Consider the following 57,671-nt stretch of genomic DNA (forward strand, 5'->3'; position numbering starts at 1 on the left):
CGCCCAGCGAGCCGAGCCCCCAGAAGGTAAGGTCGCGCAGCTGCCGATCGTCCGCCATATAGACGAGAATGCCCGATAGCGCGCCCGACAGGGCCGCAAGCGCGATGCCGGCAAGCAGCATGGTGGCGATCGAGGTCCGGCCGTGCCGGGTGGCTACCTGGTAGAGCAGCAAGGTGGTCACCAATCCGCCGGCGAAGGCCGCCAGGGGCAAGGCATAGATGCCGAGGAGGGCCACGAAAGGGCCGAGCATTGTATTGCCGAGCACGATGACGGCGATGGCGCCCAGCCCTGCCCCCGCGGAGACGCCGACAATACCCGGATCGGCCAGCGGGTTTCGAAACAGGCCCTGCATCACGGCACCCGAAACGGCGAGCGCGGCGCCCACGAGAATGCCGAGGGCGATGCGCGGCAGGCGGATATCGTAGATGATCAAGCGGTCGCGCGCCGAAAGCAGCGTCTCCGCGTCCTTGCTGAACCAGCTTTGGAGAACGGAAAGCGCGGAAGCGTCGGACGCACCGGTGGCGATGCTCGCAGCGGCAACCGCAGCGAGCAGAAGCACGAGCAGTATCAGCGCGAGGCGCGCCCGTGCCGAGCGGTCACCTTCCGGAGCGCCGGCCATCCGCCGCGACAGGGCCAATTGCACCGGCATCGCGTCAGTTCGACGCTTGCGCGCCGTAGAGCGCGGCGGCCAGATCGCGAACCGCGCCGGCGGTGCGCGGACCGAAACCGAGCAGATAGCTGCCGTCCATGCGCACCACCGCGCCTTCCTGCCCGGCCGGTGTGGCGGCGATCGCCGGATTGGCGAACAGCTCGGCGTTCTCGACATCGAGGTCGCCGCCCCGTCTCATCATCAAGACGACGTCCGGCCGCGCCTCGGCCACCGCCTCGTCGGAAAGCTGCTTGTAGCCGGAGAAGGCATCGATCGCGTTGACGCCGCCGGCCATGCGGATGATGCCATGGGCGGCGGTTCCGGTGCCCGAGGCCATGATGCGCCCGCCCTGCATGCCGAGAATGAAGAGCACGCGCTTTCGATCGCGAACATCCTGGGTCAGTTGCTCGGCCGCGGCGATCTCCTTTGAAACGCGCGCGGCCAGTTCCGCCGCCTTTTCCTCCATGTCGAGTGCCGCGCCCACGAAGCGGATCTTGCGCAGGATGCCCCGGCGATCGTGGCCTTCGGGGACGACCACCATCGGAACGCTCGCCTTCGCCAGCACATCCATCGTTTCCGGCGGCCCGCTGCCCTCCAGGGCCAGGATGGCGCTCGGCGCGACGGACAGCACGCCTTCGGGCGCGAGTTGGCGCATATAGCCGATGTCGGGCAGTTCCTCGGCCTCGGGCGGAAAGGTGCTGGTGGAATCGCGCGCCACCAGACGCTCCCCTTCGCCGAGCGCATAGACGACCTCGGTCAGCGAGCCGCCGATGGCGACAAGCCGGGAGGAATCGGCGAAGGCGTCAGGCAGATCCTCCGCCGCCGCGGCGCCATGGGCAAACAGGATCATGGCCGCAGCGAGCCGAAGCAGGCGGCCTGCCTGGCGAGACCGGTCACGAAGCGACAATCGATGCCGGCAGCTGCCCGGGCGTTTCGTAAGGTTCCGAATGGTCATGCACACCGCCTTTCAACGGCGCCCGGCTTGGCGCGCTGTGAATTCCATATGATTTCTTGACACTAATATTCATATTAAATACGTAGCGCAATACTGGATGAAAATAGTCAATATTAACACGTCTCGGCAAGACGCCAGCACGCCGGCATTCAGGGCCAGCCAGCAAGAGCCGTAGGATCGGGGGTTTTTGCATGAAGGGGTCAGTGGCTCGACATCGGACGGCACTGGTTGCACAGGTGGCGCTCGTCGCGCTCGTCGCCGCCGGGGAAGCGGCAGCTCAGGAAGCCGCTGAGGACGCGGCGGCGCAGAATGCCGAACAGGAGGGCGCGACCGGCGCCGCCGTGCGGCAAGGCACGCTTCTCGATCGGATCACCGTCATAAGCCGCACCGGTGAGACGCCGATCGAATCGCTGGCTTCGGTGAGCCGCATCGATGAAGAACAGCTTGAAAGGCGCATGGCGACGACACCGGGCGACCTCCTGTTCGGCACACCGGGTATCAGCATCTATTCCGACGGGCGCCCGTCCGTCAGCAATGTGAACATTCGCGGGCTGCAGGATGCCGGCCGCGTCGCGGTGATCATCGACGGCGCACGCCAGAATTTTCACAGATCCGGCCACGAAGTGTCGCGGATGTTCTGGCTCGACCCCGCCCTCATCCAGGAGGTCAACGTCCAGCGCGGCCCAAGCGCCAACACCTTCGGCTCCGGCGCCATCGGCGGCGTCGTCTATTTCGACACGAAGGATCCGGACGATTTCCTGCGCGAAGAGGAAACCTACGCGCTCTCCACGACGGCACGCTATGAATCGAACGGCTCCGGCTGGACGACGAGCGCGACGGGCGCCTACCGCTTCACCGACAGCGCCGCCGTTCTCGGCAATATCGTCTGGCGTGACTATGGCGACTACGAGGACGGCGGCGGCAATACGGTCGAGAACTCCAGCTTCGACGTGCTGAGCGGCCATCTCAAGGGCACCTTCAAGCCCACGGAACTGAGTGAGTTGACGCTGGGCTGGACCGGCGCGCGGAACGAATGGTCCACCTCCTCCTCAACCGACAACGAACTGAAGGACAACACCTTCACGGGAGAGTTCATCGTCACCGACGAGGAGGAGAAATGGCTCAACCTCAACGTGAAGGCGGCGCTCAACAGGAGCGACCTGCGCGAAATCGAGGCCGGGGACGTCACCGAATACGATCTTCGCACATCCAGTTTCGACGTGTGGAACACCTCCTATTTCGATACCGGGCTCGTCCGGCACGAACTGACCGTGGGCGGAGACTGGGTCCATGACGACTTCACCTCCCATGCGCCTTCCGGCGGCGGCGATCTCTTCAATCCGTCGGGCAAGCGGACGGTCTGGGGCGCCTATGTACAGGACAGGCTCACCTATGACTGGCTGGAGGTGGTCGCCGGGCTCCGCTACGATTCCTTCGAAATGAAGGCGTCGGAGGAAAACACAGGCAGCCGGCTTTCGCCGCGCATCAGCGTCGGGGTCTCGCCCTTCGATCAGGGACCGCTCACCGGCTTGCAGGTCTACGGCTCCTATGCGGAAGGCTACCGCGCGCCGACGACCGCCGAAGCCTTCATCAGCGGCATGCATCCGGTCCCGCCGTTTCCATTCCTGCCCAATCCGGATCTGAAGCCTGAAACCGGAAAGACCTGGGAAGCCGGCATCAATTACGCCATCGACGATGTCGTGCAGCCCGGCGACTCGTTGAGGCTGAAGGCCGCCTACTTCCACAACGACGTGGACAATTACATCACAGAGGAATACGTCCCGGTCATTCCCGGCACGTCCTGTTCCTTCTCCGCCATCGGCGTGTGCGTGCAGTACCAGAACGCGCTGGCCGCCGAGATCCGGGGATTCGAGCTCGAGGCCTACTATGATGCAGGCCGCTACTTCGGCGGGCTCAGCATCTCGGCCATCGACGGGCACGAGATCGCCCAGGACGGAACACGTTCGGAACTTTCGACCATTCCGGCTACCAGCGTCACGGCCGATCTCGGCATGCGTTTCCTGGAGGAGCGGCTGACCATTGGCGGCGAGGTGCAGTATAACGATGCACCGAGGGGGGCGACGTTCGCGGACGATTACACGCTCGTCAATCTCTACGCCAATTACCAGGCGACGGAGAACCTGCGGGTCGATTTCCGCGTCGACAACCTCTTCGACGAGAAATACATCCTGCCGACCGCCGACGTGGCGGGCGGGTCCATCTATCAGCCCGGCGTGACCGTCAAGCTCGGCGCCACGCTTCGCTTCGGCGGCTGAGATGCTTCGTCCGGCTGTCATCACCGGCAGCCGGACCAAACTTGACCGCAGATGAACTTATCCATTCACCCGAACGCCACATCGAGGAACATCATGACGACGAGGCCGACGATCATGCCGGCCGTCGACTCCCGGGCGAAGCCGTTCCGGTGTGTCTCGGGAATGATCTCGTGGCTGATGACATAGATCATCGCCCCCGCGGCAAAGCTCAATCCCCACGGCAGGACGACATGGGAGAGACTGACGGCGTAGGCGCCGGCCAGTCCGGCAATCGGCTCCACCAGGCCCGTCAACCCAGCGATGGCGAACGCATGCGCCTTGGCATAGCCGCTGCCGCGCAGGGCGACAGCGACGGCAAGGCCTTCCGGCATGTTCTGCAGTCCGATGCCGAAGGCGAGTGTGGTGCCGGCGGCAATGTCGCCAACACCGAAACCGACGCCGACGGCGAGCCCCTCCGGCGCGTTATGGATCGTGATGGCGATGACGAACAGCCAGATGCGCGCCAGCGCCTCCGATCGCGGTCCGTGCAACCCTTGGGAAAAATGCTCGTGGGGAACCCATTCGTTGATGGCGGCGATGACGGCCGCGCCGAGCACGGTGCCGCCGACCGCGATCGCCGCCGCCAGCACGTCGCCCCCATGATTCGCGTGCCGTCTCGATGGCCGGCAGAAGCAGCGAAAAGAACGATGCCGACAGCATCACCCCCGCGGCAAAACCGAGCAGAACATCGTTGGCACGCCGGGTGACGGCCGTGCCGACCAGTACAGGCAGCGCGCCCACCCCGGTCATCAGGCCGGCAGCCAGGCTTGCGAGAAAACCTGCGGCAACCGGGTTCACGACTCTCTTCTTGCCTGCGCCACGAAACAACCTGCGACGAACCATCTTTGCACGGCGCGCATAGCGGTCCGCGCCGATTGAGATGGATCAATGCGGCGCTGCCGCACCCGTTCCTGCGATCGTGAAAACCGAAACGGGGCGCTTGCCCATTGGCAGCAAAGGACGGGAATGAAGACACCTGGCGCAGCGAATGCCGACCGGATCGGCCACAAGCGCGAGTGGGATGCGCATATGCGCTTTTGAGCATGCACGCGCACGGACGGGAACTAAGAACGTTCAGGCCCGAATCGCGCCGCATCCGGCGATCGGCAATCCCGTCTTCCCGCGCATCGTTATCGAGTGGATATCGGGCCGGCTGGCGCAGGTCCAAGAGGGCGTGAAGCGGAACAATCCATGGCGACAGGAGCCGCAAGCGTCGCGCATGTGTCCGGAACGGACCCAGGGTAGATGGTACGGTTGGGTGGATTCGAACCACCGACCTCAGGAGCCACAATCCTGCGCTCTAACCAACTGAGCTACAACCGCACGCGTGGTTCATCTGCCGCGTCATTACGGACAATTGCCGGCTTTTTCAAGAGGCTCGTTCAGAAAGGCTTCGCTCAATCGTGCAGCATTTTTCGGGCGGGCAAAAGAAAAGACCGGGGGGAGGAACCCGGTCTTCTCGTCACGGTGGCCGGCGGGAGGGAGGAGGATGCCGGTCCCGTGTGTTCTTGCGAACCGGCTCCATATAGGGCCGGTGGCGCGCTTATGCAGCGCGACCGTTCGCCTCAGGCGGAAACCTGGTTGAACGCCTTGTCGAAGGCGTCTTTCACGGGCTTCGACACCTGGGTGGCCGTCTTCTGCGAAAAGGTCTGGAAGTCCTTGGCCTGCTCGGTGGCGAGTTCCATCTGCTTGCGCAGATAGCCGGTCTGCAGCTCCATGACCTCGGTCAGGGACTTGGCCCCCATCAGCGCGTCGAACTGCGCCAGGTTCACCTCAGTGCCGGTACGCACAGCGGCGATCGACTTGCGCACCAGCTCATCGCCGGCATTGCGCGCGCTCTCGAAGGACGCCTCGAACGCCTTGCGCGTATCCTCGGCGCCGGAGCGCATCCGCTCGAAGGTCTCGCGGGTCTGCTCGGCGTTGCGCTCGGCGATCGTGCGGAACTGCTCCGCTGCCTTGGCAGCGTCGAAGGTGGGGAATTCGGTCGTTTCCTGCTTTTCAGTGGCCTTGGACATTGCTCAGCTCCTTGCTTTCTGCACCCTTAAAGGGATGGCAGCGTCACATTCATCTGGAAGCCAATATAGCATTTATTTTGTGCATTGCAACATTAATTTTGCAGTGCAGCAAAACAGGGATCCGGGTTAACCAAGCAGGCAGATTCAACCGCCGCGCACGGGGAGGGTTTGTGGACGTCGGCGAGGCGTGCTCTTATTAACAAGCGGTTAATCCTGCGAGTCCCCATGCGAAGGATGGGTCGGTCCCGATGGCGTCAGCGTATTCGTTCCTCGACATAGCGGTCCTCGACGAGGTGCGCGAGCGGTTTGCGGCGGGCGATGCCCTGGCGGTCCTAGCCGCCGATCTTCAGGAAATCCTGTGGGCGAACGGCACCGGCGCGACATGGCTCGGCTACCCGGACATTGCCGCGGCGATCGGCGACAGTCCGCGACTTCCCCCCGTAGCGCTCAGGCAGATCGCGGCAACGCCGGGTTTTCCGGATATCGGCCGCGACAGGCCGATGACACTCAGGATGACCGGGGGATTGAAGAGCCGCATCGTGACACTGCAGGCCAGCGCGATAACGCTGCCGCGCGGCGAGAAGGCGCTGCTGCTTGCCCTCCCCTCCCCCACCTCGGAGGAGGCGGATGTCGGCACGCGCATCGTCGCCGGTTTCGGCGAGCCCGGCCATTTCGCGGCATTGCTCGATGCCGGGGGGCGCGTAGCGGCCGCTTCCCAGGGGTTCGATTCGTTGGAAGTCGACCCCGAAACGCTGAAGGCGCTGGTGGACGAAGTACGCACGGAGGACGACCGGCTGGTCAAGAAGCGCATCGCCACGCGCCGCCTGCCTGCCGGGATCGCACGGCTGACCGATGATCCCGCCTTGCACCTTCTGGTCGTCGTCGACGACGGGTCCGCCGCCGCGCCGGCGCAGACCGATCCGACGCCCGTCGCCGTGGCTCAGCATACGGGACAGACGGGCGAAACGGAGACCGGGCAGAAAGAGCAAGAGGACGCGAACGACGGGGCACCACGGGATGAGAATTCCCCTGCGCCGGCCGCGCGCGAAAGGCCGACGGCGCGCACCGTGCGCTTCGCCTGGCGCACGGATCAGGACGGACGCTTTTCGGCACTGTCGGAGGAGTTCGCCGAGGCGATCGGCAAGCCGGCAGCGGACGTGATCGGCCGCAGCTTCCGAGAGGTGTCCACTGCTTTCGGGCTGGATTCCGACGGCGCGATCGGGCGGCTCCTGGAGCGGCGCGACACCTGGTCGGGGCGGACGGTGATGTGGCCGCTGTCCGGCACCGATCTGAAGGTGCCGGTCGACCTGGCGGCGCTGCCGGTCTACGGGCGCGGGCGCGTTTTCGAGGGCTTTCGCGGATTCGGGATCGCCCGGCTCGACGAAGCGCAGCACGACCCGGAGGCTATCGGTACCGTTCTGGTGGAAACGAAGGCGAGCCCGCAGGAGACGCAAGCCGGCCGGTCCGGCGGGGACGGCGTCCGGGAAGGCACAGCCGTGAACGATACGGCTCCAAATGACGGTGCCCGGTCGGCACCCGAGACTGATCCTTTCCTCGGCGAGACCCCGGCGATCAGTGTTTCGACCAGCCCGGAACGTCGCGCAACGGACAAGGTGATCCGCCTGGCCGAACACCGCGAGGTCGTGCGCGAAAACGGCCTGTCAGCGTCGGAACGCACCGCGTTTCGCGAAATCGGCGAACGGCTGCGGCGGGCCAGCGAGGCCATGGCAGCCCGGGCGGCGGAGGACGGGGCGCGGGAAGACGACGTGCAGGAGGCGCAAACCGTGACGCCGCCGGCAGCCGAGGTCACGCCGGAAACCACGCAGGAGGAACCGGCGCCAGACACCGGCGCCGAAGTGCCGCCTGCGGCGGCAACGGCGCTCGATGCACAGGCAGCGACCAGTCTACCACTCGCGGCTAACATGGTTCCCTCGGCCTTCTTCGAGCAGCGCCGGGACAGGCAAAAGGGCGTGGATCCGAGCCCGATCTTCAATCTGCCCCTGCCCGTTCTCATCCATTCGGGCGACCGGCTCCACTATGCCAACGGTGCGTTCTTGAAGCTGACCGGCTATGCCGATCTCGCCGCACTTGAAGCGGCCGGCGGACTGGGCACGCTGTTCGAGGAACCGCACACTGAAGAGGATGAGACGCCCCCTGCCCGTTCCCTGCGCCTGCGAACCGCACAGGGCAAGGAGGTGGCAGTCGAAGCGCATCTGCAATCGATCGACTGGGAGGGCGGTAAGGCGCTGATGCTGGCCATGCACACCGTGCCCGAGGCCGCGCCCCCATCGAGCGACGCCGCCCAGTCGGAGACACGCCTGTCGGAGATGCGCGCCATCATAGACACGGCGACCGACGGCGTTGCCGTCATCGACAATGACGGCACGATCCGCTCCATCAGCCGCCCGGCAGAAGCGCTTTTCGGCTTCGAGGCGGAGCATGTGATCGGCAAGCCCTTCGCCTCGCTCTTCGCTATCGAAAGCCAGCGCACCGTGCAGGACTACCTCACGGCGCTTTCGGACAACGGCGTGGCGAGCGTGCTCAATGACGGCCGCCAGGTGATCGGACGCGAGGCGCAGGGCCGCTTCATTCCGCTCTTCATCACCATCGGCCGCCTGCCCAACGCAAGCGGCTATTGCGCCGTGCTGCGCGACATCACGCACTGGAAACGCGTCGAGGAGGAGCTCACCCAGGCGCGTGCCGAGGCCGAGCGCGCCTCCGCGCAGAAAAGCGAGTTCCTCGCCCGCGTCAGCCACGAGATCCGTACGCCGCTGAACGCCATCATCGGCTTTTCCGAACTGATGATCGACGAGCGGTTCGGCCCGATCGGCAATGGCCGGTACAGGGACTATCTGCGCGACATCAAGCGTTCGGGCAATCACGTGCTCGATCTCGTCAACGACCTTCTGGATATTTCCAAGATCGAGGCCGGCCAGCAGGAGATGCAGTACGAGGCGGTCTCTCTCAACGAGTCGCTGGGGCAGGTCGTGGCGATGATGCAGCCGCAGGCCAACAGCGAGCGCGTCATTATCCGCTCCAGCTTCGCATCGCGGCTGCCGGACGTGGTGGCGGACGTGCGCAGCGTGCGGCAGATCGCCCTCAACCTGCTTTCCAATGCCGTGCGCTATACGGCCGCCGGGGGGCAGGTGATCGTCTCCACCGCCTATGATCCCGACGGATCGGTCGTGCTGCGCATCCGCGATACGGGCGTCGGCATGAGTTCGGCGGAGCTCGATGAGGCGCTCAAGCCCTTCAAGCAGATCAACACGCTGCGCCGCAAGCGCGGGGACGGCACCGGCCTCGGCCTGCCCCTCACGCGCGCCATGGTGGAGGCCAACCGGGCACAATTCTCCATCACCTCCACCCCCGGCGAGGGAACGTTGGTGGAAGTCACCTTCCCGTCCACGCGCGTGCTGGCCGAATAGGGCCGACACGGAAAGGCCCATCACGGATGGCAACGCCGCCTGCGGCTCCCCTTCGTGTCAAAGCCCCCTCGGAGGGCGGCGATGGCCGGCGAGGATACGGGCAGCGGCCGCACACGGCCAGCCGATCCTGCGGGTTCAAAACCTAAATGGCTGACATAACTTGACATCTTCAGTTTAGAATAATTCTAAACTACTGATTTCATTGCGCTTCCCTTGACCCCCTCTCGAATTTCCCTCATTAGAAGGTTTGCGGAACCGCTGTTCTCCGCGTGTTTTCAACCTCCCTGGGACCTTGCCTCCCATCGGTCAGGAGAAGTGATGATGTCCAACATTCAAGCAAAGCTGAAAGCGGGTTTGGCGGCCCTCGCGCTCACCGGTCCGTTCCTGTTGCCGCAGGCCGCGCAGGCCGAAGGAACGGTGAACATCTATTCGCAGCGCCAGCCCTTTCTCATCGAGCCGCTCCTCGACGCGTTCACCGAGGAAACCGGCATCGAGACGGAGGTCCTTTTTCTCAAGGACGGTTTGCCCGAGCGCATCGCCGCCGAAGGCGAGAATTCGCCCGCCGACTTGATCCTCACGGTCGACATCGGCCGTCTCGTGGGCGTCGTGGAGGAAGGCGTGACGCAGCCGATCGAAAGCGAAGCCATCAATGCCGGCATTCCCGAGCAGTATCGCGACCCGGAAGGTCACTGGTTCGGCGTCACGACACGTGGCCGGGTGATCTACGCCTCGAAGGACCGCGTCGAGCAGGACACAATCACCTATGAGGAACTGGCCGATCCCAAGTGGGAGGGCAAGATCTGCATGCGCAGCGGCCAGCACATGTACAATATCGCCCTCTTCGCCTCCATGATTGCCCATCACGGCGAAGCGGAAGCGGAAGAGTGGATGAACGGGCTGAAGGCCAACCTCGCGCGCAAGCCGAGCGGCAACGACCGTGGCCAGGCCCAGGCCATCTATGCCGGCGAGTGCGACCTTGGTCTCGGAAACACCTATTACGTCGGCAAGATGATGACCAACGACAAGGAGCCGGAGCAGAAGGAATGGGCCGACGCCATCAAGGTCCTCTTCCCGAACAACGACGCTCGCGGCACCCATGTGAACGTCTCCGGCATGGCGCTGGCCAAGCATGCTCCCAACAAGGAGAACGCGGTCAAGCTGATGGAATTCCTGGCCAGCCCCGAGGCACAGGCCATCTACGCCGAGGTGAACTTCGAATATCCCGTGCGCGAGGATGCCGAAGTCTCCGATCTCGTCGCGAACTGGGGGGAGATCCACCCGGATGACCTGCCGCTGGCCGAAATCGCCAAACATCGCAAGGCAGCCTCGGAGATGGTGGACCGGGTCGGCCTCGACGAAGGCCCGGAGAGCTAAGTCGCGCTCACCCCACGTTCAACAAGATGCAAAGCCGGGCCGGATCTGCCGGTCCGGCTTTTGCCTTTCTCCGGGCTCCCGATGAGCAGCTTCACCCTGAAGGCTCCCCTGCCCCCCAAGAGCACGCGCGCCGGGAAGACGCGCAGGCAACGCCACCCCCTGACCCTGGCGGCAACGGCTCTGGTCGCGACAGTCGTTCTTCTGCCTCTCTGCGCCACCATCCTCATCGCGCTCTCCGGCACGGGCGCCGACTGGCCGCACCTGGCGCGCTACGTTCTGCCGCAATCCGTGGCGACGACCCTTCATTTGCTCGTCATGGTGACAATGGCCACGGCCGTCGTCGGCGTGACATGCGCCTGGCTGGTGGTCGCCTACGATTTTCCCTTCCGCCGCACGCTTTCCTGGGCGCTGGTGCTGCCGCTTGCCGTTCCGCCCTATCTGGCGGCCTATGCCTATGCGGAGTTCTTCCACTATGTGGGGCCTGTTCAGTCGGCGCTGCGGGCCCTTTTCGGCTACACGCGGCCAAATGAGTACTGGTTCCCCGAAATCCGCACCGTCACGGGTGCGGCCATCGTCATCAGCGCGGTCACATTCCCCTACGTCTATCTCACCGCGCGCGTCGTCTTCATCATGCAGGGACGCAACGTCGCCGACGTGGCCCGCACGCTCGGCGCCGGGCCGGCCCGGGTGTTCTGGCGCGTGCTCCTGCCGGTGGCGCGCCCCGCCATCATCGCCGGGGTGGCGCTCGTGCTGATGGAGACGGTGAACGATTTCGGCGCGGTGCAGCATCTTGGTGTGGAAACGCTTACACTGGCGATCTATTCCACGTGGCTCAACCGCGGCAGCCTGGAAGGGGCGGCGCAGATCGCCGTCATCATGCTCTTCCTCGTATTCATGCTTTTGACGGGCGAGCAGATGGCGCGGCGCAAGCAGCGCTTCCATTCCGGGCGTGCGAGCCAGATGAAGGCGCGGCCGCCACGCCTGCGGCTTGCGGGATGGCGCGCCGGTGCGGCGTTCCTTGCCGGCCTTCTGCCTGTCCTTGCCGGCTTCGGCATTCCGCTCGCCGTCTTCGGACGTTTCGCGCTGAACCGCCTGGAACAGTTCGGCGAACCGGCCATGACGGAGGCGCTGGCGACAAGCGTCCTAACCGCCCTGGCGACCGCCATTCTCGCCATCGCCGCCGCCCTCCTGCTGCTTTATACGGCGCGGCTCGTGCGCACGCGCAAGATGGCGCTGCTGGTGCGCATTGCCACCATCGGCTACGCCATGCCCGGCACGATCCTGGCGCTCGGCCTGCTCGTCACGCTGGCCCGGTTCGACAATTTCATCGATGCGCTTGCGCGCGAATATGCGGGCTTTTCCACCGGGCTCTTGTTCACCGGATCGGCGACAGCGGTGGTGCTGGCCTGCGCCATCCGGTTCCTGGCCCTGGCGGAAGGCGCGATCCAGGCGGGAATCGAGAAGCTTCCGCCCAACCTGGACGAAGCGGCGCGCAGCCTCGGCCGCACGGCACCGGCAAGTGCGGCCACGGTGCTCCTGCCGCTGCTCAATCCGGCGATCCTCACCGCCGGCATTCTCGTCTTCGTGGATACGGTGAAAGAGCTTTCGGCGACGATCGTGCTGCGCCCCTTCGGCTTCAACACGCTCGCCACCTACGTCTACGAGAACGCCTCGCGCGGCGCCGTGGAAGACGGCGCCATGGCCGCGCTCTTGATCATCGTCGTGGCGATCGTGCCGGTGATCCTGCTTTCCGGCCCCTTGATGCGCGACCGGGACGCATAAAAAAAGCGCCCCGGTCGGGGCGCATGGAAGCAGAAAGGGGTGCTGTCAGAACGGGCTTGGCGGAATGTTCGGGGACCGCGCGGGAGCGACCGATCCGTCAAGTTGCCCCCGACTATCAGGGCCAATCCCTAACAGGACCTTACCGCACAGCACCGAATTTTAACCGAACGCCTAGCGCCCCGGATTCTCGGTAAATTCGGCGGCAGGCTTTTGTTAACCTTTCAGTTCGGGCAGATCCCGGAAGAAGTCCAGCGCCTCGGGATTGGCCAGCGCCTCCTTGTTCTTTACCTCCCGGCCGTGGACGACATCGCGCACGGCAAGCTCGGTGATCTTGCCGGACTTGGTGCGCGGGATGTCCGGCACCGCGACGATCTTCGCTGGCACATGGCGCGGGCTGGCGCCGGTCTTGATCTTGTCACGGATCTTCTTGCTCAGGGCGTCGTCGAGCGAGACGCCCTCGGCCAGTCGGACGAACAGCACCACGCGCACGTCGTCGTCCCATTCCTGGCCGATGCAGATCGATTCCAGGACTTCAGGCAACTGTTCCACCTGGTTGTAGATCTCCGCCGTGCCGATGCGCACGCCGCCGGGATTGAGGGTGGCGTCCGAGCGCCCGTGAATGACGATGCCGCCATGGGACGTCCACTCGGCGAAATCGCCATGGCACCAGACATTGTCGAAGCGGGCGAAATAGGCGGCGCGGTATTTCTCGCCCGTCGGATCGTTCCAGAAACCCACGGGCATCACCGGGAAAGGGCGGGTGCAGACGAGTTCGCCCTTGCCGCTCGGCAACGGTCGTCCTGCCTCGTCCCAGACATCGACCGCCATACCGAGACCGGGCGCCTGGATCTCGCCTTTCCAAACCGGAAGGGTCGGAACGCCCAGCACGAAGCACGAGACGATGTCCGTGCCGCCGGAGATGGAGGCCAGATGCACATCCTTCTTGATGGCGCGATACACGAACTCGAAATTCTCCGGCGCCAGCGGCGATCCGGTCGAAGCCATGGTCTTGAGCGATGCCAGATCGTGGGTTCGGGCGGGCTCCAGATCCGCCTTGCGCACGGCGTCGATGAACTTCGCGGAAGTGCCGAAATGAGTCATACGCTCGGCTTCGGCGAAATCGAAAAGCGCGTTGCCGTCAGGATGGAAGGGCGAGCCGTCGTAGAGCAGCAGCGTGGCGCCGGAGGCGAGACCGGAGGCCAGCCAATTCCACATCATCCAGCCGCAGGTGGTGAAATAGAAGAGGCGGTCGCCGTCCTCGACGCCGGCGTGTAGCCGATGCTCCTTCACGTGCTGGAGCAGCGCACCGCCGGCCGAGTGGACGATGCACTTCGGGATCCCGGTCGTGCCGGAGGAAAAGAGGATGTAAAGGGGATGCGCGAAGGGCAGGCGTTCGTATTCCGGTTCCCTCGGAGCAAAGGGCTCCAGCGCGTCCTCCAGCGCCTCGGCCCGGTCGATGCCACCCGCCGCCTGCCGGGCGGTGCCGAGGTAGTCGACTACCAAGACCTTGCGCACGCTGGGCAGCGCAGCGGTGATCTCCGCCGTCTTTTCCCCCACCGGGAAGGACTTGCCGTTGTACCAGTAACCGTCGGGCACGATGAAGATGACCGGCTCGATCTGGCCGAACCGGTCGAGCACGCCGCGCACGCCGAAATCGGGCGAGCAGGACGACCAGATGGCACCGATCGAGGCTGCCGCCAGCATCGCCGCCACGGTCTCGGGCATGTTCGGCATCATGGCGGCAACGCGGTCGCCGGGCTTCACGCCCTCGGCCCGGAAGAGCTGCTGCAGGCGCGAGACGAGATCGCGCAGCGCATCCCAGGACAGATGACGCTCGACCTTGTCCTCGCCGCGAAAGACGATCGCGTCACCCGTGCCGCCCTTGCGCAGCATGTTCTCGGTGTAGTTCAGCTTCGCATCGGGGAAGAACGCGGCGCCCGGCATCCTGTCGCCATCGCGCAGGACCTCCTCTCCCCGCTCGCCGATGATGCCGCAGAATTCCCAGACCAGCGACCAGAATGCTGCGCGTTCCTCCACTGACCAGCGATGCAGGGCTGCATAATCGCCAAGCACCCGGCCGGAAACCTGCGCTGCCGCCCGCGCGAACGCGGTAACCGGCGCGGCTTCAACCTTCTCGGCGGACGGTGTCCAAAGCGGCTCCTGTTGCTGCATCGTAATGCTCCTCCTGTATTGAGCGGTTTATGCCTGTGGAGAAATGGATGGGCAAGCGTGCTCGGCTTAACTCGGCCACAAAGGGTTGAAATAAAAGGCGTATGGTTTAAACCGCTTTCGCGGGCGGGCAGCGGGCCGAACCGGCCATCGGGCGAGGGACAATGCCGGTTTCTTTGGCAAGACGAAGCTTATGGGCCGTCGGCATCGTGGTGGTGCTGACGATCCTGACAGTGATCGCCCTTCCCCTGATCGCTTCCACGCAGATCGTACGCGACGGCATCGCCTATCAGCTTAGTGCATGGAGCGGCTACCGCGTGCGCCTGGAGGAGACACCGAACCTGCGCGTTTGGCCGACCTTTCAGGCCGTGCTCAACGATGTGAGTCTGTCGGAATGGGGCAACGGCGATCCGGTGCCGGTTCTCGAGGCGGAACGGGTGGAGGTGGACCTTTCGGCCCTGGCGGCCCTGCAGGGCGAAATCGTCTTTACGAAGATCCGGCTGATCCGTCCGGTCCTGCGCTTGCGCGGAAGGGCGGAGCATCCCAACTTGCCTCCCCCGCAGAACTGGGGACGGATGGCGCGCTCCATCGCCTCGGCACGCGATATCGTTTCCGCTGCGCCCACCGACCCGAACACAGACGCCTTGCCGACCGACAGCTTTGGCGAGATCGAGTTCGACGATGCACGCATCATCAGGAGGACAGGCGACCGACACGTGGATATCGTCACCAGCCTGACCGGCGAATTCGAATGGCCGGCACTAAACCGGCAAGCCAGGTTATCGGCTAACGGCATCTGGAGGGGCGAGACCGTCAATCTGGAAGTCACCAGTGAGCAGCCGCTCCTCCTTCTGGGAGGCGGCAGCACCCCTGTGCGCCTGTCCCTGCAGGCACCGCCGGCAAACGCTTCCTTCCAAGGTGCGGTGAACCTGTCGGGGGACAACTACTTCGACGGGCGACTGACGTTCTCAGCTCCCTCCCTCAACCGTCTGGCGGAATGGACACATGGCACGTTTTTGCCAGGCGACAGCATCGGCCCTGTGTCGGTCGATGCGCGTGTCACCGGCGGAATGCGCCGGCTGCAGTTGAGCGAGACAACGCTGGGCTTGGGCAGCAGCACGGGCAAAGGTCTGCTGGAAGTGGGCCTGGGAACAAGCAGCCGGCCGAGCATCGCCGGAACGCTCGCCTTCGACACGCTCGACATGCGTGCCCTGGCGAATGCCTTCAGCCCTTTGGCGCCCGAGCCTTCGCCAATACCACCCGCCACCCCGCCAATGGCCGCCAGCGGCTACGACTTCGACCTGCGGCTTTCGGCCGTGAACGCCCCTTTCGGTTCCGCGGCGCTGACCAACCTCGCGGCAACCGTCAAGGTGAAGGACGGCTTGTCGAGCTTCGACATCTCCGATGCGACCGCCTTCGGCGGCACGATCCAGCTCGGGCTCAGGGCCGACCGCAGCGGCCCGAAGCAGCTGGTGGAGTTGCGCATGGCGGGCGAGAACATCGATACGGGCAAGCTATTCGCCACGCTAGGCATGCAAAAGCTGGTGCCGCAGGCACGCAGCACCTTCTCCACCGTCCTGAAGGCGGCCGGCAGCAGTGGTGCCGAGTTGGCGAACTCGCTTGGCGGCAGCTTCTCGGCCACGATCGGCGCCGGCAACGTGCCGGGCCTCAGCGTCGAAGGATTGCTTGAGCGCAGCATAGAAGGCGATTTCTTCCCGCTCGAAGCACTGCAGGATGGAACGCTGGCGATCAACAGCGCCGAAATGAAGGCGAGCATCGCGAACGGCGTTGCAGAGATCGAGAAGGCGGAAGCGCTTTCCGGACAGCACCGCATCTCGGTCAACGGTCTCGTGCCGCTGGCCGGTCGCAGTCTCGCCCTTTACGGCACGGTACGTGCCGCCGACGGCGCCCCTTCATCGACCGAGCCGGCCAATCCCCTGACGTTCTTCGTCGGCGGCTCGTGGGATGCGCCTTTCATCGCCTCCTTTCTGCCGCCCGCCACGGGGTCGGACGCGCGATAGCTTGCGGACACGCGACAAGGGAAACGAGGTCAGGCCAACTTTTCCGCGCGTCGCTTCAACACGTCCCGCCGCTTGTTGGCGAGCGAGGCGATCACCACCCCGATCGTGACGATCCCGACGAGGACCGTGCTGACGGCGTTGATCTCCGGCGTGACGCCGAGGCGGACCTGGCTGTAGATCTTCATCGGCAACGTGGTCGCGCCCGGACCCGAAGTGAAGCTGGCGATCACCAGATCGTCGAGCGAGAGGGTGAAGGCCAGCATCCAGCCGGCGATCACGGCCGGAAAGATGACCGGCAAGGTCACCTGGAAGAACGCCTTGACCGGTGTCGCGCCGAGATCGAGGGCCGCCTCTTCCAGCGACTGGTCGAACGACAGGAGGCGCGATTGCACCACGACGGCCACGAAGCACATTGAAAAGGTGATGTGGGCGATCGTCACGGTTGCAAAGCCACGATCGAAATTGACGGCCACGAAGAGCAGCAGCAGCGAAAGCCCGGTGATCACTTCGGGCATGACCAGCGGCGCGAACACCATGCCGGAAAAGAGCAGCCGGCCGCGAAAGCGCGTGTATCGGGTCAATGCCACGGCCGCCATGGTGCCGAGCACGGTCGCCACGCTTGCCGAGAGGAGCGCCACGCGCGCCGTCACCCAGGCGGCATCCATGAGCCCGCGGTTGCTGAGCATCGCCGCATACCATTTGGTGGAAAAGCCGGCCCAGACGGTCACCAGCTGCGATTCGTTGAACGAATAGATGATCAGCAGGACGATGGGCAAATAGAGGAAGGCGAAGCCCAGAACGATGGCGGTGATGTTGAAACGTCCCCAGGTGCCGGCCATCGTCGCTAGCCCTCCTCCCGCGCGCGTGCCTGGGCGCGCTGGAAATAGACGATCGGCAGGACGAGGATGAGCAGCAGGACGATGGCAACGGCCGAGGAGACCGGCCAGTCACGGTTGGAGAAGAACTCGTTCCACAGCGTCTTGCCGATCATCAGTGTCCGCGGACCGCCCAGAAGATCGGGAATCACGAACTCGCCGACCGCCGGAATGAAGACGAGCATGCATCCGGCGACGATGCCGGCGCGCGAAAGCGGAAAGGTGATCTTCCAGAAGGCAGAGAGCGGTGTGCAGCCGAGGTCCTCGGCCGCCTCGATCAGCGAATAATCCATCTTTTCCAGAGAGGCGTAGAGCGGCAGCACCATGAAGGGCAGATAGGAATAGACGATGCCGATATAGATCGCGGTCGTCGTGTTGAGGATGATGAGCGGCTCGTCGATGACCCCGAGAAAGAGAAGGAACTGGTTGAGCAGGCCTTCCGGCTTGAGAATGCCGATCCAGGCATAGACGCGGATCAAAAAGCTGGTCCAGAAGGGCAGGATCACCAGCATCAGGAGAACGGGGCGCAGATTCTCCGGCGCGCGCGCCATCCCGTAGGCGAGCGGGTAACCCACCAGCAGCGTCAGAAAGGTGGAAACGCCGGCGATGAAGAGGCTGGAAAGATAGGCGTTCACATAAAGCGGATCACCGGCCAGCCAGAGATAGTTTTCAAGCGAAAGCGCGCGCAGGTTCTCCAGGAAACCGGAGACGCCGCCCTCAAGGTCGAAGACCGGCAGATAGGGCGGCATCGCAATGGCGGTCTGCGACAGCGATATCTTGAAGACGATGAAGAAGGGGACGAGGAAGAAAACGAAGAGCCATAGATAGGGCACCGCGATGACGAGACGGCTGCCGATGGAGGAGAGGAGCCGTCTCATCGCGCCTACCGTTTCAAGACCACGCCGGCATCGGCAGCAAAGGCAATCCAGGCTCGGTCGTGCCAGGTGAGCGCGTCGTCGAGGCGGCGCGTGCTGTTGACGGTGCTCGCCTTGACGATCCGGCCATCGTCCAGCTTGACGTTGTAGACGGTCATGTCGCCCAGATAGGCGATGTCCCATATCTCGCCTTCGAGCGCATTGTCCGCCTCCGGTCGGGCCCGCGAAACGCGGACCTTCTCAGGGCGCACGGCAAGCCAGACCGTCTCGCCGACCGCCGCGCCGCCGGCATCTTCAATCCGGAAGGCAGAACCATTTCCGTCGTTGATCGCCAGCCGCCCGCCATCGTCGTGCAGCGTGCCCTCGAACATGTTGATGCTGCCTACAAAATCGGCCACGAAACGGGAGGTCGGCGCCTCGTAGATCTCCGCCGGCGTTGCGACCTGCAGGACCTGGCCCCTGTCCATCACGGCGATGCGGTCGGCCATGGTCATCGCCTCTTCCTGGTCGTGGGTGACGACGACGAAGGTGAGGCCGAGATCATGCTGCAGGTCCATCAATTCGAACTGGGTCTCCTCGCGCAGCTTCTTGTCGAGCGCGCCCAGCGGCTCGTCGAGCAAGAGCACCTTCGGCCGCTTGGCGAGCGAACGGGCGAGTGCCACGCGCTGGCGCTGGCCGCCGGAAAGCTGCTGCGGTTTGCGCTTGGCGAAGCGCTCCAGCTTCACCAGCTTCAGCATCTGGGCGACGCGCTCGGCGATCTGAGCCTTCGCCATACCGTCCTGCTTCAGCCCGAAGGCGATGTTTGCCTCCACGCTCATATGCGGAAAGAGCGCATAGGACTGGAACATCATGTTGACGGGGCGGCGATAGGGCGGGATGCCCTGCATATCCTGGCCGTCGAGGAGAATGCGGCCGGAACTCGGCTGCTCGAAACCGCCCAGCATGCGCAGAAGCGTGGTCTTGCCGCAGCCCGACGCGCCGAGGAGCGCGAAGAACTCGCGCTCGTAGATGGTGAGCGAAAGAGTGTCGACGGCGGTGAAATCGCCGAAGCGCTTGGTGACGCCTTCAAGGTGGATATAGGGCTGCGCGGATGGATCGGCCCACGGGGCGAAGCTCCTGCGCGTGCTGCCAAGGGATGTCATTCCCGCTCCGCGTCCCCGTATCGTGGCGGCTTGGGCCCGCAGTGGAGCGGGCCCCGCCTTTTGCCGCTACTGCCCCGTGACGACCCTGGTCCAAAGCCGCGTCACCAGACGCTGGGTGCGCGGATCGTAGGGCGTGGTGGTATAGAGTTTTTCGAGGGTCTCGGCATCGGGGTAGACGGCCGGGTCTTCGACAACCTCCGTATCCAGCAGCTCCTGCGAGGCCTCGTTGCCGTTGGCGTAATAGACGTAGTTCGACGCCTTGGCGATCACCTCCGGCCGCATGATGTAGTTGATGAACTCATGCGCTTCTTCCGGATGCGGCGCATCGGCGGGGATGGCCATCTGGTCGAACCACATCTGCGCGCCCTCCTTGGGAATGGAATAGGCGATCTCCACGCCCTGGCCGGCCTCCGCGGCGCGGTCGCGGGCCTGGAAAACGTCGCCCGACCAGCCGACAGCCAGGCAGATGTCGCCATTGGCAAGGGCGTTGATATATTCGGAGGAGTGGAACTTGCGGATATAGGGGCGGACGGACAACCAAAGCTCCTCCGCCTTCTCCAGATCCTCCGGATCGCGGGAATCGGGATCGAGGCCGAGATGGTGCAGCGCCGCGCGCACCGTCTCGGCCGGCGCATCGAGCACATGGACGCCGCAATCGGCCAGCTTCGAGAGCTTCTCGGGATCGAAGACCACGTCCCACGAATCGATTTTGTCGATGCCGAGCGCTTCCTGCACGTCGGCGACATTGTAGCCGATGCCGGTGGTACCCCACATGTAGTTGACCGAGTAGGCGTTGCCGGGGTCGTAGACCTCCGTGCGCTCCGCGATCATCTCCCACATGTTGTCGATGTTCGGCAGCTTGGACTTGTCCAGTTTCTGGAAGACGCCGGCCTGGATCTGCCGCCCCAGAAACTCGCCCGAGGGGACGACCACGTCGTAACCGGTGCCGCCGGCCAGCAGCTTGGTCTCGAGGATCTCGTTGGAATCGAACACGTCATAGACGACATCGATGCCGGTCTCGGCCGTGAAATCCGCCAGGATCGATTCGTCGATATAGTCGGACCAGTTATAGACGTGCACGACCCGATCCTGGGCCAGCGCCCCTGTCACGAGCATCGCCGTCGCCACGGAGGCGGCGGAGAGCAAAGCGGCTCTTTTCATCATGAACGGACTCCCATTTTTTCGGCTTCTATCGGCCTGCCTTCCCGCCCGGGTCGACCGGCTTTTGGCTTAAAGCCTATTTTCGTTTTCGCAGTGCGACAAGAAGGAATTTTCCTCCGGCATCACAGATATGTCGTGCGCTCCAGAGGCGTGATCTCGCTCCAGAAGGCAACGATCTCGGCGCGCTTCAGATCGCGGTAGACCTTGGCCAGCAACGGGCCCAGCGCGCGGTCGACGAAGCGGGAGCGCATGGTGAGCTGCAGCGCGTCGTCCATGTCGTCCGGCAGTTCGGGACCGTCTGCGTCGTAGGCATTCCCCTCGACCGGCGGCGGCGCCTTGGCACCGCTTTCCATCCCTTCCACCATAGCTTGGAGAATGGCGCTCATGACGAGGTAGGGGTTGGCGTCGGCGCCGGCGATGCGATGCTCGACACGGCGGTTCTCTTCCGAGGAAACGGGAATGCGCACCGCCACGGAGCGGTTGTTCTCCGCCCAGACTGCGCGCGTCGGCGCGTAGGAACCCGGTGTGATGCGGCGGAACCCGTTCCAGGTGTTGATGAAGAGGAGCAGCGATTCCGGCATGGTGGTGAGCAGGCCGGCAACCGCCGACTCCAGACGCTTGCGGCCGCCCTCGCCGGCAAAGATGTTCCTGCCGTCGGCGTCGCACATGGAAGCGTGCACATGCATGCCGTTACCCGCATATTCGATGAAGGGCTTGGCCATGAAGGTGGCGGTGAGCCCGTGTGCACGGGCACAGCCCATCACGATGCGGCGCAGCAGGATGACATTGTCGGCCGCGCGCAGCGGGTCGTCCCGGTGGCGCAGATTGACTTCGAACTGGCCGGGTGCCGCCTCCTTGATAATGGTGTCGATCGGCAGGTTCTGCGCATCCGCCGCATCGCGGATCATGTCGAAGAGCGCGGCGTGCTCGGCAAGATCATCGAGGCCGTACATGCGCAGCCGGTCCGGGCCGGCGACCGCGCCCACCGGGGCTGGCATGCCGTCGTCCCAGTCGGTCTCCGGATCGAGGAGGTAGAATTCCAGTTCGAAGGCGACCGTGGGATAGTAGCCCTTAGCGTTGACCTCGGCCACCTTGTGCTTCAGCACCTGCCGGGCATCGGCCATGAAGGGCTCGCCTTCCGGCGTGAAGGTCTGCAGGAGCACCTGCGCCGTCTTGCGCTTGGCCCAGGGCACGATGGCGAGGGAACCGCGCGTCGCGCGGCAATAGCCGTCGCGGTCACCCGACTCGATGTGCAGGCCCGTCTCGGCGACCTCGCGGCCCCAAACGTCGAGCCCGTGCAGCGACAGCGGGAAATTCACCCCCTCCTGGTAGGCCTTGATCAGCCCGTCGCCCGGGCCCCACTTGCCGCGGATGACCCCGTTCGGGTCGACCAACAGAAACTCCACCGCCTCCAGATCGGGGTGTTCGGCGACGAAGGCTTCGTATTCGGCCTGATGATCGGGGGAAAGGAATCCGCCATCGTGAAGCGGACCAGCGGTGGCAGCGGATTCGTCCGCCGCGGCTTTGGCTTTACGCGATGTCCGCCCTCCCGCGGACCCGCCCTTTACACTATGCAAGACACGCCTTTGCGCTGTTGTTGTTGTCAGAAGCCTGCGCCGGGGCCCCTTAGCTTGTCAATGGGGGACGCTCGGCTTCAACCCGTGATACGGAAATCCGGTGGTGCCTCGGCGGGATCGGCGGACTGGCTCGTCACCTGCGAGACCCGCGCCGCGCTCGGCCCCTCGCGCAGCCGCTCCAGCATCGCGTCCACGGCCGGCTCCGCGCCCTTGATAAGTGCGCTCACCGTGCCGTCCGGCTCGTTGCGCACCCAGCCCGAAAGCCCCAGCGCCTCGGCTTCGCGCAACGTCCAATAGCGAAAGCTGACGCCCTGGACACGGCCGGACACACGCACCCGCAAAGCCTTCACGTCACTCATCATCATCTCACCTCTTCACGGTCATTTTAGCACCATGGCCGGGGCTGAAAGCAATCGGCGCACCGAGATCGGTCGGTATAGGCCCTTTCTGAATTCGTTGTTCGCCTTCCAGGTTGAGATGCAGTCTATTGCCCCGCGTACCGCTCAATGCGAAGCAGGACGACATTCACTGAAAATCGAAGGCGCTCAGTCCCGTTACCATTTCATCGAGACCCAGGGGGCGCGTGACCGGCGGTTCGGCGCGGGCCAGACAGCCCGGGCGCTCGCACAGCCGGCAGGCCGGGCCGATGGGCAACGGGTCGTCCACCGCGTGGGCGGAAAGGGCATCGGCGTAGACGAGCCGGTCCTTGTGCGCCAGATCGCAGGCTAGGAGAAGCGCGGTGCGGCGCGGGCGCTCGTCAAAGGCGGCCTGCGGGCCTTCCACCGTGCGCGCCAGGGTCAGAAAGGCATCGCCATCGGGCATCGCGACCGCCTCCACCAGAACCCTCCCGGGCTCGGAAAAGGCGGCATGGACGGCAAGCTTGGGGCAGGCGCCGCCGAAGCGACTCGCGGGAAAACCCTCAGCGCCAGCGCGGCGCAGACGGTTTCCGGCATTGTCCACCTCCAGAAGAAAGAAGGGCACGGCCGATGTTCCCTCACGCGCCAGGGTGACGAGCCGGCTTGCCGCCTGCTCGAAGGAAACCCGGAAGCGCGCGGCCAATACGCCGATATCATATCGCGCGCGTTCGGCAGCGGCCAGGAAGGCTTGATAGGGCATCATCAGCGCCTGGGCGGCGTAGCGGCCCAGCTCGAAGCGGGCGAGCCGCCGCGCCTCGTTCGAGGCGAGTTTCAGCGTCTCGATTTCGGCCGCGATCGCCACTTGCATGCGCATCAGGCACGCCTCCATGGCGATCTCGCGCAACCGATCGGGTTCTGCCAAACGTTCGGAGACGAACAGGCGCTGCGAATGGCGGTCGTAGCGGCGCCGCCAGTTGGGCATGGTGGCGGCCGGCAGAACGCGCACGGCGATGCCGTGTTCGCGTTTGAGCCAGGCCTTCAGCGCGCCGGCAAGATCCTCGCCCGGCTCGAGCAGGTGGTGGAATGCCTCCGCCTCCTCCTCGAGGGCAGGAAAATGGTACGGATGCCGCTCGAAGGTCTCGCGTACCTCGTCGAGCGGCAGACGCGCGGCCGAAATGGCAGTTGCACGCCCTTCCCGCGCCAGCATCTCCGAAAGGTCCGACAGCCGCGCCGCCTGCTCGCGATAGGCGCGGTAAAGCTTTACGAGTGCGGCGGCCGCATTGGGCGCCGCTTCGGCCACTTCCACCAATTCATGTTCGCCCGGCAATTCGCCGGCAAGCAGCGGGTCGGAAAAGACTTCCTTCAGTGCGGTGATCGACGCGCCGGCTTCGCCGTGAAGTTCCTCCGGATCCACCCGGTAGACCGAGGCGAGCTTGAGGATGAGCTGGACCGTGAGCGGCCGCTGGTTGCGCTCTATGAGGTTGAGATAAGACGGCGATATGCCGAGGGCCTGGGCCATGGCGGTCTGGGTAAGCGCCTTGGCATTGCGGATGCGCCTGATGCGCGGGCCGGCGAAGATCTTCTGCGATGCCATCGAATCTCTCTTTACAGTTCTTTACAGCACCGATGGAGCCGTCGGCAATTGGGGTTTTACCAGGTTTACAAAATTACTCCGCTGGCTGTGAAGAGCAATACAGATCCACCTTATTCCACGCCGTCCATGCCGCAATCCTCGTGATTTTCGGTGCAGTGCAGCGTAAATCCTGTCACAGGAAACGGCTGCGGGGATGAGCCGCCGTTCCGGTACAGTGAGAACAAGCATTTGACGGAGGCTTTGCATGACGGATTTTTACAACCTCGTTTCGGGCGCTGCGGACGGTCGCTTCGCAGGCATCGAGCGGCCCTATACGGCCGAGGAAGTGCGCAGGCTACGCGGTTCGATCGAGATCCGGCACACGCTCGCCGAGGAAGGGGCGAAACGGCTGTGGCGGCTTCTCCACGAGGATGATTTCGTCAACGCGCTTGGTGCGGTGACCGGCAACCAGGCGATGCAGATGGTGCGCGCGGGGTTGAAGGCGATTTACCTTTCCGGTTGGCAGGTTGCCGCCGACGCCAACACTGCCTCGGCCATGTATCCGGACCAGTCGCTCTATCCCGCCAATGCCGGGCCGGAGCTGGCGCGCCGCATCAACCGTACCTTCCAGCGCGCCGACCAGATCGAGACGGCAGAGGGCAAGGGACTGTCCGTCGAGACGTGGTTCGCACCGATCGTGGCCGATGCGGAGGCCGGGTTCGGCGGGCCGCTCAACGCCTTCGAGATCATGAAGGCCTATATCGAGGCCGGCGCGGCGGGCGTCCACTTCGAGGACCAGCTCGCTTCTGAAAAGAAGTGCGGGCATCTGGGTGGCAAGGTGTTGATCCCGACGGCGGCGCACATCCGCAACCTCACCGCGGCAAGGCTGGCGGCGGACGTGATGGGCGTGCCGGCCCTCGTCATCTGCCGCACGGACGCGGAGGCCGCCAAACTGATCACTTCCGACATCGACGAGCGCGACCGGCCCTTCGTCGATTACGAAGCCGGGCGCACACCGGAAGGTTTCTACCACATCAGGAACGGGCTCGAGCCTTGCATCGCGCGCGCCATCGCCTATGCGCCCTATTCCGACCTCATCTGGTGCGAGACATCGAAGCCGGACCTCGACCAGGCGCGGCGCTTCGCGGAGGCCGTTCACCGGCACCATCCGGGCAAGATGCTCGCCTACAACTGTTCGCCTTCCTTCAACTGGAAGAAGAACCTGGACGACTCCACGATCGCGAGGTTCCAGCGCGAGCTTGGCGCCATGGGCTACAAGTTCCAGTTCATCACGCTGGCCGGCTTCCACCAGCTCAACCACGGCATGTTCGAACTGGCGCGCGGCTATGCGGAACGGCAGATGGCGGCCTATTCGGAGCTGCAACAGGCCGAGTTCGCCGCGGAAGCGTACGGCTACACGGCAACCAAGCACCAGCGCGAAGTGGGCACCGGCTATTTCGATGCAGTCTCCATGGCGATCACGGGCGGCCAGTCCTCCACGACGGCCATGGGAGAATCCACCGAACACGACCAGTTCCGCCCGGCAGCGGAGTAGAAAGCGGGAGAAAGTCAATGATGATGCAAAGAACCCATGTGAAGGAACGGGCCGAAGAGCAGGCCAGCGCTATGAACAACGACCAGCAGGCGATCGTGCGCCGGGTCGCCAACGACCTGCACCGTCTCAACCAGTCCGTGATGCAGGCCGTGGAGGCCGGCGTCTCGGTCGAACTGGTGCGTTCCGCGCGCCACCATGGCGGCAAGGGGAACTGGGGCGATCTGCTTGTGCCGGTGATCGTCACGAACGGCCTGACGGGCGACTGACGCCGTCTTCTCCGGGCGACAACGCCCCGCGGGTCGCCCGCGGGGCGTTTATCTATGCGTTTTCCGGGCACACCCGTACAGTTATACGGATTGACAAAATTCGGCGAATGTCAACTATCGCGCCCGCGTTCAACCGGGCATCGCGCCCGGGCATCAACGGTCAGGAAGCATGCACGATCAAATCGCGGGAGGGGCCGGCGCTGCAGGTGGCCGGGGTTCGTTCGGTGCGGCCCAGATCCGGTCGAAGCAGGCTCTCATCGTCGCCGCTTCCCCGATCAGCCGAATTGTCATCGGCCGGACGATCGAACGTATCTACCTGAGCTCGCAAGCGGTGACGCCGGAAGCCGCGCCGGCAGCACTGCGCAAGACCCAGCCGCTGCTTGTCATCATCGACGCGCCTCTCGGCGAACCCGCCGCGGAGCAGTTGTTTGCCGAACTCGCTCGGCATCGAAAGGCCTCGGAACGAAAACTGCCCCGCGTTCTCATGATCGCCGATGCCGCCGCGTCGTCCGACCTGCCGTACGGAGCAACGATCGATGCCACCGTCGGCAAGCCGATAACCCCGGACACGCTGCAGCCGGTTGTCGAGCGCCTACTGGGCGAATAAGGCTTGGAGCGGCATGCGCTCGCCCCTCCGCTCTGTCTGTTTGTTTTTGCCGCATCTATGTGACAGCAAGTGATCTGCTTGCCTGCAGAATGCCCTAGCGCCCGCCGCCCGACAGGTGATCCAGCGGCAGGGGAGCGCGATCCTTCACAGTCTGTATGGCAAAGTTCGAACGGATATCGTTGACAGCCGGCAGCTTCAGCAGCGTGCCGAGAAGCAGCCGCTCGTAGGCCGCAAGGTCGGGCACCACCACCTGAAGCAGAAAATCGGCTTCGCCCGAGACCAGATGGCAGGAGACCACCTCCGGCAAGGCCATCACCGCCTCGCGAAAGGCCGTCGCCTCCTCCTCGTGATGGCGCTCAACCTTCACGCCCACGAAGATCGTGAGGCCGAGACCGAGGCCCGCGCGGTCGAGCGTCGCGTGATAGCCGGAAATGATGCCGGCCTTTTCAAGCAGCCGGACCCGGCGCAGGCACGGAGAGGGCGAAAGGCCGACTTCCTCGGCCAGTTCCACATTCGAAAGGCGCCCGTCGCGCTGCAGGGCGGCCAGGATTTTCCGGTCGATCGCGTCCAGGTTCATACTTGGCATCAATGTTCTTTTCCTAACTTATTTTTGGCATAACCTACCAGATATATCCTCATTCAATAGCATATTCGCAAGGACATGCGCGACACTCTCTGGCTAAGTTCGCGGCCTCATCACGTCGATGGAGGCCTGTCATGTCCGAACTCGTCCTGTTTGTGGGCGCACTGGCGATCGCCTATCTTCTACCCGGTCCCGACATGTTTCTGCTCTTGCAGACAGGCGCCCTTGGCGGGCGCCGCCAAGCCTTCGCCATTGCCATCGGGCTCGGCGTGGCGCGGGCCGTGCACGTGGCGCTTGCGGCAATGGGGCTTGCCACGTTGCTGCGTTCCTCGCCATCCGTATTCGAAGCCGTGCGCCTGATCGGCGCTCTCTACCTCGCCTGGCTGGGCTACAATATCCTGCGCGCGCCCTCGCTGCTGCCCGGTGCAGCAAAGGGCGTGGCCGGCCCCGCCGCCGGGCTGCGCCGTGCCGTCCTGCGCGGTCTCTTGACCAACCTCCTCAACCCGAAGGCGCTCATCTTCTGTTCCGTTCTCCTGCCGCAGTTCCTGCGCGTCGAGAACGGGGGCGTTTACGGACAGTTTCTGCTTCTGGGTGCGGTGCTGGTCGCCACCGGCTTCGTCTTCGATGTGCATTATGCAATCGCAGGAGACCGGATCGGCGCCTTCCTGGCGCGGCGACCGCTCTGGCGGCGTTTGCAGCAATGGCTTTTCGGCACGGCGCTGATCGCGTTCGGGGCGCGCCTGGCGCTCGACAAGGGAACCTGAGGGCTTGTGCCGCCTCGTTGCAGGAGCGCGAAACTGCCCTCCTCACCGCTTCAGTGAATGCGCGCACGGTGTAGTGCGCATCAGGAACAAATCCGCGGCAAAATCCTTGGGTCGGCGTCCGCCGGGCGGATCACCTGCCCTGCATGTGGCCACGCAGCACTGGAGGAAAGCCATGGCCCCGAAGTTTCTGCACGGCGCGGTCGCAGTCGCAGCCATCGCATGCCTGCCGCTGGCACCCGTACCGGCAACCGCCCAGGACGTACCGGTCGATTTCACCGGAATCGTCGAGGAAATGACCCCCGCGGTGGTGGCGATCACGGCGGATCGTCCCGTCGATGAGCAACCCTCGATCGAAGACATCCTGCCAAATCCGTTCGGAAGAGAGCAGGAACCGGATCGCGGTCCGCCCAGGGGAGTGGCCCTGGGCTCCGGCTTCATCATCAGCCAAGACGGCCACGTGGTGACCAACAACCACGTGATCCAGGGGGCGAACACCATCGACGTGCGCCTGTCGGACGGCAGCACACGATCGGCGGAACTGGTGGGATCTGACCCGGCGACCGATCTGGCGGTGCTGAAGATGGAGCCTTCCGAAGACCTTGCGGTCGCCGAATGGGGAGATTCCGATTCATTGCAGCCGGGTGCGTGGACCATCGCCATCGGCAGCCCCTTCGGATTGGGCGGCACGGTGACGGTGGGCGTCCTTTCCGCGCGCTCACGCAACATCCAGGCCGGCCCCTACGACAACTTTCTCCAGACCGACGCCTCCATCAACCGCGGCAACTCCGGCGGACCACTGTTCAACGCGGCGGGACGGGTCGTCGGCGTGAACACGGCCATTTTCTCGCCCATCGGCGCCAATATCGGCATCGGCTTCGCCGTCCCCTCCAACGCCGCCCAGGAGATCGTGCGGCAGCTCATCGAAACGGGCTCGGTCGAGCGCGGGTTCATCGGCGTGAGCCTGCAGCCCATCACCGACGCCATCTCCCAGGCGCTCGGGCTTGAATCCACGGACGGCGCCCTCGTCGCCGACATCGAGCCGGACAGCCCGGCCTCCCGGGCGGGACTGCAGGCCGGAGACGTGATCACGGCTCTGGGCGGCGAGTCCATGGAAAACCCGGGCGAACTCTCCCGCGCGGTCGCCGAACGCAGCCCCGGCGAGGAGATCACCTTGTCGATCATCCGTGACGGCGAGACCGTCGAGGTCGACCTGACACTCGCCACCCGCGAGGTAGAGCAGGCTGCCGCCGACGCCGAGCCTGCCACCGAGCCGGACGGTGCGAGCATGGGCGTAGCGGTAACCGGGCTGCCGGAACTGCTGCGGCGCGAACTCGGCCTGGAAGAGGGACAGGGCGTCATGATCCAGCGGGTTCAGCCTGGAACGCCCGCCGCCGAGGCCGGACTGCAGCAAGGCGACCTCATTCTGCAGGCCGGCGGCGAGACGGTGGAACAGGTGGAGGATCTCACCACCGCCTGGGAAGAGGCCCGCGAGCAGGAACGACCGGTCCTCTTGAGAGTCGCTCGTGACGAGAACACTCTCTTCGTACCGGTCGAAACTGAGCAAGGATAAACCGTCCAGCCAGATTATGAGCCCACGGCGCCGCCCCAACGGCGGACCGTGGGTGAATCGCGCTTGCCCGCCGGAGGGAACTTTCCTCCGCATGCGTCCGTTCAAGAACTGTGGGCCGCGGGAGGGAACGACCGCGCTCGAACGCCGAGTACCCACTGCAGCGACAGGAGGCAGCTCGTGGACAGTTTCGCAACGGCTTCCGAACTCCGCGTCAAGGACAAGATCTACCGATATCGCAGCCTGACGCCGCTCAAGGCGCAGGGATTCGATATCGACCGCCTGCCCTATTCGCTGCGCATTCTGCTGGAAAACCTCCTGCGCCACGAGGACGGATCGAGCGTTACCGCCGACGACATCCGCGCGCTCGCCGGCTGGGATCCGAACGAGGAGACCGCGCGAGAGATCGCCTTCATGCCGGCGCGCGTTCTGTTGCAGGATTTCACCGGCGTTCCGGCGCTGGTGGACCTGGCGGCGATGCGCGACGCCATGGCCGCTCTCGGTGGTGATCCGAAAGCCATCAACCCGCAGCAGCCGGTCGAATTGGTGATCGACCATTCCATCCAGGTGGATGCCTACGGCAACCCACAGGCCTTCGACCGCAACGAAGAGCTCGACTACAAGCGCAATGCCGAGCGCTACGCCTTTATCAAATGGGGCCGCGAAGCCTTCGCCAACTTCACCGCCACGCCACCCAATGCCGGCATCTGCCATCAGATCAACCTGGAATATCTGGCGCGCGTGGTGTTTGGCCTGAGCGACGATGAAGAGCGCGGGGAAGACGGTCCGCCGCTCGCCTATCCCGATACGGTGGTGGGCACCGACTCCCATACACCCATGGTCAACGGGCTGGGTGTCCTGGGATGGGGCGTGGGCGGCATCGAGGCCGAAGCGGCGATGCTCGGCCAGCCGATCTCCATGCTGATCCCGCGCGTCATCGGAGTCCGCCTCACCGGCGCGCTTCCCGAGGGGTCGACGGCCACCGACCTGGTGCTGACGGTGGCCGAGATACTGCGCAAGAAGGGCGTTGTCGGGCAGTTCGTGGAGTTCTACGGGCCGGGTGTTGCCAGCCTGGCGCTGGCCGACCGGGCGACTATCGGCAACATGTCGCCCGAATACGGCTCCACCTGCACCATCTTCCCGGTCGACAAGGTCACCCTCGATTACCTGCGGTTCACCGGGCGCCCGGAGGAGCGGATCGCGCTCGTGGAAACGTATATGAAGGCGCAAGGGCTGTTTCACACGCCGGACGCGCCGGAGCCCGTCTATTCGGACACGCTGGAACTCGATCTCGACACGATCGAACCCAGCATTGCCGGTCCCCGGCGCCCGCAGGACCGCATTCGTCTTTCACACGCGCAGAAGGCGTTTCAGGACGCCTTGCCGTCCCTGCGTCCCAACGCCCCCGCCCGGTCGCAGAAGCGTGCGGCAAGCGGCCGGACCACGCACGGCCATGCCGAGGGGGTCTGGGGCGAGGACGACGAGAACGTGTCGGAACTCGCCGAGGTCCGCCTCGGCGAGGAGACGCATGCGCTTGGCCACGGATCGGTGGTGATCGCCGCCATCACGAGTTGCACGAACACGTCCAACCCCTCGGTGATGATGGCGGCGGGCCTCCTTGCCCGCAAGGCGGTGGAGAAGGGGCTGAAAAGCAAGCCCTGGGTGAAGACCTCGCTGGCGCCGGGTTCGCGCGTCGTCACCGACTATTACGACAAGGCCGGCCTTACCCGGCCTCTCGAAGCGCTCGGTTTTCATCTGGCCGGCTATGGCTGCACGACCTGCATCGGCAATTCCGGGCCGCTGCCGGCGGAGGTCTCCGAGGCGGTCCAGGAGAACGGGCTGGTTGTCGCCTCGGTCCTGTCGGGCAACCGCAATTTCGAGGGCCGCATCAACTCCGAGGTGCGGGCGAACTATCTGATGTCGCCGCCGCTCGTGGTCGCCTTCGCGCTCGCCGGCCGGATCGATATCGATCTTTATTCCGAACCGCTCGGCGAAGATGCGGACGGCCAGCCGGTCTTCCTGCGCGACATCTGGCCGTCGAGCAAGGAGGTCGAGCGTGTGGTCGCCGATGCCATCGGTTCGGACATGTACCATCGCAACTACGGCCGGATCTACGAGGGCGACGCGCGCTGGGATGCGCTCGAGGTGGAAGCGAGCGAGCTATACCCGTGGAACCCGCAGTCCACCTATATCCGCCAGCCGACCTTCTTCCACGGCATGGCGAAGGAGGCTCCCGAGAAGGTGGAGGGAATCACCGGCGCGCGGGTGATCGCCATGCTCGGCGACAGCGTGACGACCGATCACATCTCGCCAGCAGGCTCGATCCAGAAGGATTCGCCGGCCGGCCGCTATCTCGTGGCCGAAGGGGTCGAACCCAAGGACTTCAACTCCTACGGCGCGCGGCGCGGAAACCATGAGGTGATGGTACGCGGTACCTTCGCCAATGTGCGCACCCGCAACCGGCTCGTCCCCGATATGGAAGGCCCCTTCACGCGCCACTTACCGAGCGACGAGGTGATGCCGATCTACGACGCGGCGATGCGCTACAAGGAGGAAGGCACGCCGCTCGTCGTGCTCGCCGGCAAGGAGTACGGCTCCGGGTCGAGCCGTGACTGGGCCGCCAAGGGCGTCGCGCTTCAGGGCGTGCGCGCCGTCATCGCCGAGAGCTTCGAGCGCATCCATCGCTCGAACCTGATCGGCATGGGCGTGCTTCCCTTGCAGTTCACCGAAGGCGATTCCATCGAGACACTCGGCCTCGACGGGCACGAGACCTTCGATGTCGAGGGACTGGCAGAAGCCGTCGAGAACGGTCTGGCCGGCGATTCGGGGCTCTCCGTGCGCGCCCGCGCGCATGACGGCAAGAGCACGGACTTCAAGGTGCGCGTGCGCATCGATACACCCCAGGAGTTTCGCTATTTCTGCCATGGCGGCATTCTGCAATACGTGCTCCGGCGCCTCCTGCTCGGCAAGGAGAAGACGGACCGGAAGCTCGAAGGACTGCCCGCCTCGGCACAGCCGGCGCGCGGGCACAAGCCGCCCCGGGATGTCGTCGAAGAGGGCTCGATCGAATCCTTCCCCGCCAGCGATCCACCGGCGTATTGAGGCCGAGAGGCGCGGGACAGTTGCGTGTCTTCACCTTCGCCCTCGGCAAGCTGGTGGGCCGGCGGTAACCTGCTTCAATTCGTCATCGGTCAGAGGTCCAACTTCGGCAAGCCTACGCGCGCCGGCCCGTGAATCACCGAGCCGTCGGCGGCGAAGATCGAGCCGTGGCAGGGGCAGTCCCAGGTCCGGTCCGCATTGTTCCATGTGAGCGTGCAGCCCTTGTGCGTGCAGTGAGCCGACATTGTGTGCAGACTACCGCCCTCGTCCCGCCAGGCGGCGATCTTCTCCTCGCCACGGGCGATCACCCCGCCGTCTCCCGGCGCGATATCGTCGGGGCTGTCGACATATGATTGGCTGTCGCCGCTCTTGTGGAAGTCCTCGGGGTACGGCCGGGTGGGATCGTAGAGCGCCGTCCACGGGTTCTCGCGGCCGGCGATGCGATCGCCGATCATCATGCCCACCGCCGTGCCGTTGCTGATGCCCCAGGCATTGAAACCGGTGGCGATATAGAAGCCCGGTGCCTTCTCGGGATCCGGCTCGCCGGCGTAGGGAACGCGGTCGGCCGTGTCGTAGTCTTCGTTGCACCAGCGCCAGAGCGCCTCGCCGACCGGCACGTTGGCACGGGTCCAGTCCTCCAGTTCGACAAACCGCGCGGCGACGTCACCGTCCTGGCCCGTCGTGAAGTGGGGTCCGAGCACCACCAGGAAATGGCCGTCGGCATCGCGACCGGTGCGCAGCGAGCGCGAGGGTTCCTCGATGCTGATGAACATCCCATCAAACAGGGAAGGATCCTCGATGCGGAAAGCCATCGCGACATGACTGCGCGGCTGGGTGCGATGCGCCATGCCCACCGGGCTCTTGACGGTCATGTTCGTCGCCACGACGACGTTTTCGGCATGTACCGTGCCGCCGTCGGTCACCGCGCGCCAGCGGCTTGCCTCATCGATGAGCCGGGCGCGGCTGTTCTCGAAGATGTGCCCGCCCGCGGCGCGAACCGCTTCGGCGAGGCCGATCAGATATTGTGCCGGGTTGAACTGTGCCTGATCAGGGAACAGGAGCGCGCCTGCCGTCTCGAAGGGGAGCGGCGCGCGTTCCACCACCTCCGCCGACAGGCCCAGCATGCGCGCGGCCTCGGCTTCGGCCTCGATCTCCGCCCGGATGGCGGGATCCTGCGTATAGGCGTAGGCCGGCTTCTGCTCGAAGGCGCAGGCGATGCCGCGTTCATCGATCCAGCGGCGGATCTGTTCGGCACCGGTGATATTCGCCGTCGCGTAATCGTGCGCACGATCCTGCCCAAGGCTGTCCATCAGGTGGCGATAGATGAGGCGGTGCTGCGTGGTGATCTTTGCCGTCGAGCGGCCCGTCACCTGCCGGCCGACCGCGAGGCCTTCCAGCACGATGACCGAGCGCCCGGCTTCGAGCAGGCGCAGCGCGGTGGTGAGGCCGACGATGCCGGCGCCGACCACCACCGTTTCGGCATGGATGGAGCCTTCGAGCGGCGGGTATGCCGTCGGTCCGGCATTCGCGGTCCAGCAGCAGTCCGGCTTTCCCGAGAGCGCGCGCATCGGCCTACCCGTTCTCATAGGTGCCGACGAGTTCGGCCTCGGCGATGATGTGCGGCCGTGCCTCTTCGAGCATGTCGCCGACCTTCGCCTTGCCGTCGCAATGCAGAGTCTCGGTGTCGAGGGCGGCCAGGCGGAAATGATAATGGTGGACGCCGTGCCCTTTGGGCGGCTGCGGCCCGTCATAATGGGGGTTGCCGAAGTCGTTCACGCCATGGCCGAGACTCTCGGTCTTGGCACCAGCCGTCGTGCCCTCCGGCAGGCGGTCGCGCTCGGCGGCGATGTCGTAGACGCCCCAGTGGCGGAACAGGCCCGAAGGCGCGTCCGGATCCTCGACCACCAGCACGAAGCTCCTGGTGCCGGCCGGTGCATCCTTCCAGACGAGCGGGGGCGAGACGTTCTGGCCGTCTCGGGCATATTTGTCCGGGATGCGCCCGCCATCGCTGAAGGCGGGGCTTTCGAGGGTGAAGGCCATGGCTTCCTCCTGTCGTCGCTACTGCCTTCCGAACCGGAGAGCGCCGCTACGGTTCCGTTAAGGCGACACGACCGGTCCGGGCGGAGATCTCGGCCATGCCCCAGACTGCCTGCGCGACAACGGCGACGACCTTCAGTCCGGGAATCCCCGAACCCGCGCAGAAGGTGCGGTTTTTCGCTATCGGCTCTCCCATGGCCTGGCACGACGACGATGCCTAGAATGGGTCCGTCATGCAAAGGTCAGGTGACGAGGGAAATGATGCGCATTCCCGAGGATTATCTGGAGCGGGTCTATGCCGGCGTGCTCGGCAAGTTGGTCGGCGTCTATCTCGGCCGCCCGATCGAGGGCTGGAGCCACGCACGGATCATGCGCACTCTCGGACCGATCGCCTATTACGTTCACGAGCGTCTTGGCCGGCCGCTGGTGGTGACAGATGACGATATCTCCGGCACCTTCACTTTCGTTCGGGCGCTCGAGGACCATGGCGTCTCGCCCGACCTTTCGGCGGAGGAGATCGGCAAGACCTGGCTCAATTCCATCGTCGGGGGCCGTTCGACACTCTGGTGGGGCGGCAACGGCAACTCGACCGAGCACACGGCCTGGCTCAACCTCAAGCACGGCATCGAGGCCCCGGCCTCCGGCGCGATCGCCACCAACGGCAAGACCATCGCCGAGCAGATCGGTGCCCAGATCTTCATCGACGGCTGGGCGCTGGTCGCTCCCGGCCAGCCGCATCTCGCCGCCCGCCTGGCCGAACAGGCAGCCCGGGTGAGCCATGACGGCGAGGCAGTGTTCGCCGCCAAGCTGTGGGCGGCGATGGAGGCCGCAGCGTTCAACACGGCCGATGTCGACCAACTGCTCGAAACGGGTCTTTCCGTGATCCCCGCCGACAGCCGCATCGCGCGCCTGATCGGCGACGTGCGGCGCTGGCGCGGCGAGAACGCGGACTGGCAGGCCACGCGGCAAGCGATCGAGAACCATTACGGCTACGACAAGTATCCCGGCATCTGCCACGTGGTACCGAACCACGCCCTGATGATCATGGCCATTCTCTACGCGCCGGACGACTTCGCCAGGGCGCAGACGATCGTCAACACGGCCGGCTGGGACACCGACTGCAATGCCGGCAATGTGGGGTGCCTGATGGGCATCATGCTCGGGCTTGAAGGGCTCGATGCGGGACCGGACTGGCGCGGGCCCTTGGCCGACCGGCTGCTCATCTCCTCGGCCGACGGCGGCAACGCCGTCAACGACGCGGTGCGCGTCAGCTATCATCTGGCCGACCTCGGTCTCAGGCTCGCCGGCCGCGACGGCATCGAGCCGCCGAAGGACGGCGCTCGCTTCCACTTCTCCCTGCCCGGAAGTGTTCAGGGTTTCCGGCCGCAGAAGGGGGCCGAAACCCGGGTGAGGCTCTCCAACGAACCGTTCGCCGGTGCGAGGGCTCTCGCCATCCGCTACAAGGCGCTCGCGGAAGGTCAGCCGGCGGCGGTCACCACCCCCACCTTTGCGCCGCCGGAGGTGGGTGTGATGGACATTTACCAGTTGATGGCGACGCCGCTGCTTTCGCCCGGCCAGCACCTCAAGGCGCGACTTGTCGCGCCGGCGTCCAACCGAGGCACGGTCGCCGCACGTCTGCGCCTCAGTGTCTATGACGAGGACGGCCGGCTGCGTGACGTCGACGGTACCCCCGTCGGGCTTCCGCCCGGCACCGCGAAGACGCTCGGATGGCGCGTGCCGTCTTTCGATGGCCAACCCATCGGCGCGGTCGGCATCGCGCTTGGCGCAAATACGTCGGGTGTCGAGGGCGAGGTGCTGCTCTACTATCTGCGCTGGGACGGCTCGCCGGACGTCGTGCTGCGCCGTCCGCCGGGAAGGAGTGATTTCTGGCACCGGGCCTGGGTCAATGCCGTCGATTCCTTTTCCGACCGCTTCGCCGAGAGCTTCCGCATCTCGCAGGCACGGGACGAAGGGATGATCATCCATGGCACGCGGGACTGGACGGACTATCGCGTACAGACCGAATGCGTGCTGCACCTGGGCGATTATGGCGGCGTGGCACTGCGTGTGCAGGGCCTCAGACGCTATTACGGCGTGCGTGTCACTCGTGAGAACCGGCTGGAGATCGTGCGCGTACGTGACGAGGAAGTTAAGGTGCTGGCGAGCACACCGTTCGACCTCGCCCTTGAAAAACGGATGCAGGTGATTGCCAGCGCGGTCGGGAACATTATCCGGGCGCGCGTCGATGACGTGGACATCGAAGCCCGTGACGAAAGCGAGCTGGCTTTCAGGGACGGCGGCATCGGGCTGGTGATCGCCTCGGGCGCGCTGTCGGCCGATTTCGTGGCCGTGTCTCCCCCATGAGGTCTTCACGAGATGAAAGCGCTTGCAGCACCGGATACTAGGGCGCAAAGGGCATGGCCATGCTGAAGAAAACATCCTCTATGCCGGACCATGCCGCGGCCGGGCCCCGCCGCTGCCGCGTCTGCCGGTCATCGGCCACCGAGATGTTCGTATCCATCGGGGAGCGGGACTATCGGCGCTGCCTGCGGTGCGAGGCGGTCATGCTCGACGCGGACGGCCTGCCCTCGCGCGAAGAGGAACAGGCCCACTACCGGCATCACGAAAACGATCCCAACGATCCGCGCTACCGCCGGTTTCTCTCGAAACTCTGCGATCCGCTGGCGGCCCGCCTCAAGCCAGCCAGCCTCGGCCTCGATTACGGGTGCGGGCCAGGGCCGGCGCTGGCGGCGATGCTGCGCGAACGCGGCCACGAAATGCGCCTCTACGATCCCTTCTTCGCGCCCGATCCGTCCGCGCTCGCGGTCACCTACGATTTCATCGTCTGCAGCGAGGTGGCTGAACACTTTCACGAGCCGGCGGTGGAGTTCGAACGGCTGGACCGACTCCTGAAACCCGGTGGCTGGCTGGGGCTCATGACCTGCTTTCGAACCGAAGACGCGCGCTTCGCCAACTGGCATTATCGCCGCGACCCCACCCATGTCGTCTTCTACAAGGAAGAGACGATACGCCACCTCGCCCGGCGGTTCGGGTGGCAGTGTGTAATCCCCGTCAAGGACGTGGCACTGCTGCGCAAGGCCGTTTAGGTCAGAACTGACGGGGAGAGGGCAGGCTCTTCATGCGGCTTAAACTTCCGGTCTTACAACCGACGCGATTCCCCGAGGGTTGTTATTCCATTCCCCGTTTACAAAAAGCATATAATATGATTTTTTCCTGCATGGGCGTTGCCCAATTTTTCAAGCAGGGAGGAGAAAGATGCTTTCCAGGAAAGTATGGCTCGGTGCGGCGGCGCTCGCGTCGATGGCATTGATGGCGTCCGGCGCGGCGGCGCAGACGATCGGCTTCTCGCAGATCGGATCGGAATCGGGATGGCGTGCAGCCGAGACAACGCTGACGCGCCAGGAGGCGGAGAAGCGCGGCATCGACCTCAAATTCGCCGACGCGCAGCAGAAGCAGGAAAACCAGATCAAGGCGCTGCGCTCCTTCATCGCTCAGGGCGTGGACGCGATCCTTCTGGCGCCGGTGGTGGCGACCGGCTGGGACTCGGTGCTGGAAGAGGCACAGGAGGCGGAGATCCCCGTCGTTCTCCTCGACCGCATGGTGGATGCGCCCGATGACCTCTATCTCACCGCCGTCGGCTCCGATCTCGTGCACGAGGGCCGCGTTGCCGGCGAATGGCTGGTCGAAGCGGTGAATGGCGAGGACTGCAACATCGTCGAGCTCCAGGGGACCACCGGCTCGTCGCCCGCCATCGACCGCAAGAACGGCTTCGAGGAAGCGATCGCCGGCCATGACAATCTCACCATCATCCGCAGCCAGACGGGCGACTTCACCCGCACCAAGGGCAAGGAAGTCATGGAAAGCTTCCTAAAGGCCGAAGGTGGCGGCACGAACATCTGCGCACTCTACGCCCACAATGACGACATGGCCGTCGGCGCCATCCAGGCGATCAAGGAAGCGGGCCTCAAGCCCGGCGAGGATATCCTGGTCGTCTCCATCGACGCGGTTCCGGACATCTTCACCGCCATGGCCGCCGGTGAGGCGAACGCCACCGTGGAGCTGACGCCGAACATGGCCGGCCCGGCGTTCGATGCGCTGGAAGCTTATCTGAACGACGGCACCATGCCGCCGAAGTTCATCCAGACGGAATCGAAGCTCTACACCCAGGAAGACGATCCGATGGCCGTCTACGAGGCCAAGAAGGACCTGGGCTACTGACCGGCGCCTGACGCCGCTCGATCTGGGCCAATTGGCCGATCGGGACGCGCCGCCCCACCCACCCGGCGGCGCGTCCGAAACCGCACTCCGTGAGAAAGATACGGGAGGACCGGAGTGAGCGAGAGCCAGCCACGCCTTCGCGCCACGGCCGTGACGAAGACATTCCCCGGCACCGTTGCGCTCGACCGGGTGGACTTCACGCTGCAGGCGGGCGAGGTGCACGCGCTTCTCGGCGAGAACGGCGCCGGCAAATCGACGCTGATCAAGTGCCTTACCGGCGCCTATCGGCGCGACAGCGGCGACATCGTCCTGGACGGGAGCGTCATTGATCCGCGCGACACGTTGGAAGCACAGGGCCACGGCATCGGAACGGTCTATCAGGAGGTCAACCTCCTGCCCAACCTGACGGTGGCGGAGAACCTTTTCCTCGGGCACCAGCCGACCCGCTTCGGCATGATCTCGGGCCGTGCCATGAAGGCGCGCGCACGCGCGGTGCTGGCGCAATACGCCCTCGATATCGACGCGGGGCGGAACCTCGAAGTTTATTCCGTGGCGGTGCAACAGGTGGTGGCGATCGCCCGTGCCGTGATGCTTTCCGGCAAGGTGCTGATCCTCGACGAGCCGACCGCCAGCCTCGATGCCCATGAAGTGCGCATGCTGTTCGACGTTGTGCGCTCGCTGAAGGAGCGTGGGCTTGGCATCGTCTTCATCTCGCATTTCCTCGACCAGGTCTACGAGATCAGCGACCGCATCACCGTCCTGCGCAACGGCCAGCTTGTCGGCAGCGAAGCGACAGCCGACCTCGACCGCGTGCGGCTCGTCAACATGATGCTCGGCCGCGAACTGGAGCAGGAGACACGCGAAAGCGGCCGCACCGACCGGCCGGAGGGAGCGCCGGCGATCCGTTTCCGCGATTTCGGGCGCACGGGGCGCATCGCCCCGTTCGACCTCGACATCCACAAGGGCGAGGTGGTCGGCGTTGCCGGGCTTCTGGGCTCCGGGCGTACCGAGACGGCGGAGGTGCTCTTCGGTGTGGCCCCGCATGACAGCGGCCGGGCGGAAGCGGACGGCAAGGCGCTGACCCTCCATTCGCCGCGCTCGGCAGTCGCCAACGGCTTCGGCTTCTGCCCGGAAGACCGCAAGAGCGACGGCATCATCGGCGACCTCAGCGTGCGCGAGAACATCGTGCTGGCGCTGCAGGCCCGCCGCGGCTGGACGCGGCCGCTGCCCGCCCGCGAGCAGGCGGCGATGGCGGAAGACTTCATCCGCCGCCTCGACATCCGCACCCCCGACGCGGAGAAGCCGGTGGGGCAGCTCTCCGGCGGCAACCAGCAGAAGGTGCTTCTCGCGCGCTGGCTCGCCACGAACCCGCGCTTCCTTATCCTCGACGAGCCGACGCGCGGCATCGATGTCGGCGCACATGCGGAGATCATCCGCCTCATCGAGGACCTGTGCGCGGAAGGCATGTCGCTTCTGGTCATCTCCTCCGAGCTCGACGAGCTGGTCGCCTACAGCCATCGCGTCATCGTCGTGCGCGACCGCCGCCATGTCGCGGAGCTTGTCGGCGCGGAGATCACGACCGACAACATGGTGACCGCCATCGCCTCGGACGAAAGGGAGACGGCGGCATGAACGGCGCGACCGCCTTTCTCCGGCGCATCGCGCCACAGCTCGTCACGTTGACGGTGCTGCTCCTCCTCGTCGCGCTCGTCTTTCCCGGCTTCTTCGAGATCTCGATCGCAAACGGGCGCCTCTACGGCAGTCCGATCGACATCCTCAACCGCGGCGCGCCGGTCGCTCTCCTGGCCATCGGCATGACGCTGGTCATCGCGACCAAGGGCATCGACCTGTCGGTCGGGGCCGTGATGGCCATCTGCGGCGCGGTGGCAGCGGCGGCCATCGACCAGGGGCTGGGGCTCGTGCCGGCACTTGCGCTGGCACTCGGCGTCGGGCTCGCTTGCGGCTTGTGGAACGGTCTCCTCGTGGCCATGCTCGGCATTCAGCCCATTGTCGCGACCCTGATGCTGATGGTCGCAGGACGCGGTATCGCGCAGCTCATCACCGAGGGCACGATCCTCACCTTCACCCATGAGGGGCTCATCTTCATCGGTGCCGGCGCCTTCCTCGCCATACCGATGCCGGTCCTGATCTGGATCGCGACCGGCCTTCTCGTCGCGTTCATCGTGCGGCGCACGGCGCTCGGCATGCTGATCGAGGCGATCGGCGTCAATCCGCGCGCCAGCACGCTCGCGGGCATCAACACGCGCGTGCTCCTGATCGCCGTCTACATGACCTCGGGGCTGTGCGCGGCACTTGCCGGCGTGATCGCCGCCGCCGACATCAAGGGCGCCGACGCCAACAATGCGGGGCTCTGGCTGGAGCTCGATGCGATCCTCGCAGTGGTCATCGGCGGCACCTCGCTGCTCGGCGGGCGCTTCTCGATCATCGCCTCGCTGATCGGCGCCATGATCATCCAGACCGTCAACACGGGAATCCTGCTTTCCGGCTTCCCGCCGGAGTTCAACCTCATCATCAAGGCCGCGATCATCCTCGTCATCCTCGTGCTGCAGTCGCCTGCCGTGCGCACGGCGTTCGTCTTCCTCCGGCGCGAAAAGCCGTCCGCGCAGGCCAAAGCGGAGACCGTCGCCCAATGAACGCACGCACCCTCCCGCTCCTGGCGACCGTGGCGATCTTCCTGATCGCCTATGCCGTCTGCTACGCGCAGTTCCCCGCCATGCTGTCGACCCGCGTCATCGGCAATCTTCTGACCGACAATGCCTTTCTGGGCATTGCCGCGGTGGGCATGACGTTCGTTATCCTGTCGGGCGGCATCGACCTGTCGATCGGTTCGGTGATCGCCTTTTCCGGCGTCTTCATCGCCGTGCTCCTTCGCGATACGGGCCTGCATCCCCTGCCCGTCTTCGCCATGCTTCTGGTGGTCACGACCCTCTTCGGTGCCGCCATGGGCGCCACCATCCATTGGCTGGAGATGCCGCCCTTCATCGTCACGCTCGCCGGCATGTTCCTGGCGCGCGGCATGGCCTATGTGCTCAGCATCGATTCGGTGCCGATCACCCATGAATTCTACGACACGCTGCAAGGGCTCTATTATCTCATGCCCGGCAAGGGACGGCTGACGTTCATCGGCGGGCTGATGCTGCTGGTCTTCCTCGCCGGCATCCTGCTGGCGCACCGCACGCGCTTCGGCACCAATGTCTATGCGCTCGGCGGCGGCGCGCAGACGGCCAGGCTCATGGGCGTGCCGGTGGGGCGCACGACGGTCCAGATCTACGCGCTCTCCGGCTTCCTGGCGGGCCTTTCCGGCATCGTCTTTTCCATATACACCTCCGCCGGCTATTCGCTCGCAACCGTCGGCGTGGAGCTTGACGCGATCGCCGCGGTCGTCATCGGCGGCACGTTGCTCACCGGCGGCAGCGGCTTCGTGGCGGGGACCCTGATCGGCGTTATGATCATGGGGCTGATCCAGACCTATATTATCTTCGACGGAACGCTTTCGAGCTGGTGGACCAAGATCGTGATCGGGATCCTGCTGTTCGGCTTCATCGTACTGCAGAAGGCGCTGGTCTGGCTGACCGGCAGGAACGGCCGGGCACTGGGGGCGGCGCGCTAAAGGGCATGGATTTGCTGAGAACCGCCATAGCGGGACGGGTCGTGCGCAACCACCACGCATTCGTGGTGCACGAGATCGGCACGGCGATCGTCAAGGGCGAGTATCCGGTGGGCTCACTTCTTCCGGGCGATGCCGAGCTTGCCGAGCGCTTCGCCGTCTCCCGCACGGTTCTGCGCGAGGCCATGAAGACGCTCTCGGCGAAGGGGCTCGTCTTCGCCCGCGCGCGCATCGGAACGCGCGTGACGGAACGTACGCAATGGAACCTCTTCGATGCCGACGTGCTGACCTGGCATTTCGAGGCCGGCGTGAGCCTGGAGTTCCTAGGCCACCTTGCCGAGATGCGCCTGTCCTTCGAGCCTTTTGCGGCGCGGCTTACCACCCAGAATGCTACGTCGGACGAACTCGCCCAGCTCTACGACATCACCGAGAAGATGGCCGCCGCGCCTTCCAAGGAGGCCTTCGCGCTGGCCGATCTGGAGTTCCACATGGCGCTGCTCGGCGCTTCGAAAAATCCCTTCATGTACTCGGTCGGCAATCTCATCGAGGCCGCACTTGTCTCGGCCTTCAAGCTCAGTTCGCCGGTGGAGGGACCGAGCCAGCGTGAGTCGGCGCAGCAGCACCGGGCCATCGTCGAAGCCATCGATGCGAAAGACGCGGACACCGCCGCCGCGGCGATGGAGACCGTGATCATCGTCGGTCGAGACCGCGTGAGCGGCCGGATCGGCAAAACGGCGGCCACGGCCGGGAGGCGATAGCAACTGCTCTGCACGAGCGGGGCGGCTACTCAATAAACGGATCGGTGGTGACCCGCTTGCCCAGCATGAAGGCATCGGCGACATGAACCAGGGGTGAAACGTCCACGTCGCTCGCGCCGGTGGCGAGCAACTCCGCAAAGCGGGCATAGATGCCGTCATACTCAGCTTCCGGCCCGTGGTCGGCCGCAACGCCGTCAACCGCCATCTTCGCCCCCCCTTCGCTGAGGGCCAGCACGCCTGCGTCGGTCTCGACCGTGATGTCCCAACTCTGCGGTCCCGTCTGGCGCCAGTCGAAATCGGCCGTCACCGGCGCGCCCTCGGCATCGATGAATGCCAGCCTTGCCGCAATGGGCGTATCCCGGTTCTGCGGAAATTCGAGCTCGGCGGCCGTGAGATGCATCGGCTGTGGCATGATCTCGGTGAGGATCGACAGCGCGTTGATGCCGGGATCGAAGACGCCCGCCCCGCCCGGCTCCCAGATCCACGCCTGGCCGGGATGCCAGCGGCGCACATCCTCCTTCCAAACTATGGTCGCACGGCGCACGGTCTTGCCGGCAAGCCATTTTCTGGCGGGGCCGACCGCCGGCGCGAAACGCGAATGCCAGGTGGCGAAGAGCGAAAGGCCGTTCTTTCCCGCCAACGTCTTGAGCGTGTGGACCTCGGCAACGGAGGCCCCCGGCGGCTTTTCCAGAAGCACCTGCCTGCCAGCCATGAGCGCCTGCCGCGCCATTGTGAACCGGACCTGCGGCGGTACGCACAGCGCGATTGCCGCAACGTCCGGGCGCTCCTTCAGGAACGTCTCGAGCGTGGCGAAGTTCTCCACCCCGTCGACATGCGCGTTACGGCTCACCGTGGCCGCGAGGGTAAAGGAGGGATTGCGCCCGATCGAGGGAATATGCTGGTCGCGGGCGATCTTGCCGACGCCGGCGATGGCGATCGATACCGGTTCAGTGGCTTTCACGTGCAACGCCCCTCCCGCGGTTGCCAACCAGGAAATCGAAATCCGCGCCGGTGTCCGCCCCCTGCACATGGGTATGGAACAGCCGCGCATAGCCGCTCGCGGGCACCTCGACCGACGGCTTCCACTCATCCAGCCGGGCGGCGATCTCCGCCTCGGGAACGTCGAGGTGGAGGCGGCGCGCCTGCACGTCGATCTCGATCATGTCGCCATCGCGCACGATCGCCAGCGGACCGCCCACCGCGGCCTCGGGCGAGGTGTGGAGCACGACCGTGCCATAGGCGGTGCCGGACATGCGTGCATCCGAAATGCGGACCATGTCTGTGATGCCCTTGCGCAAGACCTTCGGCGGCAGCCCCATATTGCCGACCTCGGCCATGCCGGGATAGCCCTTCGGCCCGCAATTCTTCAGGATCATGACGCAGGTTTCGTCGATGTCGAGCGCCTCGTCACTGATCTTGGCCTTGTAGTCCTCAATGCTCTCGAAGACCACGGCGCGGCCGCGATGGCGCATCAGATGCGGGCTGGCGGCCGAAGGCTTGATGACAGCGCCGTCGGGCGCGAGGTTGCCGCGCAAGACGGCGATGCCGCCGTGCTGCGTGAGCGCCCTGTCGAAGGGGCGGATGACATCCTCGTTCCAGTTGCGGACCTCCGCCAGTTCTTCCGCGAGCGGCCGACCCGATACCGTCAACGCACCGCCGTCGAGCCTGCCGGCCTCTAACAGCATCTTCAGCACCACCGGCAGCCCGCCGGCATAGAAGAACTCCTCCATGAGGTAGTCGCCGGACGGCATCAGATTGACGATGGTCGGGATGTCGCGGCCGATCCCGTCCCAATCGTCCAGCGACAGATCGACGCCGACCCGGCCGGCAAGCGCCAGAAGATGGATCACCGCATTGGTGGAGCCGCCGATGGCGCCGTTGACGCGAATGGCGTTTTCGAAAGCGGTCCGGGTGAGGATATCGGAGGGCTTCAGGTCGTCCTTGACCATTTCGACGATGCGCCGGCCCGTCAGTTGCGCCATCACGCGGCGGCGGCTGTCGACGGCGGGAATGGCCGCGTTGCCCGAGAGCGCCATTCCCAGTGTCTCGGCCATGGAGGCCATGGTGGAGGCCGTACCCATGGTATTGCAGGCGCCGGGCGAGCGCGACATGGATTGCTCGGCCTCCAGGAAGTCGGCGCGTGTCATCCGCCCGGCTTTTATGTCTTCCGACATCTGCCAAAGCGCCGTGCCCGAGCCCACCCGCTCACCGCGGAACCAGCCGTTGAGCATCGGCCCGCCGGAGACCACGATGGCCGGCATGTCGACGCTCGCCGCCCCCATGAGGAGCGCCGGCGTGGTCTTGTCGCAGCCCGCCATCAGCACCACGCCGTCAAGCGGATTGGCGCGCAGCGCCTCCTCGACATCCATGGCACACAGGTTGCGGTACATCATGGCCGAGGGCCGGAGCGACGGCTCGCCGGGCGAGAAGACGGGAAACTCGACGGGCAGGCCGCCGGCCTCGTAGATGCCGTGCTTCACCCGCTCGGCGAGGTCGCGCAGATGCGCGTTGCATGGGGTGAGCTCGGACCAGGTGTTGCAGATGCCGATCACCGGCCGCCCGTCGAAGAGATCGGCCGGCAGGCCCTGGTTCTTCATCCAGGAGCGGTGGTAGATGTTGTCGCGACTGTCGCCGCCATACCATTCCTGGGAGCGCAGCCTGCGCGGCCATTCCGCCTTCTTGAACACCATGGACCAGCCCGCCTATAGCGCCCGCACGGCGACCGGTTCGTCGCGCGCGGCCGAATTGTCGATCGCGACCGTGTTCCTCAAGGGAAGGCCGAATTGCGGTGCCGCAATCTCGAACACGTCGCCCGGCTGCGTGCGCACGCCTTCGGCGAAGGAGAGCGTCGCGGTGCCGAACATGTGCACGTGGACATCGCCCGGGCGGCGGAAGAGATCGTATTTGAAATGATGATGCTCGAGATTGGCGATGGTGTGCGACATGTTCGCCTCGCCCGAGAGGAACGGCTTTTCGAAGATCGCCTCGCCGCCGCGCAGGATGCGCGAGGTGCCGCGGATATCCTCGGGAAGCGGGCCGATCAGGATCTCCGGCCCGAACGAAGCCGGCCGCAGCTTGGAATGGGCGAGATAAAGATAATTCACCCGCTCCATCACGTGGTCGGAAAACTCGTTGGAGAGCGCAAAGCCGACACGGAACACCGCGCCGTTATCATCCACCACATAGATGCCGGCGATCTCCGGCTCCTCGCCGCTGTCGTCGGCGAAAGCAGGCGAGGTGAGCGGAGTCCCGGGGGCGGCCACCGCATCGCCGTTGCCCTTGTAGAACCACTCCGGCTGCACCCCCGGCGCACCGCCTGCCGGCTTTCCGCCTTCCAGCCCCATGCGGAACATGCGCATGGAATCGGTGAGATTGGTTTCCTCGTCGGCGGTCACCTGATGCATGGAATCGCGCGTGGCGGCCGAGCCGAGATGGGTAAGGCCGGTTCCTGTAAGGTGCAGGTGGGCGGGATCGGGATGGTGGATAGGTGCGAGAATGCGCCCTTCTTCATAGGCCCGTTCGAGATCCACCGCGGCACCGAAGCCGAGACGGGCGATTCTGGCGGCGAGTGTATCGCCGCTTCGTGCGCAATCGAGCGCCAGCGCGTAGAGGCTTTCGGCACCGCGCACCTCATAAGCTTCGGTGCCTTCGCGGGCGACGACACCAACGCCGCCTTCGGCCGTTCTGATCTGGGAAAGGAGCATGGCACTCAGCCCTTGTTCTTGTTGTAGACATCGAAGACGACGGCAGCGAGCAGCACCAGGCCCTTGATGACCTGCTGCCAGTCGATACCGACGCCCAGGATCGACATGCCGTTGTTCATCACGCCCATGATGAAGGCGCCGATCACCGCACCGACGATCGTTCCCACGCCGCCCGACATGGATGCGCCGCCGATGAAGACGGCCGCGATCACGTCGAGCTCGAAGGCGAGCCCCGCCTTCGGCGTGGCCGTGTTGAGCCGGGCGGCGAAGACCAGCCCGGCAAGGGCCGCCAGCATACCCATATTCGCGAAGGTCAGGAAGGTCAGCCGCTCGGTGTTGATGCCCGAAAGCTTGGCCGCCTTCTCATTGCCGCCGATGGCGTAGATGCGCCGGCCAACGGTCGTGCGCTGGGCCACGAAGGTGTAGACGCTGATCAGGAGCGCCATGATGATGAAGACGTTCGGCAAGCCGCGGAAGGTCGCCATCAGATAGCTCATATAGACGATCGCGAGCGCGATGATGACATTCTTGGCAACGAAGAAGGCGAAGGGCTCGTCCGCCATGCCGGTCTTCTGCTTCTGGAGCCGCGCGCGCACGGCGAGATAGAGCAAAGCGGCGGCGACCGCCACGCCCAGAAGCAGCGAGAAAAGATTGATGTTCTCGGAATTGAAGATGTCCGGAATGAAGCCGGATGCAATCAGCTGAAACTGGCGCGGGAAGGGCCCTATCGACTGGCCGGCAAGCAGCCACAGCGTCAGGCCCTTGAAGACCAGCATACCGGCGAGCGTCACGATGAAGGACGGGATCTTGTAATAGGCGACCCAGAAGCCCTGTGCCGCGCCGATCGCCGCCCCCGCGGCAAGGCAGATGACGGCCGTGAGCAGGTAATTGACTTCCCAGTTGACGATCATCACCGCCGCAAGCGCGCCGATGAAACCGAGCACCGAGCCCACCGACAGATCGATATGCCCGCTCACGATGACGAGCAGCATGCCGATCGCCATGATCACGATATAGCTGTTCTGCAGGATCAGGTTGGTGAGATTGACCGGCTTCAGGAGAATGCCGCCTGTGACCACCTGGAAAAAGGCCATGATGGCGATCAGCGCGATCAGTATGCCGTATTCGCGCACATGGTTGCGGATGAAGCCGAAGGACGATTTGCTGCCGGCGCTCGCGGCCTGTTCTGATGTGACGAGATCGGTCATTTCACTTTCCGGCGGACTTGATGATCATGGACATGATGCGTTCCTGGGTGGCTTCCGCTGCCGGCAATTCGCCGACCATGCGGCCCTCGTTCATGACGTAGAGGCGGTCAGAGACGCCGAGCAGCTCCGGCATTTCGGAGGATATGACGACGATCGCCTTCCCGCTCGCGGCGAGATCACGGATGATCGTGTAGATCTCGAACTTCGCTCCGACATCGATGCCGCGCGTCGGCTCGTCGAGAATCAGGATATCGGGATCGGCGAACAGCCATTTCGACAGCACGACCTTCTGCTGGTTGCCGCCGGAAAGATTGATCGCCTCCTGGGCAATGGAGAAGCATTTTATGTTGATCTTGCGGCGGTATTCCTCCGCCACCGCCGCTTCCCGGTTCTCGTCGACGATGCCGCCGGCTGAAACCGCCTCCAGGTTGGCGAGCGGGATGTTGCGGCGGATCGTGTCCTCCAGCACCAGCCCGTAGGTCTTGCGGTCCTCCGTGACATAGGCGAGCCCCGCGCCGATCGCCCTCCTGATGGTCGACACGTCGGCCGGTTTGCCGCCGATGCGGACCTCGCCGGTGATATCCCTTCCATAGGAGCGGCCGAAGAGGCTCATAGCCAGCTCGGTGCGGCCCGCCCCCATCAGGCCGGCAATGCCGACCACCTCGCCGCGCTTTACGGTCAGGTCGACATTGTCGACCACCTTGCGCTCGGTATGGACCGGATGGTGAACGGTCCAGTTGCGCACCTCGAAGACCGTCTCGCCGATCTGCGGATCACGCGGCGGGTAGCGGTCGGAGAGCGAGCGGCCCACCATGTCGCGAATGATGTGATCCTCGCTGATCACATCGCCGCGGCAATCGAGCGTGCTCACCGCCTGACCGTCACGCAGCACGGTGATCGTGTCGGCGACCTTGGAGACCTCGTTGAGCTTGTGCGAGATCAGGATCGAGGAGATGCCGCGGCTGCGGAACTCCTTCAGAAGCTCCAGAAGCGCGTCGGCGTCCTTGTCGTTGAGCGAGGAGGTCGGCTCGTCGAGGATCAGGAGCCGCACCTCCTTGGAAAGGGCTTTGGCAATCTCCACGAGCTGCTGCTTGCCGAGGCCGAGGTCGGTGACGCGCGTCTCGGGATGCTCCGAAAGGCCCACCTTGGCCAGAAGCTCGCTCGTGCGCCGGTTGGTGTCGCGCCAGTCGATGATGCCGTGGCGGGCGCGCTCGTTGCCGAGGAAGATGTTTTCGGCAATCGACAGGAGCGGCACCAGCGCCAGCTCCTGGTGAATGATGATGATGCCTTCGCGCTCGCTGTCGGCGATACCGCGGAAGGCCTTCTCCTCCCCGTCATAGACGATCTGCCCCTCGTAGCTGCCGTGCGGATAGACGCCGCTCAGTACCTTCATGAGGGTTGACTTGCCGGCGCCGTTCTCGCCGACCAGCGCATGGATCTCGCCGCGTTCGACCGAAATGTTGACGTTGTCGAGCGCCACCACACCCGGGAAGGTCTTGGTGATGTTGCGCATTTCGAGGATGGTGTCGGCGGGCATGGTCGATGTCCTGGCTCGAAACGAGGCGGGCGGAAGGCGATCCTTCCGCCCGGCTCTTCATGCGAAAGCTACTTGATCTGATCTTCGGTGTAGTAGCCGCTGCCGATCAGCACCTTTTCCCAGTTCTCCGCCGTGACCGGAACCGGCTCCAAGAGGTACGACGGCACGACCTTGACGCCGTTGTCATAGGTCTCGGTGTCGTTGATCTCCGGCTCGCCGCCGCCCAGCACGGCGTTGACCATGCCGACCGTGACGCGGGCAAGCTCGCGCGTGTCCTTGAAGATGGTGGAGTACTGGTCGCCGCGCAGAATGGCTTTCACCGACGGCACCTCGGCGTCCTGGCCGGAGACGATCGGCATGGGCAGGTCCTCCGACCCGTAGCCGACACCCTTCAGTGAGGAGATGATGCCGATCGACAGGCCGTCATAGGGCGACAGCACGCCGTGCACCTGCTTGTCGGTGTAGTTGGCCGACAGGAGGTTGTCCATGCGGGCCTGGGCGACGGAGCCGTCCCAGCGCAGTGTGCCGACCGTGTCCATCCCCATCTGGCCGGACGGGATCACCACCTTGCCCTCGTCGATCAGCGGCTGCAGCACCGACATGGCGCCGTCGTAGAAAAAGTAGGCGTTGTTGTCGTCAGGCGAGCCGCCGAACAGCTCGACGTTCCAGACGTCCTCGTCGGGAAAACGCTGTTCCAGGCCTTCGACCAGCGTGTTGGCCTGCTGTACGCCGACCTGGAAGTTGTCGAAGGTGGCGTAATAGTCGACATGCGCGCTGTCGCGGATCAGGCGGTCATAGGCGATCACCTCTATGCCGGCCGCGTCGGCGTTGGCCAGCGCGTTGGAAAGCGTCGTGCCGTCGATCGCGGCGATCACGAGCACGTCCACGCCCTTGGTGATCATGTTCTCGATCTGCGCGAGCTGGTTTGGGATGTCGTCCTCGGCATATTGCAGGTCGGTGGCATAGCCGGCGGCCTCGAACTGCTCGACCATGCTGTTGCCGTCGGAAATCCAGCGTGCCGAGGACTTTGTCGGCATGGCAATGCCGACCGTGCCCTTGTCCTGCGCCGCCGCGGGACCGGCCATCGAGGCGGCGACCATCGCGGTCGTTGCCAGGGCAAGCGTCAAAAATCTCATGGAATCCTCCCAGGTCTGACAATGGGCCGCACGACGCAACCGCCGAACCGGCCAGGCTACGAATGGCACGGAGATGAAGCTGGCACCGCGGCGGCGCCTCGCGAGAACCTCCCTCCCCGCCACGGGCTGTGCTCTGATGCACCGGCCGCGGGCATGACAGGCATAGGAACCCGTGTTATTCAGGTCAAATGCGGTTTCGCATGAATGATATGACGATATTGGTATATCGTTTTCGGAGACTTGGATGCTCGACAGCCCGGCTTCCTTCCAGAGTGATTTCCTCGCCCGCCGCGGGTTGAAGCTTTCGCATCTGCGTCTGATCGCTGCCCTCAAGGAAACGGGTCAGATGAGCGCGGCCGCCGCCCATCTCGCCATCTCGCAGCCGGCGGCCTCGCGCATGGCGGCGGAGATGGAGGAAATCCTCGGTGTGCCGCTGCACAGCCGGCACGCGCGCGGCGTCGTTCTGACCGCCTATGGCGAACGGCTCGCCATGCGGGCGCGCGCCATGCTGCAGGGTCTGGACGATGCGGCGCGCGAGATCACCGAGATGGAGCGCGGCAACCAGGGCACGGTGTCGGTCGGCGCGGTCACGGGGCCGGCGCTCGACATCGTTCTTCCCGCGCTTCGGCAGTTGCGCCTCACCCACCCCAAGATATCGGTCAGCGTGACGGTCGACACCAGCGACGGGCTCGCCGAGGACCTGCTGGCCGCGCGGCTGGATTTCTATATCGGCCGCGTTCTGGGCGACGTCGATCCGCGCATGTTCCTGACAAAGGAGGTCGAGCCCGAGCCGATCAGCCTGATCGCACGCAGCGGGCATCCGCTGACCCGGCGTTCCCCCGCGACAGTTGAGGAGTGCGTGGCCTACGATTGGGTTCTGCAGACGCCGAGCGGGCTCTTGCGGCGGACACTCGAGAACTTCCTGATGGCGCGCGGCGTCGCCTTGCCGGACAAGGTGCTGAGCACTTCGTCGATGCTGCTCACCCTTGGTTACATCAGCCAGTCCAACGCGATCGCACCCATCGCCAAGGCCGCCGCCACCTTTTACGGCCGCGAGGAAGGGCTCAACGGCCGCATCGTGGAACTGCCACTGGAGACGGAAATCACCGTCGCGCCCTATTCGCTGGTGCAGCATGCCGAAAGGCCGCTGTCGCCTTCCTCACAGGTGCTTTTCGACGTGGTTTCCGAGGTGATCAGGAGCAAGGCGGTTTAAACTTCGCCTTTCCGACTCCGGTGCCTGAACGCCGGGGTCGAGGTTCACCTACTTTCTGCCGCTGTCCTCTTTCCCGGGTGTCGCGGCGACGGTATCGGCGACCACCGCGCCACGCTGTCCCATCGGTTCTTCGGGGCCCGTCGTCGTGTCGTCGGACGTCTGGTGCTCCATTTCGGCGTTCAGTTCGGCCCCCACCAGCACGATCAGCACCGAGATCCAGATCCAGATCATGAAGCCGATGGCGGCGCCGAGCGAGCCGTAGGTGGCGTTGTAATCCGCGAAATTGCGCAGATAGAAGGAAAAGCCGATCGAGGCGGCCAGCCAGACGAGTACAGCAAGCACACCGCCAAAGGTGACCCATTGCCATTGCGCCTTTTCGCGGCTGGGGCCGATCCGGTAGAGCGCGGCAATGACAAGGAAGGCGAAGAACAGGAGCAGGATCCAGCGGCCGATCTCTGCAAGAAAATTGCCCAGCGGCCCCAGATCGACGAAGGCAAGAACCGCCGGAACGACGCCGACCACCGCGATGAGAAGCATCACGACGAACATCGCCGCGATGGTGCAGGCGAACGTGATGGCGGTGAGCTTGAAGAAACCGCGCTTCTCGCTCTCGCCATAGGCCACGTTCATTCCCTGGAACAGCGCCTTGATGCCGTTGTTGGCGCTCCAGAACGCCAGCGCGAAAGAAATCAGGAAGCCCAGGCCGAGCGACTGCGGATCGCCGGAGGTCAAAGCATTGAGTTGCTCGCGAATGAGATCCAGGCCGGCGGCCGGCAGCACCCCTTCCAGATAGGTCAGGTGGTCGGCGACGGTCTGGGGATCGGCGAAAAAACCGTAGAGCGAAACGAAGGCGGCGAGCGCGGGAAACAGCGCAAGGATCAGGTAAAAGGTAATCCCCGCTGCGACGAGGCTGATGCGCTCGCGGGTGAACTTCGTTGCCGAGCGCCGCACGATATCCCACCAGCCGCGCCAGGGGATTTCATGCGGTCTGCGCGCGTTTCTTCCGCGTTCCCGCCCCTGACGGGTTTCCCGATCACCACCTTGATCCGGCCCGTTGTCCAGAATGCTCTCCCGTTTGTGAACAGTCCCGCCGTCCCCAACTTTCACACGGCGCCCGGTGTTCCCGCGCAGCGGAGGCGGACGACCCAGATGGTCCCGGACTAGCGGCCGGCAGGGATCGCGGGAGATCTCTTACCTGTTGCGGACACGAACCGCTCGAAGACCCCCTCCGATCCGACCTGGCCACCTTTCAGCATCAACCGCATTCCATCGCGCTGCGTGGCATCCGAATGCGCGCGGCAGATCGCGACACCCGCATCCAGCCGCTCCTCGAACGAGAGGCTGTGGAAACCGAGCCGGCGGACGACGATGCTCGAAGTGTCGCCGCCGGCAATGCCAAGGGCGCACACCGCCTGCCGGTCGAGGATGAGGCTGACCAGGTCGGCGAGCTTGTGCGAAAGGGCCGCGCCGCTCACGCCGTAATCCGTCGACGGCTCGAGATGCGCCAGGACGTCCTCTGTGCGCGCCAGCGCCGCAGCGGCCCGCGCGGCGAGCCGATCCGTCGCCGTCGCATCTTCCAGATCTCGCGGGCCGATCGGCAGGCGGTGGAAGCCGCGCGCGGCCTCGACCTGCGCCGCGGTAACTTCCGAGCGGCTGCCGGCCACGACGAGACAAGGTCCCGCCTTCCTTTCATCGCGCGCCGGGCGGTCCCCGTCGCCGGGGCGAAGGTCACCACCGAGCGCTTCGGCAATACTGCTGGCGCCGACGGCCAGCAACGGGCGCGCTTCACCCCTTGGGCCACCAAGCACCGCGCCTATCGTCTCGATATCGGTCTGGTCGCAGGCGTCGAACAGAAGCCGGCGCTCGCCGCCGCGGATCAGATCGGCAAGCCGCTCGCGCAGGCGCGGCACGCCTTCCATGATCTCGGGCCGTGATATGAGGCGCAGTGGATCGAGCCCCTGTCGCGCCAGGTGGACACGCAGATCGGCTTCCGTCATCGGCGTGATCGGATGGTTGCGCATCACCGGATGGCGGTCGATGCGATGCACTTCGCCATCCGCGCCGCGCGCGAACAGATTGCCGAACGCGCAGTAGCGGCCGAGGCTCGGCTGTCCGCCGACCACCGCCAGGAGCGCCGGCGCGAGATCGCGTTCCAGGGCCGCCACCGCGGCCCCTATGCTGCCGGTCTCGGGGGAGGAATCGAAGGTCGAGCAGACCTTGTAATGGACGACGCGCGGAGCGAGCGCCTTCAACACAGGCGTCAGCGCCTCTATCCTTGCCGTGACGGCGGCGGCCGGCAGCGATCGGAACTCGGTGGCGATGCCGATCGCATCGAAACCCTCGTCGGCAATCCTTCCTGGATCCGGCGGCTCGAGGAACAGGCGGACACGACGTCCGGTCCGCGCGAGCGTCGCCAGTGTGTCGGAAGCGCCGGTGAAATCGTCGCCGATGAAGAGGTAGTCGACGCCCGCGCCCATGCTCATTTCCCGAAGAAACCGAGGGCCGCCTGCAGTTCCGGCAGGCGCTTCGCCGCCGCCTCGAGCGGCACGCCGGAGGCGATGGCCTCGTAGGCCTGGCGCAGGCTCTTCACACCGGCCGCCGGACCATCCGGATGGGCCAGGATGCCGCCGCCCGCCAGAAACATGAAGTCGGCCGACCCGACCGCTTCGTGGGTCGCAGGCATTGTCCCCGCCCACTGTCCGGAGGAGAATACGGGCAGAACCGCATCCTTCTCCTCCGGCGCATCGGCAGCGAGCGGCTGCAGGCAGCGGCGGGCGGCGGACGCCACCTCCTCGGCTGGATCCGAGAACTTGCCGCCGATCCCGTGGACATGCATATGGTCGATGCCGGCGAGCCGATAGAGCGCCTGATAGGCGCCGAAGCCAATGCCGAGCGCCGGATGGCGCGAAAAGGCACCGAAGCCGTTCCGATGGCCGTGAACGGCGAGCGGCGTGGAGCGCCGGAGGGTCTGGAGCGCCGACAGGCCGCACCAGTTGAGGCTTGCCATGACGCAGGACCCGCCCTCGGCTTCGACAAGGTCGGCATGCCGGCGCATGGCGTCGGTCTCGTCGGTGACGTTGAAGGCCACCATGACGTCGCGGCCGGTGCGCTCGCTGTGCTTGCGAACCCGGCGCATCACCGCCGGCACCCGCTCGGCAAGGGGGGCGTGGTCCGGATCGCCGCAAATCTCATCATCCTTGATGAAGTCGACTCCCGACGCGCAAAGAAGGTCCACGAGATCGGCGATCTCCTCGGCGCGCAGGCCGACGTTGGGCTTGATGATGGTGCCGAAGAAAGGTCTGTCCTCGATGGCAACTTGCCGGCGCGTTCCCGCCACGCCGAGGCGCGGCCGCTCGAAGCGCATTCGGAAAGCCTGTGGGAGCGCGACATCAACCAGCCTGAGGCCCGTCACCTCTCCGAGATCGTAGAGATTGCCGGCGAGCGTCGCGGCAAGGGTGGGCAGGTTGGGCCCCATATTGGCGGTCGGGAAGGCGATCGTCACCCGTGCCCGCCGGAAAGGCCCTCCGACGCCCTTGCGCTCGAGATAAGCGCTCTCGAGACTGGGGGCCTCCCGGGGCGCGAGTTCCGTAACCGAAACGACCTCCGCCGCCGCCCGTGCGCGCAGTGCATCGGTCTCGCCGGCCACGCGGACGAAGGTTCCGCTGCTCTGCTCGCCGGCCATCACCGCCGCTACCTCTCGAGGATCGAGCGGCGTTTCGACGATATACTGCGCCTCGATGGTCTCCGCCTTCATGCGCGCCTCACAGTCGTGAAAGGTCCGGGAAGGGGCGAACGGGATCCGAGCCGTCCCAACCTTCGGCCGCATCGCGGATCATTTCGAACAGCCTGCCCTTGGGGCCGACGACCTCGGAAAGTTCGATCACGGTGCCGGGATGGGCCTCCCGGTCGAAATAGACGAAGCGGCCGTTGGCGCCGACCTTTCCGCTCATCTTCTGGCGAAAGCCTTCCGCCTCCATGCGTGCAAGGTCGGCATCGTAAGCTTGGGTCCAGTAGGCCACGTGCTGAAGGCCGCTGTGGCCGGCGCGAAGAAAATCGCGATACATGGACGGCGCGTCGTTGCGTATCTCGATCAGTTCGACCTGGAGGGGACCGCTGTTGGCGAGGGCGACGGCATTGTGGACCTCGTAGGGCTGGCCGTCATAGCGGTAGCCCTCGATCGGCACCTTGGGATTGTAGAACCACGGGCCGACGCCCATGACGGAATGCCAATGGGCCATGGCGGCTTCGATGTCGTCCACCACATAGCCGAGCTGGCGGATCGCACCCAGAAATCTGCTCATATTGAAACCTATTGCATGACGAGTTTGGGGAGCCACGTCGAGACCGCCGGAACCGCGGTGACGACGAGCAATGAAAGCAGCAGCGGCAGAAGAAACGGCAGCACGCCGCGGATGACCGCGTGAACGGGCATTCTGGCGACGATGGAGACCATGTAGAGGCTCATGCCGATCGGCGGGGTGAGCAGACCGATCATCAGGTTGAGAACGAAGACGATGCCGAGTTGCAAGGGATCCACCCCCGCCGCGTGAAGGGCGGGGGCGACGATCGGCGCGATGATCAGGATGGCGGCGATCGATTCCAGCACCATGCCGACGACGATCAGGAGAATGTTGACCAGAAGCAGCAGGACGAAAGGATCGTCGGAAAGGCCGAGCAGGAAGGCCCCCGCCTTGGCCGGAACCCGGTCGAGGGTGAGCACCCAGGCGAAGACGGCGGCGGTCGACACGATGAAGAGGATGCTGGCGGTCGCTTCCACTGTCTCGCGCAGGCTTTCCCAGACCGCCCGCAAGGTCAAGGTCCGGTAAACCGCGAAGCCGATCAGGAGCGCATAGGCCACCGTGACGCCGGCCACCTCGGTGGGACCGAAGAAGCCGCTCAGGAGTCCGCCGATCAGCAGCAGCGGGGTCAAAAGCGCGGGAAAGGAGACCAGCGCCTTCTTCGCCACCGCCCGCAGGGACGGGCTGACGGTGTCACGCGGGAGATTGTAGAGGCGGGCGATGACCGTCACCTGAACCATCAGGAAGAGCGTGATCAGGACTGCCGGAATGATGCCCGCGATCAGGAGCTGGACGGCCGAGACGTTGGCAACGCTTGCGTAGATGATGATCGGGATCGACGGCGGAAAGATCGGCCCGACCGTGGCGGAGGCGATGGTGATGCCGGCGGCGAACTTCCTGTCGTAGCTCTGGCCGGTCATCTGGTCGATCTGGATCTTGCCCAGCGCGCCGATATCGGCGAGTGCGGCCCCGGAAACACCGGAGAAGATCAGGCTGACGAGGATCGACACCTGCGCCACCGCACCGCGAATCCGGCCGACGATGAGGCGCACAAGATCGAAGATGTGCGTCGTCACCCCCATCGCATTGAGCAGGCTTGCCGCGAAGATGAACAGCGGGACGGCGAGAAGCGGCGTCGAATCCAGCGCGTTGACGGCGCGCTGCGCAAGCACGTTGACCGGCAACCCGTAGACGATCATCACCAGCGC

General features: G+C 65.1%; 46 protein-coding genes and 1 tRNA gene (2 of these 47 only partly in view). 20 read left to right on the forward strand and 27 right to left on the reverse strand.

All coding sequences use genetic code 11. The features are described 5' to 3' along the window. Both SIN08_RS20355 and SIN08_RS20360 read right to left on the reverse strand, forming a co-directional pair. Positions 1 to 649, reverse strand: the 5' portion of a protein-coding gene (locus SIN08_RS20355) for an iron ABC transporter permease (protein WP_322453443.1). Its footprint begins 443 nt before the window's first position; 649 of the gene's 1,092 nt are visible here — the first part of the coding sequence; its start codon is at positions 647 to 649; its stop codon lies beyond the left edge, outside the window. 4 nt (positions 650 to 653) lie between these two features. After that, positions 654 to 1,604 (reverse strand): heme/hemin ABC transporter substrate-binding protein, encoded by a 951-nt coding sequence (locus SIN08_RS20360; RefSeq protein ID WP_416208108.1) that lies wholly within the window; start codon positions 1,602 to 1,604, stop codon positions 654 to 656. 191 nt (positions 1,605 to 1,795) lie between these two features. Here SIN08_RS20360 and SIN08_RS20365 point away from each other — a divergent pair, with 191 nt between their 5' ends. Beyond that, positions 1,796 to 3,880 (forward strand): TonB-dependent receptor domain-containing protein, encoded by a 2,085-nt coding sequence (locus tag SIN08_RS20365; protein ID WP_322453444.1) that lies wholly within the window; start codon positions 1,796 to 1,798, stop codon positions 3,878 to 3,880. A gap of 65 nt (positions 3,881 to 3,945) precedes the next feature. On the opposite strand, the gene SIN08_RS20370 is transcribed toward SIN08_RS20365, so the two are convergent. The 3 genes from SIN08_RS20370 to SIN08_RS20380 form a co-directional block, all read right to left on the reverse strand. Beyond that, positions 3,946 to 4,509, reverse strand: a complete 564-nt coding sequence (locus SIN08_RS20370; RefSeq protein WP_322453445.1) for a ZIP family metal transporter — start codon at positions 4,507 to 4,509, stop codon at positions 3,946 to 3,948. A 656-nt stretch (positions 4,510 to 5,165) separates the two neighbouring features. Continuing rightward, a tRNA-His gene (locus tag SIN08_RS20375) sits at positions 5,166 to 5,242 on the reverse strand. A 242-nt stretch (positions 5,243 to 5,484) separates the two neighbouring features. Beyond that, positions 5,485 to 5,934: a phasin gene (locus SIN08_RS20380; protein WP_322453446.1), complete on the reverse strand. Its 450-nt coding sequence runs from the start codon at positions 5,932 to 5,934 to the stop codon at positions 5,485 to 5,487. 248 nt (positions 5,935 to 6,182) lie between these two features. On the opposite strand from SIN08_RS20380, the gene SIN08_RS20385 reads away from it, so the two are divergent. The 3 genes from SIN08_RS20385 (at position 6,183) to SIN08_RS20395 (ending at position 12,515) form a co-directional block, all read left to right on the forward strand. Continuing rightward, on the forward strand, positions 6,183 to 9,359 hold the full coding sequence (locus tag SIN08_RS20385) for a PAS domain-containing sensor histidine kinase (RefSeq protein WP_322453447.1): 3,177 nt from the start codon (positions 6,183 to 6,185) through the stop codon (positions 9,357 to 9,359). A 318-nt stretch (positions 9,360 to 9,677) separates the two neighbouring features. Beyond that, complete coding sequence (locus SIN08_RS20390; RefSeq protein ID WP_322453448.1) at positions 9,678 to 10,733, forward strand: Fe(3+) ABC transporter substrate-binding protein; 1,056 nt, start codon at positions 9,678 to 9,680, stop codon at positions 10,731 to 10,733. Between the two features lie 81 nt (positions 10,734 to 10,814). Next, entirely contained in the window at positions 10,815 to 12,515 is a 1,701-nt protein-coding gene (locus SIN08_RS20395) for an iron ABC transporter permease (protein WP_322453449.1), read from the forward strand. A gap of 213 nt (positions 12,516 to 12,728) precedes the next feature. Here the strand turns inward: SIN08_RS20395 and SIN08_RS20400 are convergent, their stop codons facing one another. Continuing rightward, the gene (locus SIN08_RS20400; protein WP_322453450.1) at positions 12,729 to 14,687 is read right to left on the reverse strand and encodes an acetoacetate--CoA ligase; all 1,959 of its coding nucleotides are present in this window, start codon (positions 14,685 to 14,687) and stop codon (positions 12,729 to 12,731) included. Positions 14,688 to 14,848: 161 nt separating this feature from the next. Between SIN08_RS20400 and SIN08_RS20405 the strand changes: the two genes are divergently transcribed. Further along, positions 14,849 to 16,705, forward strand: coding sequence for an AsmA-like C-terminal region-containing protein (locus SIN08_RS20405; RefSeq protein WP_322453451.1), 1,857 nt, complete (start codon positions 14,849 to 14,851; stop codon positions 16,703 to 16,705). 29 nt (positions 16,706 to 16,734) lie between these two features. Here the strand turns inward: SIN08_RS20405 and SIN08_RS20410 are convergent, their stop codons facing one another. The 7 genes from SIN08_RS20410 to SIN08_RS20440 all read right to left on the reverse strand — a co-directional run bounded on the left by SIN08_RS20410 (position 16,735) and on the right by SIN08_RS20440 (position 24,285). Next, positions 16,735 to 17,544, reverse strand: coding sequence for an ABC transporter permease (locus tag SIN08_RS20410; protein WP_322453452.1), 810 nt, complete (start codon positions 17,542 to 17,544; stop codon positions 16,735 to 16,737). A 5-nt stretch (positions 17,545 to 17,549) separates the two neighbouring features. Then, on the reverse strand, positions 17,550 to 18,458 hold the full coding sequence (locus SIN08_RS20415; RefSeq protein WP_322453453.1) for an ABC transporter permease subunit: 909 nt from the start codon (positions 18,456 to 18,458) through the stop codon (positions 17,550 to 17,552). 5 nt (positions 18,459 to 18,463) lie between these two features. After that, the gene (locus SIN08_RS20420) at positions 18,464 to 19,597 is read right to left on the reverse strand and encodes an ABC transporter ATP-binding protein (RefSeq protein ID WP_322453454.1); all 1,134 of its coding nucleotides are present in this window, start codon (positions 19,595 to 19,597) and stop codon (positions 18,464 to 18,466) included. A gap of 66 nt (positions 19,598 to 19,663) precedes the next feature. After that, the gene (locus SIN08_RS20425; RefSeq protein ID WP_322453455.1) at positions 19,664 to 20,761 is read right to left on the reverse strand and encodes a polyamine ABC transporter substrate-binding protein; all 1,098 of its coding nucleotides are present in this window, start codon (positions 20,759 to 20,761) and stop codon (positions 19,664 to 19,666) included. 119 nt (positions 20,762 to 20,880) lie between these two features. Next, positions 20,881 to 22,152 (reverse strand): glutamine synthetase family protein, encoded by a 1,272-nt coding sequence (locus SIN08_RS20430; protein WP_322453456.1) that lies wholly within the window; start codon positions 22,150 to 22,152, stop codon positions 20,881 to 20,883. A 260-nt stretch (positions 22,153 to 22,412) separates the two neighbouring features. Continuing rightward, a complete protein-coding gene (locus SIN08_RS20435) occupies positions 22,413 to 22,697 on the reverse strand; it encodes an acylphosphatase (protein ID WP_322453711.1) in 285 nt (94 codons plus the stop codon). 163 nt (positions 22,698 to 22,860) lie between these two features. Next, positions 22,861 to 24,285: a helix-turn-helix domain-containing protein gene (locus SIN08_RS20440; RefSeq protein WP_322453457.1), complete on the reverse strand. Its 1,425-nt coding sequence runs from the start codon at positions 24,283 to 24,285 to the stop codon at positions 22,861 to 22,863. A gap of 244 nt (positions 24,286 to 24,529) precedes the next feature. On the opposite strand from SIN08_RS20440, the gene aceA reads away from it, so the two are divergent. From aceA to SIN08_RS20455, 3 genes are all read left to right on the forward strand, one after another. Continuing rightward, the gene (aceA, locus tag SIN08_RS20445) at positions 24,530 to 25,819 is read left to right on the forward strand and encodes an isocitrate lyase (protein WP_322453458.1); all 1,290 of its coding nucleotides are present in this window, start codon (positions 24,530 to 24,532) and stop codon (positions 25,817 to 25,819) included. Between the two features lie 20 nt (positions 25,820 to 25,839). After that, a complete protein-coding gene (locus SIN08_RS20450) occupies positions 25,840 to 26,085 on the forward strand; it encodes a hypothetical protein (RefSeq protein WP_322453712.1) in 246 nt (81 codons plus the stop codon). Between the two features lie 169 nt (positions 26,086 to 26,254). Then, positions 26,255 to 26,692, forward strand: a complete 438-nt coding sequence (locus SIN08_RS20455; protein ID WP_322453459.1) for a response regulator — start codon at positions 26,255 to 26,257, stop codon at positions 26,690 to 26,692. A 94-nt stretch (positions 26,693 to 26,786) separates the two neighbouring features. On the opposite strand, the gene SIN08_RS20460 is transcribed toward SIN08_RS20455, so the two are convergent. Then, the gene (locus SIN08_RS20460) at positions 26,787 to 27,278 is read right to left on the reverse strand and encodes an Lrp/AsnC family transcriptional regulator (RefSeq protein ID WP_322453460.1); all 492 of its coding nucleotides are present in this window, start codon (positions 27,276 to 27,278) and stop codon (positions 26,787 to 26,789) included. Between the two features lie 131 nt (positions 27,279 to 27,409). On the opposite strand from SIN08_RS20460, the gene SIN08_RS20465 reads away from it, so the two are divergent. The 3 genes from SIN08_RS20465 to acnA all read left to right on the forward strand — a co-directional run bounded on the left by SIN08_RS20465 (position 27,410) and on the right by acnA (position 32,708). Continuing rightward, positions 27,410 to 28,039 (forward strand): LysE family translocator, encoded by a 630-nt coding sequence (locus tag SIN08_RS20465; RefSeq protein ID WP_322453461.1) that lies wholly within the window; start codon positions 27,410 to 27,412, stop codon positions 28,037 to 28,039. A gap of 172 nt (positions 28,040 to 28,211) precedes the next feature. After that, a complete protein-coding gene (locus tag SIN08_RS20470; RefSeq protein ID WP_322453462.1) occupies positions 28,212 to 29,609 on the forward strand; it encodes a Do family serine endopeptidase in 1,398 nt (465 codons plus the stop codon). A 177-nt stretch (positions 29,610 to 29,786) separates the two neighbouring features. Continuing rightward, on the forward strand, positions 29,787 to 32,708 hold the full coding sequence (gene acnA / locus SIN08_RS20475; protein WP_322453463.1) for an aconitate hydratase AcnA: 2,922 nt from the start codon (positions 29,787 to 29,789) through the stop codon (positions 32,706 to 32,708). 89 nt (positions 32,709 to 32,797) lie between these two features. Here the strand turns inward: acnA and SIN08_RS20480 are convergent, their stop codons facing one another. Together SIN08_RS20480 and SIN08_RS20485 are read right to left on the reverse strand one after the other, a co-directional pair. Beyond that, positions 32,798 to 34,273 (reverse strand): FAD-dependent oxidoreductase, encoded by a 1,476-nt coding sequence (locus tag SIN08_RS20480; protein ID WP_322453464.1) that lies wholly within the window; start codon positions 34,271 to 34,273, stop codon positions 32,798 to 32,800. 4 nt (positions 34,274 to 34,277) lie between these two features. Then, positions 34,278 to 34,745 carry a YbhB/YbcL family Raf kinase inhibitor-like protein gene (locus SIN08_RS20485; RefSeq protein ID WP_322453465.1) on the reverse strand — a complete coding sequence of 156 codons (468 nt, stop codon included), beginning with the start codon at positions 34,743 to 34,745 and terminating at the stop codon, positions 34,278 to 34,280. A 95-nt stretch (positions 34,746 to 34,840) separates the two neighbouring features. Here SIN08_RS20485 and SIN08_RS20490 point away from each other — a divergent pair, with 95 nt between their 5' ends. From SIN08_RS20490 to SIN08_RS20525, 8 genes are all read left to right on the forward strand, one after another. Further along, a complete protein-coding gene (locus tag SIN08_RS20490; protein ID WP_322453466.1) occupies positions 34,841 to 34,963 on the forward strand; it encodes a hypothetical protein in 123 nt (40 codons plus the stop codon). Positions 34,964 to 35,000: 37 nt separating this feature from the next. After that, positions 35,001 to 37,106, forward strand: coding sequence for an ADP-ribosylglycohydrolase family protein (locus SIN08_RS20495; protein WP_322453467.1), 2,106 nt, complete (start codon positions 35,001 to 35,003; stop codon positions 37,104 to 37,106). Between the two features lie 59 nt (positions 37,107 to 37,165). After that, positions 37,166 to 37,849, forward strand: coding sequence for a class I SAM-dependent methyltransferase (locus SIN08_RS20500; protein WP_322453468.1), 684 nt, complete (start codon positions 37,166 to 37,168; stop codon positions 37,847 to 37,849). 169 nt (positions 37,850 to 38,018) lie between these two features. After that, a complete protein-coding gene (gene ytfQ / locus SIN08_RS20505; RefSeq protein ID WP_322453469.1) occupies positions 38,019 to 38,981 on the forward strand; it encodes a galactofuranose ABC transporter, galactofuranose-binding protein YtfQ in 963 nt (320 codons plus the stop codon). Positions 38,982 to 39,095: 114 nt separating this feature from the next. Further along, a complete protein-coding gene (ytfR, locus tag SIN08_RS20510) occupies positions 39,096 to 40,613 on the forward strand; it encodes a galactofuranose ABC transporter, ATP-binding protein YtfR (RefSeq protein WP_322453470.1) in 1,518 nt (505 codons plus the stop codon). Beyond that, on the forward strand, positions 40,610 to 41,635 hold the full coding sequence (locus SIN08_RS20515; protein WP_322453471.1) for an ABC transporter permease: 1,026 nt from the start codon (positions 40,610 to 40,612) through the stop codon (positions 41,633 to 41,635). Before ytfR ends, SIN08_RS20515 begins: the two co-directional genes overlap by 4 nt. Then, positions 41,632 to 42,612 carry a galactofuranose ABC transporter, permease protein YjfF gene (yjfF, locus tag SIN08_RS20520; RefSeq protein WP_322453472.1) on the forward strand — a complete coding sequence of 327 codons (981 nt, stop codon included), beginning with the start codon at positions 41,632 to 41,634 and terminating at the stop codon, positions 42,610 to 42,612. The genes SIN08_RS20515 and yjfF overlap by 4 nt, the downstream gene beginning before the upstream one ends. A 5-nt stretch (positions 42,613 to 42,617) precedes the next feature. After that, complete coding sequence (locus SIN08_RS20525; RefSeq protein ID WP_322453473.1) at positions 42,618 to 43,367, forward strand: FadR/GntR family transcriptional regulator; 750 nt, start codon at positions 42,618 to 42,620, stop codon at positions 43,365 to 43,367. A gap of 25 nt (positions 43,368 to 43,392) precedes the next feature. Here SIN08_RS20525 and SIN08_RS20530 read toward each other — a convergent pair whose 3' ends face one another. From SIN08_RS20530 to chvE, 6 genes are all read right to left on the reverse strand, one after another. Next, entirely contained in the window at positions 43,393 to 44,328 is a 936-nt protein-coding gene (locus SIN08_RS20530; protein WP_322453474.1) for a Gfo/Idh/MocA family oxidoreductase, read from the reverse strand. Continuing rightward, on the reverse strand, positions 44,315 to 46,057 hold the full coding sequence (araD, locus tag SIN08_RS20535) for an L-arabinonate dehydratase (RefSeq protein ID WP_322453475.1): 1,743 nt from the start codon (positions 46,055 to 46,057) through the stop codon (positions 44,315 to 44,317). The genes SIN08_RS20530 and araD overlap by 14 nt, the downstream gene beginning before the upstream one ends. Before the next feature lie 12 nt (positions 46,058 to 46,069). Next, entirely contained in the window at positions 46,070 to 47,071 is a 1,002-nt protein-coding gene (gene araD1 / locus SIN08_RS20540; RefSeq protein ID WP_322453476.1) for an AraD1 family protein, read from the reverse strand. A gap of 5 nt (positions 47,072 to 47,076) precedes the next feature. After that, positions 47,077 to 48,279, reverse strand: coding sequence for a multiple monosaccharide ABC transporter permease (gene mmsB / locus SIN08_RS20545; RefSeq protein ID WP_322453477.1), 1,203 nt, complete (start codon positions 48,277 to 48,279; stop codon positions 47,077 to 47,079). A 1-nt stretch (position 48,280) separates the two neighbouring features. Further along, on the reverse strand, positions 48,281 to 49,816 hold the full coding sequence (mmsA, locus tag SIN08_RS20550) for a multiple monosaccharide ABC transporter ATP-binding protein (protein WP_322453478.1): 1,536 nt from the start codon (positions 49,814 to 49,816) through the stop codon (positions 48,281 to 48,283). A 68-nt stretch (positions 49,817 to 49,884) separates the two neighbouring features. Then, positions 49,885 to 50,952 (reverse strand): multiple monosaccharide ABC transporter substrate-binding protein, encoded by a 1,068-nt coding sequence (gene chvE / locus SIN08_RS20555; RefSeq protein WP_322453479.1) that lies wholly within the window; start codon positions 50,950 to 50,952, stop codon positions 49,885 to 49,887. Positions 50,953 to 51,196: 244 nt separating this feature from the next. Here chvE and SIN08_RS20560 point away from each other — a divergent pair, with 244 nt between their 5' ends. After that, complete coding sequence (locus SIN08_RS20560) at positions 51,197 to 52,165, forward strand: LysR family transcriptional regulator (RefSeq protein ID WP_322453480.1); 969 nt, start codon at positions 51,197 to 51,199, stop codon at positions 52,163 to 52,165. A gap of 48 nt (positions 52,166 to 52,213) precedes the next feature. Here SIN08_RS20560 and SIN08_RS20565 read toward each other — a convergent pair whose 3' ends face one another. From SIN08_RS20565 to SIN08_RS20585, 5 genes are all read right to left on the reverse strand, one after another. After that, positions 52,214 to 53,116, reverse strand: a complete 903-nt coding sequence (locus SIN08_RS20565; protein WP_322453481.1) for a YihY/virulence factor BrkB family protein — start codon at positions 53,114 to 53,116, stop codon at positions 52,214 to 52,216. 209 nt (positions 53,117 to 53,325) lie between these two features. After that, on the reverse strand, positions 53,326 to 54,642 hold the full coding sequence (locus tag SIN08_RS20570) for a four-carbon acid sugar kinase family protein (protein WP_322453482.1): 1,317 nt from the start codon (positions 54,640 to 54,642) through the stop codon (positions 53,326 to 53,328). Between the two features lie 2 nt (positions 54,643 to 54,644). Continuing rightward, positions 54,645 to 55,919 (reverse strand): ribulose-bisphosphate carboxylase large subunit family protein, encoded by a 1,275-nt coding sequence (locus SIN08_RS20575; protein WP_322453483.1) that lies wholly within the window; start codon positions 55,917 to 55,919, stop codon positions 54,645 to 54,647. Between the two features lie 7 nt (positions 55,920 to 55,926). Beyond that, the gene (locus tag SIN08_RS20580) at positions 55,927 to 56,466 is read right to left on the reverse strand and encodes a VOC family protein (protein ID WP_322453484.1); all 540 of its coding nucleotides are present in this window, start codon (positions 56,464 to 56,466) and stop codon (positions 55,927 to 55,929) included. An 8-nt stretch (positions 56,467 to 56,474) separates the two neighbouring features. Further along, positions 56,475 to 57,671 carry the 3' portion of a TRAP transporter large permease gene (locus SIN08_RS20585; RefSeq protein WP_322453485.1) on the reverse strand. It continues 81 nt past the right edge of the window, so 1,197 of the gene's 1,278 nt are visible here — the last part of the coding sequence; the start codon falls outside the window, past its right edge; its stop codon occupies positions 56,475 to 56,477.

This window comes from Chelativorans sp. M5D2P16 (assembly GCF_034427935.1).
Classification (GTDB): domain Bacteria; phylum Pseudomonadota; class Alphaproteobacteria; order Rhizobiales; family Rhizobiaceae; genus Chelativorans.

Coding starts and splice junctions, on each gene's coding strand:
- araD1 (WP_322453476.1), bottom strand. CDS start 47,071: ATGCTCCTTTCCCAGATCAGAACGGCCGAAGGCGGCGTTGGTGTCGTC.
- yjfF (WP_322453472.1), top strand. CDS start 41,632: ATGAACGCACGCACCCTCCCGCTCCTGGCGACCGTGGCGATCTTCCTG.
- SIN08_RS20575 (WP_322453483.1), bottom strand. CDS start 55,919: ATGAAGGCGGAGACCATCGAGGCGCAGTATATCGTCGAAACGCCGCTC.
- SIN08_RS20480 (WP_322453464.1), bottom strand. CDS start 34,273: ATGCGCGCGCTCTCGGGAAAGCCGGACTGCTGCTGGACCGCGAATGCC.
- SIN08_RS20500 (WP_322453468.1), top strand. CDS start 37,166: ATGCTGAAGAAAACATCCTCTATGCCGGACCATGCCGCGGCCGGGCCC.
- SIN08_RS20465 (WP_322453461.1), top strand. CDS start 27,410: ATGTCCGAACTCGTCCTGTTTGTGGGCGCACTGGCGATCGCCTATCTT.
- SIN08_RS20470 (WP_322453462.1), top strand. CDS start 28,212: ATGGCCCCGAAGTTTCTGCACGGCGCGGTCGCAGTCGCAGCCATCGCA.
- SIN08_RS20570 (WP_322453482.1), bottom strand. CDS start 54,642: ATGGGCGCGGGCGTCGACTACCTCTTCATCGGCGACGATTTCACCGGC.
- SIN08_RS20580 (WP_322453484.1), bottom strand. CDS start 56,466: ATGAGCAGATTTCTGGGTGCGATCCGCCAGCTCGGCTATGTGGTGGAC.
- mmsA (WP_322453478.1), bottom strand. CDS start 49,816: ATGCCCGCCGACACCATCCTCGAAATGCGCAACATCACCAAGACCTTC.
- SIN08_RS20425 (WP_322453455.1), bottom strand. CDS start 20,761: ATGATGAAAAGAGCCGCTTTGCTCTCCGCCGCCTCCGTGGCGACGGCG.
- SIN08_RS20390 (WP_322453448.1), top strand. CDS start 9,678: ATGATGTCCAACATTCAAGCAAAGCTGAAAGCGGGTTTGGCGGCCCTC.
- SIN08_RS20435 (WP_322453711.1), bottom strand. CDS start 22,697: ATGATGAGTGACGTGAAGGCTTTGCGGGTGCGTGTGTCCGGCCGTGTC.
- SIN08_RS20380 (WP_322453446.1), bottom strand. CDS start 5,934: ATGTCCAAGGCCACTGAAAAGCAGGAAACGACCGAATTCCCCACCTTC.
- SIN08_RS20495 (WP_322453467.1), top strand. CDS start 35,001: ATGATGCGCATTCCCGAGGATTATCTGGAGCGGGTCTATGCCGGCGTG.
- SIN08_RS20525 (WP_322453473.1), top strand. CDS start 42,618: ATGGATTTGCTGAGAACCGCCATAGCGGGACGGGTCGTGCGCAACCAC.
- SIN08_RS20460 (WP_322453460.1), bottom strand. CDS start 27,278: ATGCCAAGTATGAACCTGGACGCGATCGACCGGAAAATCCTGGCCGCC.
- SIN08_RS20365 (WP_322453444.1), top strand. CDS start 1,796: ATGAAGGGGTCAGTGGCTCGACATCGGACGGCACTGGTTGCACAGGTG.
- SIN08_RS20360 (WP_416208108.1), bottom strand. CDS start 1,604: ATGACCATTCGGAACCTTACGAAACGCCCGGGCAGCTGCCGGCATCGA.
- ytfQ (WP_322453469.1), top strand. CDS start 38,019: ATGCTTTCCAGGAAAGTATGGCTCGGTGCGGCGGCGCTCGCGTCGATG.
- SIN08_RS20515 (WP_322453471.1), top strand. CDS start 40,610: ATGAACGGCGCGACCGCCTTTCTCCGGCGCATCGCGCCACAGCTCGTC.
- SIN08_RS20490 (WP_322453466.1), top strand. CDS start 34,841: ATGCCCCAGACTGCCTGCGCGACAACGGCGACGACCTTCAGTCCGGGA.
- SIN08_RS20400 (WP_322453450.1), bottom strand. CDS start 14,687: ATGCAGCAACAGGAGCCGCTTTGGACACCGTCCGCCGAGAAGGTTGAA.
- SIN08_RS20455 (WP_322453459.1), top strand. CDS start 26,255: ATGCACGATCAAATCGCGGGAGGGGCCGGCGCTGCAGGTGGCCGGGGT.
- SIN08_RS20410 (WP_322453452.1), bottom strand. CDS start 17,544: ATGGCCGGCACCTGGGGACGTTTCAACATCACCGCCATCGTTCTGGGC.
- SIN08_RS20450 (WP_322453712.1), top strand. CDS start 25,840: ATGATGCAAAGAACCCATGTGAAGGAACGGGCCGAAGAGCAGGCCAGC.
- SIN08_RS20560 (WP_322453480.1), top strand. CDS start 51,197: ATGCTCGACAGCCCGGCTTCCTTCCAGAGTGATTTCCTCGCCCGCCGC.
- SIN08_RS20405 (WP_322453451.1), top strand. CDS start 14,849: ATGCCGGTTTCTTTGGCAAGACGAAGCTTATGGGCCGTCGGCATCGTG.
- SIN08_RS20420 (WP_322453454.1), bottom strand. CDS start 19,597: ATGACATCCCTTGGCAGCACGCGCAGGAGCTTCGCCCCGTGGGCCGAT.
- SIN08_RS20395 (WP_322453449.1), top strand. CDS start 10,815: ATGAGCAGCTTCACCCTGAAGGCTCCCCTGCCCCCCAAGAGCACGCGC.
- chvE (WP_322453479.1), bottom strand. CDS start 50,952: ATGAGATTTTTGACGCTTGCCCTGGCAACGACCGCGATGGTCGCCGCC.
- SIN08_RS20485 (WP_322453465.1), bottom strand. CDS start 34,745: ATGGCCTTCACCCTCGAAAGCCCCGCCTTCAGCGATGGCGGGCGCATC.
- SIN08_RS20415 (WP_322453453.1), bottom strand. CDS start 18,458: ATGAGACGGCTCCTCTCCTCCATCGGCAGCCGTCTCGTCATCGCGGTG.
- araD (WP_322453475.1), bottom strand. CDS start 46,057: ATGGTGTTCAAGAAGGCGGAATGGCCGCGCAGGCTGCGCTCCCAGGAA.
- SIN08_RS20385 (WP_322453447.1), top strand. CDS start 6,183: ATGGCGTCAGCGTATTCGTTCCTCGACATAGCGGTCCTCGACGAGGTG.
- SIN08_RS20440 (WP_322453457.1), bottom strand. CDS start 24,285: ATGGCATCGCAGAAGATCTTCGCCGGCCCGCGCATCAGGCGCATCCGC.
- aceA (WP_322453458.1), top strand. CDS start 24,530: ATGACGGATTTTTACAACCTCGTTTCGGGCGCTGCGGACGGTCGCTTC.
- mmsB (WP_322453477.1), bottom strand. CDS start 48,279: ATGACCGATCTCGTCACATCAGAACAGGCCGCGAGCGCCGGCAGCAAA.